At 74.0% G+C, this 56030-nt stretch carries 52 protein-coding genes and 1 pseudogene; 34 read left to right on the forward strand and 19 right to left on the reverse strand.

Features of this window, described 5'->3' with window-relative positions; translation table 11 throughout:
• Window positions 1-147: 147 nt before the first annotated feature.
• Window positions 148-606 carry a hypothetical protein gene (locus ACIRS1_RS05185; RefSeq protein WP_402836893.1) on the reverse strand — a complete coding sequence of 153 codons (459 nt, stop codon included), beginning with the start codon at window positions 604-606 and terminating at the stop codon, window positions 148-150.
• Window positions 607-889: 283 nt separating this feature from the next.
• Here ACIRS1_RS05185 and ACIRS1_RS05190 point away from each other — a divergent pair, with 283 nt between their 5' ends.
• The 7 genes from ACIRS1_RS05190 to ACIRS1_RS05220 all read left to right on the forward strand — a co-directional run bounded on the left by ACIRS1_RS05190 (window position 890) and on the right by ACIRS1_RS05220 (window position 9697).
• Complete coding sequence (locus tag ACIRS1_RS05190) at window positions 890-2347, forward strand: glycosyltransferase (RefSeq protein ID WP_402836894.1); 1458 nt, start codon at window positions 890-892, stop codon at window positions 2345-2347.
• Entirely contained in the window at window positions 2344-4458 is a 2115-nt protein-coding gene (locus ACIRS1_RS05195) for an ArnT family glycosyltransferase (protein WP_402836896.1), read from the forward strand. The genes ACIRS1_RS05190 and ACIRS1_RS05195 overlap by 4 nt, the downstream gene beginning before the upstream one ends.
• A gap of 220 nt (window positions 4459-4678) precedes the next feature.
• Window positions 4679-4999: an acyl carrier protein gene (locus ACIRS1_RS05200; RefSeq protein ID WP_402836898.1), complete on the forward strand. Its 321-nt coding sequence runs from the start codon at window positions 4679-4681 to the stop codon at window positions 4997-4999.
• A 29-nt stretch (window positions 5000-5028) separates the two neighbouring features.
• Window positions 5029-6162: a DUF5925 domain-containing protein gene (locus tag ACIRS1_RS05205; protein WP_402836900.1), complete on the forward strand. Its 1134-nt coding sequence runs from the start codon at window positions 5029-5031 to the stop codon at window positions 6160-6162.
• Window positions 6163-6421: 259 nt separating this feature from the next.
• Window positions 6422-7582: an alanine racemase gene (alr, locus tag ACIRS1_RS05210; protein ID WP_402836902.1), complete on the forward strand. Its 1161-nt coding sequence runs from the start codon at window positions 6422-6424 to the stop codon at window positions 7580-7582.
• Window positions 7583-7701: 119 nt separating this feature from the next.
• Window positions 7702-8745, forward strand: coding sequence for a D-alanyl-D-alanine carboxypeptidase family protein (locus tag ACIRS1_RS05215; RefSeq protein ID WP_402836904.1), 1044 nt, complete (start codon window positions 7702-7704; stop codon window positions 8743-8745).
• A gap of 139 nt (window positions 8746-8884) precedes the next feature.
• On the forward strand, window positions 8885-9697 hold the full coding sequence (locus ACIRS1_RS05220) for a class I SAM-dependent methyltransferase (protein ID WP_402836906.1): 813 nt from the start codon (window positions 8885-8887) through the stop codon (window positions 9695-9697).
• A gap of 111 nt (window positions 9698-9808) precedes the next feature.
• Here the strand turns inward: ACIRS1_RS05220 and ACIRS1_RS05225 are convergent, their stop codons facing one another.
• From ACIRS1_RS05225 to ACIRS1_RS05235, 3 genes are all read right to left on the reverse strand, one after another.
• Window positions 9809-11230, reverse strand: coding sequence for a DHA2 family efflux MFS transporter permease subunit (locus tag ACIRS1_RS05225; protein WP_402836907.1), 1422 nt, complete (start codon window positions 11228-11230; stop codon window positions 9809-9811).
• A 350-nt stretch (window positions 11231-11580) separates the two neighbouring features.
• Complete coding sequence (locus ACIRS1_RS05230; RefSeq protein ID WP_402836909.1) at window positions 11581-14097, reverse strand: ABC transporter permease; 2517 nt, start codon at window positions 14095-14097, stop codon at window positions 11581-11583.
• A gap of 65 nt (window positions 14098-14162) precedes the next feature.
• On the reverse strand, window positions 14163-14933 hold the full coding sequence (locus tag ACIRS1_RS05235) for an ABC transporter ATP-binding protein (protein ID WP_402836911.1): 771 nt from the start codon (window positions 14931-14933) through the stop codon (window positions 14163-14165).
• Between the two features lie 413 nt (window positions 14934-15346).
• Here ACIRS1_RS05235 and ACIRS1_RS05240 point away from each other — a divergent pair, with 413 nt between their 5' ends.
• The 8 genes from ACIRS1_RS05240 (at window position 15347) to ACIRS1_RS05275 (ending at window position 20659) form a co-directional block, all read left to right on the forward strand.
• Window positions 15347-15997, forward strand: a complete 651-nt coding sequence (locus tag ACIRS1_RS05240; protein WP_402836912.1) for a hypothetical protein — start codon at window positions 15347-15349, stop codon at window positions 15995-15997.
• A gap of 225 nt (window positions 15998-16222) precedes the next feature.
• A complete protein-coding gene (locus ACIRS1_RS05245; protein ID WP_402836913.1) occupies window positions 16223-16762 on the forward strand; it encodes a hypothetical protein in 540 nt (179 codons plus the stop codon).
• A gap of 35 nt (window positions 16763-16797) precedes the next feature.
• The gene (locus ACIRS1_RS05250; protein ID WP_402836915.1) at window positions 16798-17787 is read left to right on the forward strand and encodes a sensor histidine kinase; all 990 of its coding nucleotides are present in this window, start codon (window positions 16798-16800) and stop codon (window positions 17785-17787) included.
• 152 nt (window positions 17788-17939) lie between these two features.
• Window positions 17940-18389 carry a hypothetical protein gene (locus tag ACIRS1_RS05255; RefSeq protein WP_402836917.1) on the forward strand — a complete coding sequence of 150 codons (450 nt, stop codon included), beginning with the start codon at window positions 17940-17942 and terminating at the stop codon, window positions 18387-18389.
• Between the two features lie 162 nt (window positions 18390-18551).
• Window positions 18552-18674, forward strand: a complete 123-nt coding sequence (locus tag ACIRS1_RS05260; RefSeq protein ID WP_402836919.1) for a hypothetical protein — start codon at window positions 18552-18554, stop codon at window positions 18672-18674.
• 163 nt (window positions 18675-18837) lie between these two features.
• On the forward strand, window positions 18838-19071 hold the full coding sequence (locus ACIRS1_RS05265; RefSeq protein WP_402836921.1) for a hypothetical protein: 234 nt from the start codon (window positions 18838-18840) through the stop codon (window positions 19069-19071).
• Window positions 19068-19325 (forward strand): hypothetical protein, encoded by a 258-nt coding sequence (locus ACIRS1_RS05270; protein ID WP_402836923.1) that lies wholly within the window; start codon window positions 19068-19070, stop codon window positions 19323-19325. Before ACIRS1_RS05265 ends, ACIRS1_RS05270 begins: the two co-directional genes overlap by 4 nt.
• Before the next feature lie 116 nt (window positions 19326-19441).
• The gene (locus ACIRS1_RS05275) at window positions 19442-20659 is read left to right on the forward strand and encodes an MFS transporter (protein ID WP_402836925.1); all 1218 of its coding nucleotides are present in this window, start codon (window positions 19442-19444) and stop codon (window positions 20657-20659) included.
• A gap of 69 nt (window positions 20660-20728) precedes the next feature.
• Here ACIRS1_RS05275 and ACIRS1_RS05280 read toward each other — a convergent pair whose 3' ends face one another.
• The 4 genes from ACIRS1_RS05280 to ACIRS1_RS05295 form a co-directional block, all read right to left on the reverse strand.
• Entirely contained in the window at window positions 20729-22384 is a 1656-nt protein-coding gene (locus tag ACIRS1_RS05280) for a SpoIIE family protein phosphatase (protein WP_402836927.1), read from the reverse strand.
• Window positions 22385-22577: 193 nt separating this feature from the next.
• A complete protein-coding gene (locus tag ACIRS1_RS05285; protein ID WP_402836929.1) occupies window positions 22578-23093 on the reverse strand; it encodes a hypothetical protein in 516 nt (171 codons plus the stop codon).
• 7 nt (window positions 23094-23100) lie between these two features.
• Window positions 23101-23577: an ATP-binding protein gene (locus ACIRS1_RS05290; RefSeq protein WP_402836931.1), complete on the reverse strand. Its 477-nt coding sequence runs from the start codon at window positions 23575-23577 to the stop codon at window positions 23101-23103.
• Window positions 23578-23582: 5 nt separating this feature from the next.
• On the reverse strand, window positions 23583-23951 hold the full coding sequence (locus tag ACIRS1_RS05295; RefSeq protein ID WP_402836933.1) for a hypothetical protein: 369 nt from the start codon (window positions 23949-23951) through the stop codon (window positions 23583-23585).
• 753 nt (window positions 23952-24704) lie between these two features.
• Between ACIRS1_RS05295 and ACIRS1_RS05300 the strand changes: the two genes are divergently transcribed.
• Entirely contained in the window at window positions 24705-26165 is a 1461-nt protein-coding gene (locus ACIRS1_RS05300; RefSeq protein WP_402836935.1) for a sugar porter family MFS transporter, read from the forward strand.
• A gap of 302 nt (window positions 26166-26467) precedes the next feature.
• Window positions 26468-27352, forward strand: a complete 885-nt coding sequence (locus ACIRS1_RS05305; RefSeq protein WP_402836937.1) for an NlpC/P60 family protein — start codon at window positions 26468-26470, stop codon at window positions 27350-27352.
• 65 nt (window positions 27353-27417) lie between these two features.
• Here the strand turns inward: ACIRS1_RS05305 and ACIRS1_RS05310 are convergent, their stop codons facing one another.
• The 6 genes from ACIRS1_RS05310 to ACIRS1_RS05335 form a co-directional block, all read right to left on the reverse strand.
• Window positions 27418-28683: a sensor histidine kinase gene (locus ACIRS1_RS05310; protein WP_402836939.1), complete on the reverse strand. Its 1266-nt coding sequence runs from the start codon at window positions 28681-28683 to the stop codon at window positions 27418-27420.
• A 160-nt stretch (window positions 28684-28843) separates the two neighbouring features.
• Window positions 28844-29737, reverse strand: a complete 894-nt coding sequence (gene lepB / locus ACIRS1_RS05315; protein ID WP_402836940.1) for a signal peptidase I — start codon at window positions 29735-29737, stop codon at window positions 28844-28846.
• A gap of 346 nt (window positions 29738-30083) precedes the next feature.
• Window positions 30084-30773 carry a transglycosylase family protein gene (locus ACIRS1_RS05320; protein WP_402836942.1) on the reverse strand — a complete coding sequence of 230 codons (690 nt, stop codon included), beginning with the start codon at window positions 30771-30773 and terminating at the stop codon, window positions 30084-30086.
• 269 nt (window positions 30774-31042) lie between these two features.
• Window positions 31043-32332 carry a sensor histidine kinase gene (locus tag ACIRS1_RS05325; RefSeq protein ID WP_402836944.1) on the reverse strand — a complete coding sequence of 430 codons (1290 nt, stop codon included), beginning with the start codon at window positions 32330-32332 and terminating at the stop codon, window positions 31043-31045.
• The gene (locus tag ACIRS1_RS05330) at window positions 32329-33012 is read right to left on the reverse strand and encodes a response regulator transcription factor (protein ID WP_402836946.1); all 684 of its coding nucleotides are present in this window, start codon (window positions 33010-33012) and stop codon (window positions 32329-32331) included. The genes ACIRS1_RS05325 and ACIRS1_RS05330 overlap by 4 nt, the downstream gene beginning before the upstream one ends.
• 79 nt (window positions 33013-33091) lie before the next feature.
• Window positions 33092-34468 (reverse strand): hypothetical protein, encoded by a 1377-nt coding sequence (locus tag ACIRS1_RS05335; protein WP_402836948.1) that lies wholly within the window; start codon window positions 34466-34468, stop codon window positions 33092-33094.
• Between the two features lie 130 nt (window positions 34469-34598).
• Here ACIRS1_RS05335 and ACIRS1_RS05340 point away from each other — a divergent pair, with 130 nt between their 5' ends.
• Window positions 34599-35015, forward strand: coding sequence for a hypothetical protein (locus tag ACIRS1_RS05340; RefSeq protein WP_402836950.1), 417 nt, complete (start codon window positions 34599-34601; stop codon window positions 35013-35015).
• Window positions 35016-35043: 28 nt separating this feature from the next.
• On the opposite strand, the gene ACIRS1_RS05345 is transcribed toward ACIRS1_RS05340, so the two are convergent.
• On the reverse strand, window positions 35044-35670 hold the full coding sequence (locus ACIRS1_RS05345) for a response regulator transcription factor (RefSeq protein WP_402836952.1): 627 nt from the start codon (window positions 35668-35670) through the stop codon (window positions 35044-35046).
• A 511-nt stretch (window positions 35671-36181) separates the two neighbouring features.
• On the opposite strand from ACIRS1_RS05345, the gene ACIRS1_RS05350 reads away from it, so the two are divergent.
• From ACIRS1_RS05350 to ACIRS1_RS05375, 6 genes are all read left to right on the forward strand, one after another.
• Window positions 36182-36679 (forward strand): ATP-binding protein, encoded by a 498-nt coding sequence (locus ACIRS1_RS05350; protein WP_402836954.1) that lies wholly within the window; start codon window positions 36182-36184, stop codon window positions 36677-36679.
• 66 nt (window positions 36680-36745) lie between these two features.
• Complete coding sequence (locus ACIRS1_RS05355) at window positions 36746-39397, forward strand: nitrate- and nitrite sensing domain-containing protein (RefSeq protein ID WP_402836956.1); 2652 nt, start codon at window positions 36746-36748, stop codon at window positions 39395-39397.
• The gene (locus tag ACIRS1_RS05360; RefSeq protein WP_402836959.1) at window positions 39390-39830 is read left to right on the forward strand and encodes a roadblock/LC7 domain-containing protein; all 441 of its coding nucleotides are present in this window, start codon (window positions 39390-39392) and stop codon (window positions 39828-39830) included. Before ACIRS1_RS05355 ends, ACIRS1_RS05360 begins: the two co-directional genes overlap by 8 nt.
• Before the next feature lie 70 nt (window positions 39831-39900).
• Window positions 39901-40317: a DUF742 domain-containing protein gene (locus ACIRS1_RS05365; RefSeq protein ID WP_402836961.1), complete on the forward strand. Its 417-nt coding sequence runs from the start codon at window positions 39901-39903 to the stop codon at window positions 40315-40317.
• Window positions 40298-40888 (forward strand): GTP-binding protein, encoded by a 591-nt coding sequence (locus ACIRS1_RS05370; protein ID WP_402836963.1) that lies wholly within the window; start codon window positions 40298-40300, stop codon window positions 40886-40888. Before ACIRS1_RS05365 ends, ACIRS1_RS05370 begins: the two co-directional genes overlap by 20 nt.
• A 170-nt stretch (window positions 40889-41058) precedes the next feature.
• Window positions 41059-41352 (forward strand): hypothetical protein, encoded by a 294-nt coding sequence (locus tag ACIRS1_RS05375; RefSeq protein WP_402836965.1) that lies wholly within the window; start codon window positions 41059-41061, stop codon window positions 41350-41352.
• 369 nt (window positions 41353-41721) lie between these two features.
• Here the strand turns inward: ACIRS1_RS05375 and ACIRS1_RS05380 are convergent, their stop codons facing one another.
• A complete protein-coding gene (locus ACIRS1_RS05380) occupies window positions 41722-42138 on the reverse strand; it encodes a roadblock/LC7 domain-containing protein (protein WP_402836967.1) in 417 nt (138 codons plus the stop codon).
• A gap of 321 nt (window positions 42139-42459) precedes the next feature.
• On the opposite strand from ACIRS1_RS05380, the gene ACIRS1_RS05385 reads away from it, so the two are divergent.
• The 3 genes from ACIRS1_RS05385 to ACIRS1_RS05395 all read left to right on the forward strand — a co-directional run bounded on the left by ACIRS1_RS05385 (window position 42460) and on the right by ACIRS1_RS05395 (window position 45123).
• A complete protein-coding gene (locus tag ACIRS1_RS05385) occupies window positions 42460-42804 on the forward strand; it encodes a WhiB family transcriptional regulator (RefSeq protein ID WP_402836968.1) in 345 nt (114 codons plus the stop codon).
• Between the two features lie 57 nt (window positions 42805-42861).
• Window positions 42862-44205: a D-alanyl-D-alanine carboxypeptidase family protein gene (locus tag ACIRS1_RS05390; RefSeq protein ID WP_402836969.1), complete on the forward strand. Its 1344-nt coding sequence runs from the start codon at window positions 42862-42864 to the stop codon at window positions 44203-44205.
• 153 nt (window positions 44206-44358) lie between these two features.
• Complete coding sequence (locus ACIRS1_RS05395) at window positions 44359-45123, forward strand: hypothetical protein (protein ID WP_402836971.1); 765 nt, start codon at window positions 44359-44361, stop codon at window positions 45121-45123.
• 90 nt (window positions 45124-45213) lie between these two features.
• Here the strand turns inward: ACIRS1_RS05395 and ACIRS1_RS05400 are convergent, their stop codons facing one another.
• On the reverse strand, window positions 45214-46272 hold the full coding sequence (locus ACIRS1_RS05400) for an alpha/beta hydrolase (RefSeq protein ID WP_402836973.1): 1059 nt from the start codon (window positions 46270-46272) through the stop codon (window positions 45214-45216).
• A 389-nt stretch (window positions 46273-46661) separates the two neighbouring features.
• Here ACIRS1_RS05400 and ACIRS1_RS05405 point away from each other — a divergent pair, with 389 nt between their 5' ends.
• Window positions 46662-48494 (forward strand): hypothetical protein, encoded by a 1833-nt coding sequence (locus ACIRS1_RS05405; RefSeq protein WP_402836975.1) that lies wholly within the window; start codon window positions 46662-46664, stop codon window positions 48492-48494.
• Between the two features lie 442 nt (window positions 48495-48936).
• Window positions 48937-49353 (forward strand): hypothetical protein, encoded by a 417-nt coding sequence (locus ACIRS1_RS05410; protein WP_402836977.1) that lies wholly within the window; start codon window positions 48937-48939, stop codon window positions 49351-49353.
• A 95-nt stretch (window positions 49354-49448) separates the two neighbouring features.
• Here the strand turns inward: ACIRS1_RS05410 and ACIRS1_RS05415 are convergent, their stop codons facing one another.
• Both ACIRS1_RS05415 and ACIRS1_RS05420 read right to left on the reverse strand, forming a co-directional pair.
• Entirely contained in the window at window positions 49449-51497 is a 2049-nt protein-coding gene (locus tag ACIRS1_RS05415; RefSeq protein ID WP_402836979.1) for a transglycosylase domain-containing protein, read from the reverse strand.
• A 67-nt stretch (window positions 51498-51564) separates the two neighbouring features.
• On the reverse strand, window positions 51565-52128 hold the full coding sequence (locus tag ACIRS1_RS05420) for a Pvc16 family protein (protein WP_402836981.1): 564 nt from the start codon (window positions 52126-52128) through the stop codon (window positions 51565-51567).
• Between the two features lie 216 nt (window positions 52129-52344).
• On the opposite strand from ACIRS1_RS05420, the gene ACIRS1_RS05425 reads away from it, so the two are divergent.
• From ACIRS1_RS05425 to ACIRS1_RS05445, 5 genes and pseudogenes are all read left to right on the forward strand, one after another.
• On the forward strand, window positions 52345-53862 hold the full coding sequence (locus tag ACIRS1_RS05425; protein ID WP_402836983.1) for a phage tail sheath family protein: 1518 nt from the start codon (window positions 52345-52347) through the stop codon (window positions 53860-53862).
• Between the two features lie 74 nt (window positions 53863-53936).
• A complete protein-coding gene (locus tag ACIRS1_RS05430) occupies window positions 53937-54395 on the forward strand; it encodes a phage tail protein (RefSeq protein WP_402836984.1) in 459 nt (152 codons plus the stop codon).
• Window positions 54392-54799: a hypothetical protein gene (locus ACIRS1_RS05435; protein ID WP_402836986.1), complete on the forward strand. Its 408-nt coding sequence runs from the start codon at window positions 54392-54394 to the stop codon at window positions 54797-54799. Before ACIRS1_RS05430 ends, ACIRS1_RS05435 begins: the two co-directional genes overlap by 4 nt.
• Window positions 54796-54954: a DUF6760 family protein gene (locus ACIRS1_RS05440; RefSeq protein WP_402837731.1), complete on the forward strand. Its 159-nt coding sequence runs from the start codon at window positions 54796-54798 to the stop codon at window positions 54952-54954. Before ACIRS1_RS05435 ends, ACIRS1_RS05440 begins: the two co-directional genes overlap by 4 nt.
• 30 nt (window positions 54955-54984) lie before the next feature.
• Window positions 54985-56030 (forward strand): annotated as a pseudogene (locus ACIRS1_RS05445) (hypothetical protein); the annotation flags it as partial.

Consider the following 56030-nt stretch of genomic DNA (forward strand, 5'->3'; position numbering starts at 1 on the left):
TGGGGGGTGGGGGGGGTGTGGGGGCCATACTCCACCAAGCGGTGTTGGTGGGCGCCATTCACCCTTTGGTTGTTTTTTTTGTTGTGGTTGTGTTGGGGGGGGGGGGGGGGGGGGGCCCCCCCCCCCCCCGCCGCTCCCCCGGGTGGGTCAGGAGGTGCTGCCACCCGACTGCGACTGGGGGCCCTGCGGCATGCAGCCGCCCGACTGGTTGGGGGCGCCCGGGGCGCCGGGGGCGCCGGAGGGCAGGGCGGAGGGGGCGCCGGAGGGCTTGGCCGGGTCGCCGGGCTTGGCACCGCCGCCGGGGGCGCCCGAGGGCTGCGTGGTGGGGGCGCCGGAGGGGGCCTGGCACTGGGGGGTGCTGGTGCCGGACGGGGTCTGGTCCGAGCCCGAGCCCTGGGTCTGGTCGGAGCCCGAGCCCTGGGTCTGGTCCGAGCCCTGGGTCTGCTGGTCCTGGGGCTGCTGGGTCTGTTGGGACTGCTGACCGCTGCTGCCGGAGCCCGTCGAACCGCTGCCCGAGGAGCCGCAGGCGGTGAGCAGCAGCGGCGAGAGGGTGAGCAGGGCGGTGGCGGCGAAGCGCGCCGGCTTGGCACGGAGGGAACGGATCACGGGTGGGGCTCCTCTGCTGGCCGCGTCGTACGCGGTCGACTGGTCGGGATGAGCCAGAGTCCACCGCACGGTGGTGTGGGAGGGCTGTGCCGTGGCTGTGCGTCGGATAAGGGCCACGATGGCCCGGGCCGGGGCCCCCTTCTTACGGGGCGGCGTCACGGGGCAGCGGTCCCGGCCCTGATCTCCGCCCTGGTGGCGGGCCTTCGGGGTGCCCGGACGCACTCATAGCCGGGGCACAGGTTCGGCACACGCCCGGGACAGGACGGTCGGAGAGTGTCGGGGCATGAACACGGAATCTTGGACAGGAACCCTCCCGGCGCGGGAGCACCTCCTCGCCGCGGTGGCCGGGCCGCCCGTTCTCGACGTGGTGATCCCGGTCTACAACGAGGAGAAGGACATCGAGGGATGCGTCCGGCGCCTGCACGGGCACCTGCTGGACACCTTCCCCTACCGTTTCCGCATCACCGTCGCGGACAACGCCTCCACCGACCGCACCCCGCAGATCGCCGCGCAGCTGGCGCGGGAGATCCCCGAGGTCACCTCGTTCCGTCTGGAGCAGAAGGGGCGCGGGCGGGCCCTGCGGACCGTCTGGTCCGCCTCGGACGCACCGGTGCTGGCCTACATGGACGTCGACCTGTCGACGGACCTGAACGCGCTGCTGCCGCTGGTCGCGCCGCTGATCTCCGGCCACTCGGACCTGGCCATCGGCACCCGGCTGGCGAGCAGCTCCCGCGTGGTGCGCGGCCCCAAGCGGGAGTTCATCTCCCGCAGTTACAACCAGATCCTGCGGCGTTCGCTCTCGGCTCGCTTCTCCGACGCCCAGTGCGGGTTCAAGGCGATCCGGCGCGAGGTGGCGCAGGTGCTGCTGCCGCTGGTGCAGGACACCAACTGGTTCTTCGACACCGAGATGCTGGTGCTCGCGGAGCGGGCCGGGCTGCGCATCCACGAGGTGCCGGTCGACTGGACCGACGACCCGAACTCCACGGTCCACATCGTGCGCACCGCGACGGAGGACCTGAAGGGGGTGTGGCGGGTCGGCAAGGCGCTGGCCTCCGGCTCCCTGCCGCTGAACCGGCTGCGGCGCCCGTTCGGCGACGACCCGCGCGACCGCCAGCTGACGGGAGTACCCCGCGGTCTGACCGGCCAGCTGGTCGGCTTCGCCGCGGTCGGCGTCCTGTCCACCGTGTTCTACCTGCTGCTCTACGCGCTCTTCCGGCTCGGCACCGGCGCCCAGGTGGCGAACGCGCTCGCGCTGCTGGTGTCGGCCGTGGCCAACACCGCGGCCAACCGCCGGCTGACCTTCGGGGTCCGCGGCCGCGACCGCGCCCTGCGCCACCAGGCCCAGGGGCTCGTGGTGTTCGCGATCGGCCTGGTGCTGACCAGCGGTTCGCTGGCGGTGCTCCACGCGAGCGGGGGCGACTCCCACGCGGCCGAGATCACCGTGCTGGTGGTGGCCAACCTCGTGGCGACGGTGGTGCGGTTCCTGCTGATGCGCGCCTGGGTCTTCTCCCAGCGCGGCACCGGCTCCCACCGGGCCGTCCCGGTGCCCGTGCCGTCCGCCGACCCCGACCCCGAGTGGGACGTCCTCCTGCGGCCGGTACCGCCCGCGTTCGACACCCGCACCGGACACGACCACCTCCCGCACGACGCCGGCCACGTGCCCGGCGACGAGACGGACCACACCCGGGGGGCCACCCTGCGCCTGCGCCCGGCCGAGCACGACCCGAGGAACCCCCGATGACCACCGCACCCCACGACGACTCCGTCGCCGTCTTCGCCCCTCCCCGCTCCGTCCCGGAGGAGGCCGCCGGCCCCGGCCGGCGGCACGCCGCCCCCGGCACCCGCCTGGCCCGGCTGTGGCGCGGCCACCCCGAGGACCCCCGCTGGGCGCGGCCCGCCCTGTTCGGGCTGCTGCTGGCGACCGGCCTGCTCTACCTGTGGAACCTCAGCGCCTCCGGGTACGCCAACACCTTCTACTCGGCGGCGGCCCAGGCCGGCAGCGTCAGCTGGAAGGCGTTCTTCTTCGGCTCGCTGGACGGCGCCAACTCGATCACGGTCGACAAGCCGCCGGCGTCGCTGTGGCCGATGGACCTGTCGGTGCGGCTGTTCGGGCTGAACTCGTGGGCGATCCTGGTGCCCGAGGTCCTGATGGGCCTGGCCACCGTGGCCGTCCTCTACGCCTCGGTGCGCCGGCGCTTCGGCCCCGTGGCCGGTCTGATCTCCGGCGCTGCGCTCGCGCTGACCCCGGTCGCGGCGCTGATGTTCCGCTTCAACAACCCCGACGCGCTCCTCGCGCTGCTGCTCACGCTCAGCGTGTCCTTCGTCCTGCGGGCCGTCGAGGACGGGCGCACCAAGTGGCTGCTGTGGGCGGGGGTCGCGACCGGGTTCGCCTTCCTGACCAAGCAGTTGCAGGCCTTCCTGATCCTGCCGCCGCTGGCCCTGGTGTACCTGGTGTGCGCGCCGGTGAAGACGATGCGGCGGGTGTGGCAGCTGCTGCTGGGCGGCCTGGCGATGGCCGTCGCGGGCGGCTGGTGGGTCGCGATCGTCGAGCTGTGGCCGGCGTCCTCGCGTCCGTACATCGGCGGGTCGACGAACAACTCGTTCCTGGAGCTGACCTTCGGCTACAACGGGCTGAACCGGGTGGACAGCGGCGGCAGCACGAGCGGGACGGGTCTCCTGCGGCTGTTCAACGAGAGCCTCGGCGGCCAGATCTCCTGGCTGCTGCCGGCCGCACTGATCCTGTTCGTCGCGGGCCTGCTCCTCACCCTCAGGGCGCCGCGCACCGACACCGCACGGGCCGCCTTCCTCGCCTGGGGCGGGGCGCTGCTGACGACCGCCGTGGTCTTCAGCTTCATGTCGGGCATCTTCCACGAGTACTACACCGTGGCGCTGGCTCCCTACATCGCGGCCCTGGTCGGCATCGGCACGACGGCCCTGTGGCAGGACCGCGCCCGCAAGCGCTCCGAGTTGGCCCTGGCCGTGACGGCGGGCGCGACGGCGGTCTGGGCCTGGGCACTGCTGGACCGCACCTCCGACTACGGGGTGCTGAAGTGGCTGGTCCTCGCGGGCGGTGCGGCGACGATGATCGGCCTGGCGCTCAGCTCCCTGCTGGGTCGGCGCACGAGCATGGCCCTGGCCGTGCTCGGCCTGGTGGTGGCGCTGGCCGGTCCGTTCGCCTACACGGTGAGCACGGTGACCAGCGCCCACGGCGGCGGGCAGCCGACCGCGGGCCCGACCTCGACGAGCTCGTTCGCCGGCCCCGGCGGGGGCGGGAAGGGCGGTCCGCCCGGCGGCGGGCCGATGGGCGGCGGGGAGGACCGGAGCAAGGACGCCTCCGGTGACAGCGGGCAGCAGCAGGCCCCCTCCGGCGGCACCGAGGTCGGCCCCGGCGGCCTGCCGGCCCCCAGCGGGGGCGGGAAGGGCGGGCCCGGCGGAGCGGGCCCCGGCGGAATGGGCGGCGCGGGCGGATCCGGCGGCGGACAGAGCGTGAGCAGCGAGGTCCAGACCCTGCTGAAGCAGGACGCCGACCACTACACCTGGGTCGCCGCGGGAGTCAGCTCGCACACCACGGACACCTACCAGCTCTCCACCGGCAAGCCGGTGATGTCGATCGGCGGGTTCAACGGCATCGACCCGTCCCCGACGCTGACGCAGTTCCAGGAGTACGTGTCCCAGGGCAAGATCCACTACTACATCGCCGGGGGCGGCCAGGGCCCCGGCCCCGGCGGGGGCGGCGGCAGCACCAGCACCGGCAGCAGCAGCGAGATCACCAAGTGGGTGGAGGCGCACTTCAAGAAGGTCACCGTGGGCACGACGACCCTCTACGACCTGACCCAGATGACCAGCTCCTGACCACCGCACCCTGTGCAGGGCGCCGGACGGACACACTCCGTCCGGCGCCCTGCGCGTTGCCGCGCCACGACGGCGGGCACCGGGCCGCGGCCGGGAAGCCGGGCCGTCCCGATCGGCTGCCCGGCCGCCCCTTCGGGACCGGGGCCCGCTCGCCAAGGATGGACGAGCCCCCCCTGCCGTCCCCGGGCCGCTCGGCCCGCCACCCGAAGGAGCCCATCCCATGACCCAGGACCTCGGGCCTCGGTCCGCCACCGTCACGACGCCGAAGGACGCCCGGGCCGCCGAGGTCCTGCGCGGCCTCGTCGGCATCCTCCGGGAGGACCTCGGAGTCGTGGTGGACGGGGCGCCCGGACCGCAGACGTTCGAGTCCCTCGACATCGACTCCCTGTCGATGGTCGAGTTCGTCGTCGCCGTCGAGGAGCTGTTCGGAGTGCGCGTCGGGGACAAGGACACCCGCGACCTGGCACAGGGGACGCTCGACGACGCGGTCGGCCTCATCCTGCGCAAGCAGGGGAACCCCACCGGCCCGGTCGTCGCGTGAGCGCCGTCGGAGAGCAGGAGTGACGAGGCATGGCCGCCACGCTTCCCGTGACCGACTTCTGGCCGTCCGGTCGTTTCACCGAACCGGCGGTACCCAGGCAGGTCGTCAGTGCGTCCGACAGTGCCCTGAGCCTGATCCAGGCGCTCGCCCGGACCCCTTTCCTGGAGGGCACCCAGCCCTACTCACGCAGCGCGGAGCTGCCACGCGCACGTGAGGTCGCGGACACGCACGGTCCCAAGGACCCCCGGGTGGTGCGCCGGCACACCTCCGACAGCCACGACGTGCGCCTGCTCACCGGCCGTGGCTGGACCGCGACCCTCACCCGCAACCTGAAGTCCCTGGGCGCGCAGCTGGAGGTCCACGTCACGGCCGAACAGGCCCGGTTGGCGGAGAGCGTCATGACGGACCTCCTGGACGCCTACGGTCAGCACCTCACGGCCCCGGCGGACACCGTGCCCATGGGCTTCTGGCACCTGTCCGACCGCGGCTACCCGCTGCGGTCCGTACGGGACACCCGGGTGCCCGAGTGGGAGGGGATCCGCGGTAACTACAGCGGCTCCGCCGCCACCCGGATCGGCCGGCTGGTGGCCACGACCCCCGACACCCTCACCGGGACCGTCGTGCTGATGCACGGCCCGCCCGGCACCGGGAAGACCACGGCACTGCGCTCCCTGGCGCACGGCTGGCGGAACTGGTGCGACTTCGACTACGTCCTGGACCCGGAGAAGCTCCTCGCCTCCTCCGGCTACCTCCTGAAGGCCACCGCGCCGCGCGAGGGCGAGGACACCCGGTGGCGGGCGCTGATCCTGGAGGACTGCGACGAACTGCTGAGCAGCGGGGCCAAGCGCTCCTCGGGCCAGGGACTGGCCCGGCTCCTCAACCTCAGCGACGGGATCCTCGGACAGGGCAGCCGCACGCTGATGGTCATCACGACCAACGAGGACCTGCACCGGCTCCACCCGGCCGTCATCCGGCCCGGCCGGTGCCTCGCGGAAATCGAGATCGGCCCGCTGGACCAGGCGGAGGTGCGGCGCTGGAGCGGGGGCGCGGCCGCCGACCTGACCGCGCCCGCCACCCTCGCCCGGCTCTACGCCCACGTCGCGGCGCCCAGCGGCCTGCTGGACCCGCAGCCGTGCTCCGAACCGGCGGGCGCCTATCTGTGAACGGGTCCGGCCCCGCGCGCAGGCCGGCCGGGCGGCCCCGTCACCGGTGCCGATTCCCCTCCCCGTTCCCCCGATCGACCCCTCGGCGTGCCGGGTGGGAGCGGATGGGATGGAAAGCGCCCTGTCCGACGAGTGTCATAGGAGTGTCCTGGTGCCGAGTGGACCGCCCGTCATGCGATCGGCCTCCGCCCGTGGTCCCCACGGCGGCCCGAACGGACCGGACCGCCGGGGCGGACAGCCGCCCGGCCGCTCCGGCACGGTGAGAGGGGGACTGTCCGAGGCCGTGGTGGACCTGGCCGCGATCGCCCACAACACGAGGGTGGTGGCCGCACACGCGCGCGGCACGGTGATGGCGGTGGTCAAGGCCGACGGGTTCGGCCACGGAGCCGTGCAGGTCGCCCGCACCGTCCTCGCCAACGGCGCCACCCGGCTCGGGGTCACCACCGTCGACGAGGCGCTGCGGCTGCGCGGCGCGGGCGTCGCCGCCCCCGTGCTGGCCTGGATGTACCTGCCGCAGGACGACCTGTCCCAGGCGCTGGCCCAGGAGATCGACCTGTCGGTCGCCTCGCTCGCGCACCTGCAGGGGGTCGCCGCGCAGGCCTCGGCGGCCGGGACCACGGCCGTGGTCCACCTGAAGGTCGACACCGGCCTGCACCGCAACGGGGCCTGCCCGGCCGAGTGGCCGCGCCTGGTGACGGCCGCGGCCCAGATGGAGCGGCGCGGCACGGTGCGCGTGCGGGGCGTCTGGTCCCACCTGGTGCACCTCGACGATCCCGGGCACCCGTTCACCGCCACGCAGGTCAACGCCTTCGAGAAGGCCGTGGGGCGGGCCCGCGACGCCGGTCTGCGCCCCGACCTGCTGCACCTGGCGAACTCCGGGGCCGCCCTGACGGCCCCGCACACCCACTACAGCCTGGTGCGCGCGGGCCTGGGCCTGTACGGGGTCGAACCCGTCCCGGGCCGGACCTTCGGGCTGCGCCCGGCGATGACCCTGCGCGCCCGCGTCATCATGCACCGCGACGTGGGGGCGGGCGAAGGCGTCTCCTACGGGCACGACTACACCACCGGGCAGCCCGGCGCGCTCGCGCTGATGCCGCTCGGCTGGGCGGACGGCCTGCCCCGCGCGGCGTCCGGCCGGGCACAGGTCTGGCTGGGCGGCGCCCGCAGGCCGGTGGCGGGCCGGATCGCCATGGACCAGTGCGTCATCGACACCGGGCGCCGACGGGCGTCCCTGGGCGAGCAGGCGGTCGTGTTCGGCCCGGGCACCGGCGGCGAGCCGACCGTCGGGGAATGGGCCGACTGGGCGGGAACCACCCCGCAGGAGATCCTCGCCGGCATCGGCGCCCGGGTCCCCCGCCGCTACCTGCCCGCGGACGTGCGCCCCCTGTCCCTCGACCGGATCCCGGCGACGGGCGACTGACGGCCCGCACGGGGGACGACGGCCCACCACCCCGGTCCACCGATCGACCGTACCACCGCCCCACCGGCCCCGTTCGATGAAGTGTCCCGTTTACCCGAACCACGCGAAGGCGGACAGTGGTGACTTCATGGCACCGTGAGAGCACGCACCCCGGCGCGGGGCCGGCCCTCGCCGACCGGATCGACCACCTGGGCTCCTCGCTGCCCTGGCCCCGGGAGGGCCAGGCGAGCGTCCACGTCGACGGACTCGGCCACATCGGCACCTACGGCCGCCAGCAGCCCGTCCCGATCGCCAGCATCACCAAGGTCATGACGGCCTACGTGATCCTCCGGGCACACCCCCTCGAACCGGGTGAGAAGGGGCCGCGCCTTTCCGTCGACCGGATCGCCGAGGCCGAGTCCGAGTCCACTGAGGAATCGACCGTGCCGCTGCGGTGCGGCCGGACGCTGACGCAGCGCAAGGCCCTCGAACTCCTGCTCGTCCCCTCGGGCAGCAACGTGGGCCGGATGCTGGCCCGCTGGCACGCCGGCGACGAATCGGCCTTCGTCCGGGAGATGAACGCCACCGCGGCGGCCCTCGGCATGAGCGACACCACCTACACGGACGTCTGCGGCATCCGGCCCTCCACCCGCAGCACCTCCGACGACCAGCTCAAGCTCGCCCGCGCCGCGATGGACATCCCGGCGTTCCGGTCCATCGTCGCGCGCCGGGGCGTCCTGATGCCCGGACTGCGTGGCTACCTCTGCAACACCAACCGGCTCCTGGGCAAACCCGGGGTCGTCGGACTGAAGACCGGGACGACCACGCCGGCCGGAGGCAACCTCCTGTGGGCCGCCATGGCCGGCGGCCGGGGATCTGAACGGCTCGTCCTCGGCGCCGTCCTGCGGCAGCGCCCGGACACCAGCCTCCCCGAGTCCCAGCAGGCCGTCCGGCAGATCAGCCACCGGATGATCGCCGAGGCACGCCGCGCACTGCACCGTTCCACCGCCCCGCGCCACCGTGCCGCCCCCTTCGGGCGCCGCGCCGGCCGCACCGCGGACCAGGCGTGGAACAGGTACCTGGAGGTGACGGGGTCCCTCGGTTACCAGAGCCACTACTACATGGCCCGCGCCGCGGCCTGGACCCGCTACCTGCTGCGGCGCCTCACCTCCGCCTCCTCCTGACCCGGACCGGCCGCCGCCACCGCACACCCCCGGCTCCACCGATCGGTGGGCCGGGCGCGGCTGCGTCCAGCACCACGCTGGGACCCGGGGGACATCCGCCTGCACCCCGGTCCGGGTGCTTCGAGAACGAGGTTGACTGATGAGCACGGCATCCGGAACGCGGTACGCCTTCTCCGGGGCGGTCGAGGTGGACGCCCAACTCGACGCGCTGGAAACCATGCTGGACCCGGGGACGGTGGAGTGCCTCGGCCGCCTGGACCTGCCGGCCGGCGCCCGGTGCTGGGAGGTCGGCGCCGGCGGCGGATCGATCGCCCGCCACCTGGTCGAACTCGCCGGCCCCACGGGGCGGGTGGTGGCCACCGACCTCGAACCGTCCCGGATCCACGCCCCCGGGGCCGAGGTCCTGCGGCACGACGTGTGCCGGGACCCGGTGCCCGAGGGCGGCCCGTTCGACCTGATCCACGCCCGTTGGGTCCTCATGCACCTGCCCGACCGCCTCCGACTCATAGGCGAGTTGGTCGACGCACTGGCCCCGGGCGGCTGGCTGGTCATCGAGGAGAGTCTGGTGACCACCGACGGCCTCCCCGCACTGACCTGGTCCGACCCGGGCGACACCCAGCTGTTCCGGCGCTTCACCGGAGCCGTCGTACGGATCCTCGTCGACGCCGGGGCCGACCTGCAGTGGGCCGCCCGCGACCTGCACGCCGCCATGGCCGAGGCCTCGCTGCAGGACGTCCACAGCGCCCACCGCACGGACAGCTGGACGGGCGGCGGCCCCGGCAGCCGCCTGCACGACATCCACACCCGCCAGTTGCGCGGCCCCCTGCAGGACCGCGGACTCACCGGCGCCGACCTGGCCCGGGTGCGCCACATCGCCGCCGACCCCGCCTTCAGCGCCCTGGGGTACCCGCTGCTGTCCACCTGCGGGCGCAAGGCCCCCGCGGCCGCCTGATCACCCGCCCGAACGGCACGGCACCCCGGGTGCCGTGCCGTTCTCGTCTGTCCGGCCCCGCCATTGCCTGCCCCGGCGCCGGACCTCGCGGCAGGCCCCCCGGCCCGGCGCTCAGGCCCTCGCCGCGACGGGCCGGGCGCGCACGGCGGCGCAGCAGGCCAGGCCGGCGAGCAGGGCCGCGACGGGAAAGACCAGGGCCGCCTGGGTGGCCGTGGTCGTGGTGCCGCCCGGGTGGCTCTGGAGAATGAGGCCGGTGGCGGCGCTGCCGAGGGCTCCGCCGAGCTGGCGGGTGGTGGTGAAGACGCCGGAGGCGGCCCCGGTCAGGCCGGGCCGCAGGCTGCGGGTGGCGATGCCCGCCAGCGGAGCCGAGATGCCGCCGATGCCGATGCCGCAGACCAGCAGCGGGGGCAGCAGGGTCCACAGGCTCACCCCCGGGTGCAGGAGGAGGAGCAGGGCGGCCAGGCCCGCCGCGGTGGTCGCGAAGCCGGCGGCGGCCAGCAGGCGCGGACTGACGGTGTCCGCCCGGCGCCCCGCCCAGCGGGCGCACAGCGAGGACAGCGCGAACATCGGGACGGTGGCTGCGCCGGCCTGGAGGGCGGTGCAGCCCAGGGTGTCCTGGAAGTAGACCATCAGGGGGAGGAAGAGGCCGCCCATGGCGCAGCCCATGGCGGCGCCGGCCGTGCTCGCCGCGGTGAAGTCCCGGTCGCGGAACAGCCGCAGCGGCAGCAGCGGTTCGCGCGGGTTGCGGTGCTGCCAGAGGACGAACGCCGCCAGGCAGACGACGGCGAGGACGAGGAGCCGGGTGATCGAGACCGGCCCGGCGACCTGTCCCCAGTCGTAGTGGGCGCCGCTCTGGACGGCGAAGACGAGGGCGAACAGGCCGGTTGCGCTCAGCGCGATGCCCAGGGGGTCGAAGCGGTGGCGGACGGCGGGCCGGTGGTCGGGGACCAGGCGCCGGGCCGCGACCCAGCCGGCGGCGCCGATCGGCAGGTTGACCAGGAAGATCCCGCGCCAGCCGAGGGTGGCGACGGCCAGTCCGCCGACCAGCGGGCCGGCCGCCATCGACAGGGCGCCGACCGCGCTCCAGACGCCCAGCGGCCGGCCCCGGCGCTCGGCGGGGAACATGTGGACGATCACGGCCATGGCCTGCGGCGCGATCAGCGCCGCGGCCAGGCCCTGCACGGCCCGGGCCGCGATCAGTACACCGGCGGTGGGGGCCAGCGCGCACGCCAGGGAGGCCGCGGTGAAGCCGGCGAGGCCGGCCAGGAAGACCCGCTTGGGCCCGAACCGGTCGCCCAGGCGCCCGGTCAGGAGCAGGGGCACGGCGTAGCAGAGGGCGTAGGCGCTGTTGACCCACACCATGGCGTCGAGTCCGGCGTGCAGGGAGGTGCGGACCGCCGGGATCGCGACGTTCACGACCGTGGCGTCCAGCCCGATCATGAAGAAGCCGACGCACAGGGCGTAGAGGGCGGCCCGGGTGCCGTCGCCGGTCCGGGGGTTGCTGCGGGGGTTACTGCGGAGGTGTTGCTGCACGCGGGGAGGTGTCCTTCGGACGTCCCGCTCCGGTGGTCCGGGCGCTGCCGTGGGCCGGGGCGGGGAACGGGAGCCCCGTGGGGGCGATGGCGTTCACACGTGTTTCGTACCGCACGGCTGGGCTCCTGGTTCGGACGACGACGGACGGGCTCGCGGCGGACGGACGGCCGCTTCGGTCCACCGTCCCACGGGCCTTCGGAGGCGCCCACCGGCCGACCGGTGGACGGCCCGGGGGGTCTTCCTCCCCCGTTCCCCGTTGCCCTGTCGGGCGGGCCGCGTCGTCTACCGGGCGGCCGACGCCTCGAACCGCCGGTTCCGCGACCGGCGGTTCGAGGCCTCGGGCCCTGCGGTTACCGGCGGTCGAGGGCGTCGAGGAGGTTCAGCCGTCCGGCCCGCCGGGCGGGCCAGGCGGCGGCGAGGAGGCCGAGGGCGATCGCCGCGGCGGCGATCAGGGGCAGCCCCGTCACGGGCAGGGACAGTCCCATGCCGGCGGTGGCGCAGATGCTCCAGGCGATCACCCCGCCCGCCACCAGCCCCACGGCGGTGCCGAGCAGCGAGACCACGACGGCCTCCAGCCGCACCATCCGGCGCAGGCCGCCCCGGCTCAGCCCCACGGCGCGCAGCAGGCCGATCTCGCGGGTGCGCTCGTGCACCGACAGGATCAGGGTGTTGGCGACGCCCAGGGCGGCGATGAGCACGGACATGCCGAGCAGCCCGTAGAGGGTGTTGACCAGGGAGCCGAGCTGTCCGCTGTTCTCGGCCCGCAGTTGGGCCTGGTCCTTGATGTCCAGGGCGGGGTTGTCGCCGAGGGCGTGGACGAGGCGGTCGGTGGTGGCGCTGTCGCCGCCGTGGTCGGTGGTCACCAGGACGGTGGCGTCCTCGGTGGCGCCGTGCGCCCGCAGGGTGGCGGTGGGGAGCAGCAGGTCCATGACGAAGCGGTTGGGTTCGATGACGGCGCCGACGCGCAGCGTGGCGTGGGCTCCGTCCGCGAAGGCCGCGGGGATCGTGCTGCCGACGCTCCAGCCGTGCTCCTGGGCGGCGTCCTGGGAGACCAGGACGGTGGAGGGTGAAGCCAGGTCGGTGAGGGAGCCGCTGACGGCCTTGAGGTCAAGCACCCGCTCGACGGTGGCGGGGTCGGCGCCGGTGGCGGAGACGGTGGTCCCGTCGACGGTGAGGTGGCTGGACTGCAGGGCGCCGGCGGCGGTGACGCCGGGCTGCGCGGCCAGGGTGGCGGCGACGGAGGGGGCCAGGCTGCCCGGCATGGCGAGGTTCACCTGGTAGTCGGCCTTGAGGCCGTCGGTGGCGCGCTGGCCGATCGCGGCGTTCATGGATCCGCTGAGCACGGTCAGGCCGGTGACCAGGGTGACGCCGATGGCCAGGGCGGCCGCGGTGGCGCCGGTGCGCCGGGGGTTGCGGGCCGCGTTGATCCGGGCCAGCCTGCCGACGGTGCCGAAGCCGCGTTCCAGCAGCGGTGCCGCGGCGGCGGCCAGCGGGCGGGCCAGGACGGGGGCGGCGGCGATCAGGCTGCCCAGGACGAACGGGACGCCCAGGACGGTGGTCTTCATCCCCACGCCGCCGCCGGTGGAGATGCCGGAGTGGATCAGCCAGGCGCCGAGGGCGGCGAGGACGACGCCGACGGCGCCGCGCAGGACCAGGGTGCGCTGGGCGGGCGGGGTGTCGGCGCTGCGCAGCGCGGCGACGGGCGGGATCTTGGCGGTGCGGCGGGCCGGGAGCCAGGAGGCGAACAGGGTCACCAGGACGCCGATGGCCAGGGAGCCGACGACGGTTGCGGGGGTGACGACCAGGGGTCCGGCCGGCAGGTCGGTTCCGGCCGCGGCGAGGACAGTGCGGACGGCCGCGGCGATGCCGACGCCGAGCAGGCAGCCGGCGGCCGCGGAGGCGGCGCCGACCAGCAGGGCCTCGGTCCTGACCGCGCGGACCACCTGGCGGCGGGTGGCGCCGACGGCCCGCAGCAGGGCCAGTTCGCGGGTGCGCTGGCCGATGAGCATGGTGAAGGTGTTGGCGATGACGAAGACGGAGACGAACAGGGCGATGGCGCTGAAGCCGAGCAGGGCGCCGGTCAGGGTCCTGGTGTTGCTGTTGATGGTGGCGGCCTGCTGGGCGGCGAGGTCGCTGCCGGTGGTGGCGGTGACGGAGCCGTCGGTGGGCAGGATCCGGTGGACGGTGTCGGCCAGCTGGTCCTGGCCGGTGCCCTCGGCGGCGGTCAGGACGATCCGGGAGTAGTGGCCGGGCGTGGCGTAGAGGTTCTGGGCGGTCGCGGTGTCGAAGAGCGTCAGCGAGCCGCCCGCGGTGACCTGGGGGTCCTTGCTGGTGAAGGTGCCGACGAGCTTCTCGGTGCGCACGGGGCCGTTGACGGAGAGCCGGACGGTGTCGCCGGGGTGGAGGCCGGCGCGGTCGGCGGTGCCCTGGTCCAGGGCGATCTCACCTGCCCGGGCGGGTGCGCGGCCGGCGGTGAGGGGGTGGTCGGGGTCGGTGCCGTCGGGGCCGGGGGCGTAGTTGGCGCCGAGACTGGATCCGGTGGACGCGACCAGGTGGCCGTCGCGGCCGGCGACGGCGGCGAAGCCCGAGACCGTGCCGCGGGCGGAGGCCACGCCGGGCAGGTGGGAGGCCTGGCGCAGCAGGTTCTGGTCGGGGCCGGATGCCCCCGGTGGTGCGGTCGGCCCGGCGGTGAGCGCGAGGTCGACGCCGGCCAGGTCGGTGCTCATCGCGTGGCGGTAGGCCGAGGAGACGGTGTCGCCGAACACCAGGGTCCCGGAGGCGAAGGCGACTCCGAGCATGACCGACAGGACGGTCATCAGGAGGCGCGAGCGGTGGGCGAGGACGTTGCGCAGTGCGGTGCGGAACATGAGGTGGCGGGACCGTTCGGTGAGGCGGTGGTCGGTGGGGCGGCGGGGCCGGTCTGTGCGTCGGGTCAGTGGACCCGGTGCGCGTGGGAGGCCATGACCTCCAGCACCTGCTCGGCGGTCGGGGCGTGGAGTTCGCGGTCCACGCGACCGTCGTCGAGGAAGACCACCCGGTCCGCGTAGGAGGCGGCCACCGGGTCGTGGGTGACCATCACGATGGTCTGGCCCAGGTCGCGGGTGGAGGAGCGGAGGAATTCGAGGACCTGGGCGCCCGCCCGGGAGTCGAGGTTGCCGGTCGGCTCGTCGGCGAAGACGATCTCCGGCCGGGAGGCCAGGGCCCGGGCGCAGGCCACCCGCTGCTGCTGGCCGCCGGAGAGTTCGGTGGGGCGGTGCGCGAGCCGTTCGGTGAGGCCGACGGTGGACACCACCCGGTCCAGCCAGGCCTGGTCGGCGCGGCGCCCGGCCAGGTCCAGGGGCAGGGTGATGTTCTCCAGCGCGGTCAGGGTGGGCAGCAGGTTGAAGGCCTGGAAGATGAAGCCGATCCGGTCCCGGCGCAGCCGGGTGAGCTGCTTGTCCCGCAGGCCGTTGAGTTCGGTGTCCCCGATGCGCACCGATCCCTGGGAGACGGTGTCCAGTCCGGCCATGCAGTGCAGCAGGGTGGACTTGCCGCACCCGGAGGGGCCCATGACCGCGGTCAGCGCGCCGCGGGCGAACCCGACGTCGACCTGGTCCAGGGCGACCACCCGGGTCTGGCCCGACCCGTAGACCTTGGTCAGACCGCGGGCCTCCGCTGCCACGGCGGTGTCCGGGGAGTGGGTGGGAAGGGTGAGGTGGGTCATCAGAACCGGGTCCGTTTCGGTGCGGTGTCGGGTGTTCACCGCCGATGCTCGTCCGTGCGGCCGGTGGCGGGCCTCGGCCGAGCCGCTACTCCTGCCCCTACGAAAGTCGGGGGCTGCCGTCTCCTGCCCCGGGGCGAGGGACAGTGGACGGCCCGTCAGGTGCCCCGGCGGCGGAGGGGCGGCTCGTCCGCCTGCTCCCCCGGTCGGTGGAGCGGGCCGGGCCGGGCCGTGGCGCAGGGTGGAGGAGGAGCTGGGGAGACCGGCCGGGAGCGGGAACGCTTCCGGCCGGACCGCTCGGACGCCCGTGCGTACTGCCGGGCCGGGCGGCGCGGCCTCGACGGATCCGTACGGGTCCGCGGTCGCCTCCGACCGCCCGTCCACGATCATCGCCGACCTCATCCGAGGAGTCCGACATGCGACCAGTGCACAAGATCGCCGTCAGCGCCGCGTTCTCCGCCGCCCTGCTGGTGTCGGGGGCGGGCGCCGCCATGGCCGCCGCTCCCCACCCCGCTCCGGCGAAGGAGCACACCGCCGCCGCGCTCATCCAGCCGATCTCGTCCACCAGGACGCCCGCCGCGGTCATCCAGCCGAACGCGTTCGTCACGATGACCGACCAGGTCACCGCCAAGGTCCACGCCCAGCACCCGCACGCCGCCCTGGTCGCGGTGCACGGCCGGGCCTCCCACGCCACCAAGGACGTCAACGACATCACCCAGTGGCGTTACGTCTTCACCGACGAGGACTCCTCCGGGCACCAGCAGGTCGTGGTGGCGACCGTCGACGCCCACACCTCGGCGATCACGGTCAAGACCCCCCGGGCGACCCACCACCACCGCGACGCCGAGGCGCTGAAGCCGGTCGCCATGACGCCCCAGAGCGCCGACCAGCTCCTCCAGCAGTGGCTCGGCCAGCACCCGTCCTACGGCACCACCTTCACGTCCGTGACCCTGCGTCAGTCCGCTTCCGGTGACGCGGCGTTCGTCTTCACGGTGAAGGCCCCGAACGGCGCCACCCACCGGATCGCCGTGGACACCGCCACCCACCAGGTGACCGTGCTGCGCTGACCCGGCCGCCCCGTCTCCGGCCGTCCACCTCCCCCGATCGGTGGACGGCCGGTTCAGCCGTGCCCTCCCCCGACGGGCCGGTGAACCGGCGAGCGCCGCCGAACAGACTGGGATCAAGGCCGCCGGAACGGGCAGCGGGAGCAGAACCCGCCACCTGGGCTCCGTTCCGGCACCGGCAGCAACCCTCGCCCGATCGGGCCGGGGCGCAGACGAAGGGAACGGGCGATGTCCTCCATCGAGGTGCTGGCCGTCATCGGGATCATCGGGTACATCATCTTCCGCCAGGTGCAGGGCGAGCACCTGCGCGGCAAGCGGGTCGTGGTGCTGCCGCTGGTGCTCACCGTGATCGGGTTCACCGACCTGCACGGCCGCGGCGGCGCCGCCATGACCCACGCGGACATCGCGTGCATCGCCGTGGGCGCCGTCGGATCCGCCCTGATCGGCGTGCTCTTCGGCGTGATGATGCGGCTGGAGTCCCGCGGCGGCCGTCTCTGGGCGCAGCTGCCGGTGCGGGGCCTGTGGCTGTGGGGCGCGCTGATCGCCTGGCGCGTGGTGACCGAGATGATCGCCACCGGCGCCCACGCCGAGGTCGCCGCGTCCTCGGCCACCCTGCTGTTCGGCCTGGGGATCAACCGGCTGGCCCAGGCCGCGGTGGTCGTCCCGCGGGCGCTGGCCGCCGGGATCCCGTTCGCCCCGGAGAAGGACGGCAAGACCTTCATGTCCGGTGCCTTCGAGCAGCGCGGTGCCGGGCGGTGGGACCGGTGACGGCGGGCAGCGCCGTCGGCACGGCCGGGAGCAACGTGACCGGGCGAACGGAGCGCGTGCAGGACCGGCAGAACCGGGCGGACGGCCTTGTGGCCGCCGCCCGGCGCCGGGCTTTCACGCTTGTCTCCCCCGGCTCCGGGTGGGCGGTCGGTGCGGTCCTGCTCGGCTGTGCCGCCCTGGTCCCCGTCCTCGGGGCGCTGGCGGTGGACCGGGGCTTCGGTCTGCTGCTCGGTCTGCCCTGGCTGCTGCTGGTCGGCCACGGCCTCGGCGTGCGCCGGGCCCGGGCCGAGCAGTCCGCGCTCCTGCTGGCCCAGCAGGAGCGGCTGCGGGTGGCCCGGCGGTGGGGCACGACGCTCGACGAGCGGGCCCGGACGGCCGACGAGATCCACGACGGCCTCGCCCACTCCCTCGGCGCGCTCGGCCTCCAGCTGCAGCTGGCCCGCGCCCTGCTCGCCTCCCGGCCCGAGCAGGAGCGGGCCCTGAACGCCGTCGTCACCGCCCAGCGGCTCACCGCCGACGCGGTGGCCGGGACCCACCAGGCCATCGAGGCGCTGAACAGCGATCCCCTGCCGCTCGCCGAGCAGCTGGCGGCCCTGTGCGGCGCACACGGCCGGGCGCACCGCGTGGCCGCCGACTTCTCCGCCCGGGGCCGGGCGGGCACGCCGGCGCCGAAGGCGGTGGTGGCGCTGCTGCACACCGCCCGCCAGGCCCTGACCGGGGCCGCGGAGCACGCCCCGGGACGGGCCGTATCGGTCCGCCTGGACCACCGGGAGGACCGGGTGCGGCTCACCGTGGTCAACGAGGCGCCCGCGGGCGCCAACACGGCCGCCGCCGCCCCGCTGGGGCACGGCCTGACCACCGCCCGTGAGCGGCTGGAACTGCTCGACGGGAGCCTGAACGCCGGCTACCGGCAGGGGCGTTGGGTCGTCACCGCCGACATCCCCCTGGACGGGGCGGGGCTGCCCGCCACCCGGCCCCGCCGCTTCGGCCACCCCGGCCGGCCGCAAGCCGGCCGGGCTGCGTGAACGGTGGCGATGCCCTCCTCCGGCGTGCCGCAGCACGTGCGCCGCGGCGGTCGGGATCCGCCGACGCGTCGTGTTCCATCACCCGCCACATCGGCGCCCACGATCACGCACCGGCGTCGACCACCGCTCCACACCAGATCAAGGGTTGAATCATGAAGAAGAAGACCGGTTGTTCCCTGGCTGTCGCCGCCACCGCCCTCGCCTTCGGAGCGTCTGCGGTGCCGGCCAACGCCGCCCCGGCGGACGACGGCTACCACAACGCCATCACGGTGACGAACGACACCGATAACCCGGTGTGGCTGCAGGACTTCAGCTCCGACGCAGGTACCCAGATCCAGTACGCGCCCTCCAACACGCCACTACTGCACGGGATCCTCGGTGGGCACGAGAGCCTCACCTACAAGTTCAACGCCAACGGCAGCTACCTCGGCATGAAGTTCGACTGGGGCAGCAGCAGGGACGGGACGGTCTTCACGACCCTGGTCACCGAGACCGAGGGCAACGTGTACTCCTGCAACGCGGCGAAGGGACACGAGTGCACCGCCAGCACGCCCGTTTCACCTGGCCTTGCCAACCAGTGGGTCTTCACCTTCACGAAGTAGCCGTCCCCTTCCGCGGCCCGGGCTCCGAGTGGACTCCCGGGCCGCGGGGGTTCCTCCCCCGGCTCCGCCGGTCGGGGGCCCTGGTGGGTGCGGGTTGTCGATGAGGCTGGACGGTGTGGGCGGCGCTGCGCCGCTCACCCCCGATCGTGACGGAGTGATCCCATGACGCCGAGGATTCGCAAGGTGCTCGCCTTCCTGAACCGCCGCAACGCGCAGGTCAAGGAGCCCGAGCAGGACCTGTGGGAGCGGGTGCTGCTCCCCCGGTCCAGGAACCTTCCCCGCTGAAGCGGCCGCAGCAGGCCGCCGCGGTGCCGCGCCGTGCGGTTCCTCCGGGGTGCCCCCCGATCGGTGGGCACCCCGGAGCGCCCGGCGGGAGTGCACTGGAAGAAGGACGGGCCGCGCCGAGGAGCGGGGCCCGCGAACCGGGGGACGGCGAGGGAAGGTCATCATGCGTGGCAAGGGCAGTGTCGTCGCGATCAGCGGCGCGGGAGTCCTCCTGGCACTCGGCTTCGGCACGGCGTTCGCGTCGCCGGACCCGGGCCACGTCCCCGCGGACGCCACCGTCTCCGCCTCCGCCGTCGGCCACGACTCCGACTCCCTGATCCTCCCGGCGGCCGCGGCCGTCGCCCTGGTCGGCGGGACGTGCGTGTGCGTGGCCGTCCGCCCGCGGTGCGGCCGGTGAGCCCGCAGAGCCCGGCCCCGCGCAGGCGCCGCCGGCCCTGCTCCCCCGCCGAGGCCCTCATCGGCACGCTGACCGCCGTCCTCGCCTCGGTCGTCCTGCTGACCGCCTGCGCGGGCGCCGGGGCGAAGCCGCAGCACGCCTGGCGCGGCATCGCCCGCACCGCGGTGCTCCCCGTCAGCCACGTCCACCATGCCGACCCGACCCAGCGCAGCTGCCCGTACGCCGGCGCCGGGTGCCCCGCAGCCGGCCACTGAGCCCCGGCCTCACCCTGCCGCCCCGCATCGCGGACGGACCCCGCCGTCCACCGTGACCGGCCCGGCACCCGGCCCTTCCCCAGGGGGCCGGCCACCGCCTCCGTAAGGAATTCCCCGTGTCCTGCGTGTCCACCGTCGAGAGCCCCCCGACTCCCGCGCCGACCGTCTCGCGCGGCCTGTTGCCCCTCCTGACCGGCGCCGCCTTCCTGATCTTCGCTCAGGCCTTCATGGTCGCGCCGATCCTCCCCCAGCTGGCCCACGCCCTGCACGCCACCACCGGGACGGTGGGGCTGGCCGTCCCGGCCTACCTGGTGCCCTGCGGCGCGATGACGCTGGTGTGGGGGCCGCTGTCGGACCGGATCGGCCGCCGACCGGTCATCCTCCTCTCGCTGGCGGCGTTCACCGTGCTGACGGCCCTGACCGCCTTCACCGGCGGCGCCGGGGCCTTCATCGGCCTGCGCCTGGCGACCGGCCTGGGCGCCAGCGGCGTGGTGCCGATCTCGCTGGCCCTGATCGGCGACGTCTTCCCCTACGCCCGGCGCGGGCGCGCCCTCGGCTGGCTGTTCGGCGGCATGGCCGGCGGCATCGCGGTCGGTTCCAGCGCCGGTGCCCTGGCCGAGCCGCTGATCGGCTGGCAGGGCCTGTTCGCGGTGGTGGCCGCCGCCGCGGCCGCCCTGCTGGTGGCCGCCCTGGTGCTGCGGGTGCTGCCCTCCTCCCCCCGCCCCGCGCACGCCCCGTCGGTGTCCGCCGTGGCCGCCGGGTACCGCAAGCTGCTGGCCACCCGCCGGGGCCGGCGCACCTACGGGTACATCCTGTTCAACGCCGTCCTGCACTCGGGCATCTACACCTGGCTGGGGCTGTACTTCCTGCAGCGCTTCGAGCTCGGCCCGGTGGGCATCGGGCTGGCCCTGCTGGGCTACGGCGTCCCCGGCTTCCTGCTGGGCCCGGTCATCGGCCACCTCGCCGACCGCTACGGCCGGTCGCGGATCGTCCCGGCCGGCGTGCTGCTGGCCGCCGCCTCGGCGCTGCTGCTGGCCGCCCACCTGCCGATGATCGCCGCCGCCCTGGTGGTCGCCGCACTGTCCCTCGGCTACGACATGACCCAGCCGCTGCTGGGCGGGATCGTCACCGACCTGCCCGGCAGCCGGGGCCAGGCCCTGGGCCTGAACGCGTTCTGCCTCTTCATCGGCTTCGGCGTGGGCAGCCTGGTCTTCCAGGTCCTGATGCGGGCCGGGTTCACCACGGCGCTGCTCGCCTTCGGGGCGGCCGCCCTGATCGGGGCCGGTGCCGCCGTGCCGCTGTTCCGCGGCGAGCGGGCACCGCACACCGCCTGACCGGCCCCGGCCCGCCCCGGCGCCCGCCCCCTGCCACCGGGCCGGGGGCGGGCGCCGGGGCGGGCGCCGTCAGTCGACCCGGACCACCACGAGCGCCACGTCGTCGCCCTCCGCGGCGCCCGAGCCGGGCAGGCACGCGGTGAGGAGGTGGTCGCACAGGGCCTCGGCGCCGGCCGGCCCCTCCTCGCCGGCCCGGCGCAGCCGTTCCAGGCCGACCGACAGGTCCTCCGTCCGGCGCTCCACCAGACCGTCCGTGCACAGCACCAGGGTCGATCCCGCCGCCAGCTCCAGCACCGTCTCCGATCCGTCCCACTGCCCGGTCACCCCGAGTGGCGGCCCCTGGTCGACCGTCAGGAAGCGGGCCCCGTCCGCGTCGACGAGCAGCGGGGGCACGTGCCCGGCCGAAGCCGCCTTCACCTGTCGGCGCGCGGGGTCCAGCGCCAGGTAGAGCACGGTGGCGATGTCGGTGACGTCGGCGTGCTGGGCGAGCGAGTTGAGGTCCGCGAGGACGGTGGCCGGACGGTCGCCGTGCAGCAGCGCGTAGCTGCGCAGCGCGGTGCTGAGCTGCCCCATGGCGGCCGCGGCCGCCAGGCCCTTGCCCATGACGTCGCCGACGCCGATGCCCACCAGGCCGTCGCGCAGCGGCATGACGTCGTACCAGTCGCCGCCGGCCTGCATGTCGCGGGTGCCGGGGACGCAGCGTGCCGCGAAGCTCACCCCGGGTACGGCCGGCAGGCTGCGGGGCAGGATGCTGCGCTGCAGGGTGGTGGCGATGGTGCGTTCGCGTTCGTAGAGCAGGTTGGACTCCGCGACCTGCCCGGCGAAGCGGCAGTAGGTCTCCATCAGGCCGCGCTGGCGGGCGGTGGGGCGGCCCGGGCGGCCGGAGGCCCAGGCGAGGGTGCCGATCTGGGCCCCGCGGGTGCTGGTCAGCGGGACGCGGTAGAGGCTGCTGAAGCCGAGGCGGCGGCCCAGTTCGCGCAGGCGCGGGGAACACAGCGGGTCGGTGGCGACGTCCTCGACGACCAGTGCCTCGTCCTCCGGGCCGAGGTCGTGGCTGAACAGGGTGCGCGGGCCGATCGAGCGCAGGGTGGCGACCTGGTCGGCGGACAGGCCGTGGGTGGCCTCGTCGCGGCTGCGGCCGGTCACCGGGTCCACGCTGCGGGCGATGCCCTTGGCGGCGCCGAGCAGCCGGGCCCCTTCGCGCAGCACGCCGTCGAGCGTCTCGCCGAGGGTCATCGCGCCGGTCAGGCGTTTGGACATGGCGTGGACCTGGGTGATGTCGCCGAGCCGTTCCTCCAGTTGCCGCCGGACGCGTTCGAGGGTGGACTCGGCCAGCCGCAGCGCGGTCACGTCGTGCACGTGGGCGATCACCAGTCCCGTCCGGCGCCCGGGCCCCTGCTCCAGCGGGCGGCAGGTGACCTCCAGCCAACGGGCGTCGGTGCCGCCCGGGCCGTAGCGGACCACGCCGCTGGCGGGGATGCCGCGGGACAGGGACCGGCCCAGGGGGGAGTCGACGAAGGTCAGCGGCTCGCCATTGCGGTCCTGGAGGAAGCCGGCGGCGCGGGCGAGGGCGCCCGGTGCGGCGGGTAGCCGCGCGCCCAGGACCGCCTGCAGTTCCCGGTTGCCGTAGACGACCGTGCCGCCGGCCTCCGGGGAGGCGACCAGGATCCCGCAGGGGGCTTCGTCGACGATGTGCGTCGGGATCGGCGGCGTGGGGGCGGTCATCGGGGCCTTTCGGGCGGGTCGGGACGATCTGCTGCGGGGCGGGCGCACGAAACGGTAGCCCGGCGCAGCACGGTCGTCCCTGCCCGAACGGGCGGCCCGGGGGTACGGACGGGTGGTCCGCCCGGGTCGGCCGGAGCGGCTTCCTGCCGGCCTGCCCGGGTGAGGGCGGGCCGGCAGGGGACCGCTGGTTCCGTCATGCCGTCGTCGATGGTCGACCGGTGGCGGCACGGCGGCGCCGGAAGGAAGGGATCCGTCCTTCCGGTGGTCCGAGGGGGGTCAGGTCCAGGCGGCCGTACTCGCCCGGTCCGACCGTGTAGTACGCCCGGGTCACCCCGGCCTCCGCCAGGAGCCGCTGGCAGTCCGGGCAGGGGCGGGCGAGCATCGGCGTCAGGTCGTGCCCGACCCGGGCGACGTAGGCGACGGCGCCGACCGGGTGGCGCACCCGGCGCAGTGCCGCCTCCTCGGCGTGGAAGGTGGCGTTGCGGTAGTCGATCTTCGGGGAGTTGCGGCGCACATTGGTCCGTACCGCCAGGACCCGGCTGCCGGAGGCGAGGACGGCCGCCATCTTGAAGCGGCAGTGGGAGGAGGCGGCGCGGCGGGCGGCGAGGGCCAGCATGGTCGTGACGGAGCCCGCGCCGGCTGTCGCCGGCGGGGCGGTGCCGGCCCGGCCGGCGGGCCGGCGCTGGGCGGGGAGGGTGTGGTCGGTCACCGGTGGCTCAGCCCGCCAGCGGCAGGTCGGCCCAGTGGGTGGAGCGGTCGGCGTCGACCCGCGAGCCGTGGGTGACGGTCAGCGCGTCGATGATGTCGCAGCCGCGCCCGTGCTCGTCGGGGCTGCAGCTGGCGATCCAGGGGCCCTTGCGGACGGCGGCGCCGCCGTCCCCGACCGCCAGGCGGATGGTCTCCTGCTCCGCCGGGGGGTCCAGCCGCAGCGTGATCGGCGGCAGCGCGTGCTCGACCGCGTTGGTGACCAGCTCGGAGACGACGACCAGGGCGCGGTCGACGCAGTCGCCCTCGAGCCCCCAGTCCTCCAGCGTCTCCCGGGTCATCCGGCGCGCGGCCCCCGCGGACCCGCTCTCGTGGGGCAGGTCCCAGGTGCAGGGCTGCGCCGGCGGCTCGGCGACGGCGGCGCGGCAGGTCCGGTCGGCGCGGACGGCGAGCGGGGATGCCTGGGGCATCTCGACGGTGGTGGTCACGGCTCTCACATCCTGCGCGATCGTTGACTGACGACGTTGTCCATGGTGCTGACCGCAGCGGTCCGACCGGGTCCGCCGATCGGACCGCCCGGGGGTGGGCCCGTCCGCTCCGGGGAGCCCGCCGTCCGGTCACCGGGCCACGGCCGCACCAGCAGGTCGGCCAGCGCGCGGGCCTCGCCCGGGTCCAGGACGACGGTGTCCGGCCAGGCGGCGTTGTCGCAGGTGTCCAGCACGACGATCCTGCGCAGGCCCGCGCGGTCCCGGTACACCCGCACCAGGTGTCCGTCCTCGGTGGCCAGCTGCGCCGCGGTCCCCTCGGCGGTGGTCCAGTGGGTCGTCGAACCGACGGGTGGGCAGAAGAGGTTCTCGGTCATCGGCGCTCCTGTCGCAAAGGCTCACGGTGGGTGCTGCCCGCGGCGCGACGGGCGCCAACGAGCCGATCGGGCCGCGTCGCGGCGCCGCGTCCGCGGGCGCAGGGGCAGTGGATACCGGCCGCTCGGCCTGCCCGAACGGGCCTGCCCCCGGGTGGCGGCGCTTGCGATCATCGGGGACCCGCCCCGACACGGCGGGCTTTGCCGTCCGCAGACCCCCGAGGTGACCTGTGCACTCGACACCCGCCGTCCCGTTCCCCCGTCGCGCCGGGGTGGTGGGGGACCCCCCGCCGCCCCGGCCGGGCCGGCACACCGGCGGGGGCTTCTCGTGACGTCGCTCCTGACCCTGGCGGTGACCGCGGCGAGCGCCGCGCTCGCGGGCCCGCACCCCGCTCTGGCCAGAGTGCTGCGTCGCGCCGTCGGCCAGGGGCACGGCGGCGCCCCCGGGCGGGCCCTGCAGGACGAGGCGCTGCGGCGGGCCGCGGGTCGGGCGGTGCGGACCTGCCGATCGTCGCACGGACCGGACCCCCGGTTCGCCCCGGCCGGCGCACGCCCGCGCCCGGGCGGGGACGCCAGCCCGCGCCCGGGTGGGAGGGGGCGGAACACGCCGTGACGTCCGGCTGATCCACCGATCGGGGGGCGGGCCCACGCCGGCCCGCTCCTACGGTGTCAGCAGGACACCCGTCGCCGCGACGCCGCGGCGCCGCCCACCCGGGCCGTGTTCGTCAACCATCCCTATCCAGAAGCTGGTTCACCATGTCTGTGTCCACAGCCCCCGGCAACGCGGCCGGGCCCTCCCCCGCGGACGTCCGCACCCCCCGCCAGCGTGCCCGCCGGGTGGCGCTGATCTCGGCGGCGGCGGCGATGGCCGGCTTCCTCTTCGGCTACGACAGTGCCGTCATCAACGGGGCGGTCAGTGCCATCCAGGACCACTTCGAGGTCGGCGCCGCGGCGACCGGGCTGACCGTCTCGGCCGCCCTGCTCGGCTCGGCCGCCGGCGCCCTGGCCGGCGGCACGCTGGCGGAGCGGCTGGGCCGGCTGCGGGTGATGCACATCGCCGCGGTGCTGTTCATGGTCAGCGCGGTGGGCTCGATGTTCCCGTTCGCCATCTGGGACCTGGCCCTGTGGCGGGTGGTCGGCGGTGTCGCCATCGGCATCGCCTCGGTGATCGCCCCCGCCTACATCGCCGAGGTCTCACCGTCCGAGGTGCGCGGGCGCCTCGGCTCGTTCCAGCAGCTGGCCATCGTCCTCGGCATCGCCTGCTCCCAGCTGGTCAACTACGCGCTGACGCAGGCCGCCGGCGGGAAGACCACCGGGCACCTGCTCGGCGTCCAGGCCTGGCAGTGGATGCTGGGCATGGCCCTGCTGCCGGCGCTGGTCTACCTGGCGGTGACCCTGCGGATCCCCGAGTCGCCGCGCTGGCTGGTCGGGCGCGGGCGCACCGAGGAGGCCGCCCGGGTGCTGGAGGAGATCGAGGGTCCGAAGGCCGGGGAGCGGATCGCCGAGATCCGGGGTTCGCTGGCCCGGGCCGCCGAACGGCGTCCCTCGCTGCGCGACCTGATGGGCGGGCGCTTCGGCCTGCTGCCGATCGTCTGGCTGGGCATCGCCCTGTCGGTGCTCCAGCAGTTCGTCGGCATCAACGTGATCTTCTACTACTCCTCGGTGCTGTGGCAGTCCGTGGGCATCGACCAGGGCAACTCGCTGCTCATCAGCCTGTCCACCTCGGTCATCAACATCGTCGGCACGCTCGTGGCGATCGCCCTGGTCGACCGGATCGGGCGCAAGCCGCTGGCCGTCGCCGGCTCGATCGGCATGGCCGTCTCCCTGGGAGCCGTGGCGTGGGCGTTCAGCGGAGCCTCGGGCAGCGGGCACGACCTGACGCTGCCCGCCCTGCAGGGCACGGTGGCCCTGGTGGCGGCGCACCTGTTCGTGCTCTGCTTCGCCTTCTCCTGGGGCGTGGTGGTCTGGGTGATGCTGGGCGAGATGTTCCCCAACCGGATCCGGGCGACGGCGCTGTCGCTGGCGGCGACCGTGCAGTGGCTGGCCAACTGGGTGATCACGGTCAGTTTCCCGTCGATGGCGCAGTGGAGCCTGACCTTCTCCTACATCTGTTACGCGAGTTTCGCGGCCGTCTCCGCCGTCTTCGCCGTGAAGTTCCTCCGGGAGACGAAGGGCACCCGGCTGGAGGACGTGGACGCCGACGCCCCGGCCGTCTGAGGCCCGACGCCACCGCGTTCCCGCACGGCGCCGTCCACCACCCCCCGAGGGGCTGGTGGACGGCGCCGTGTGCACAGCGCAGCGCACCGCGGGCCCGCGGTTCCAGGGCTGGTGGACCTTCAGGCTTCCTGTAACCGGTCGTTAGGGTCCGCTCCCCTAGCGTTGGTCGCATCCGGGTGGGATCCCCGGACGACTCCAGGTGAACTGCCGTCCGTTCCAGAGCAGTCGACGCCTGACCGGGATCCCCGGCGGGCGAGCGCGCCGCGCGGGCCCGCATCATCGACGACCCCAGGAAGAGAAGCATGACCGCCACCGCAACAGCGATCCGCAGCCATCGACGCCCACGCCAGCGCACCACCGTCCGCCGGGTGGGCGTGCTCGGCGTGGGCACCCTCCTCCCCCTGCTCGGCGTGGCCCAGGCGCATGCGGCGCCGACCGGCTCGTCGCACTCCGCGAACGAGGACGCCGGCACCGACGCGGGCGCCGACGCAGGCTCCGGCTCCGGCTCCGGCTCCGACGCAGGCTCCGGCTCCGGCTCCGGCCAACAGGGCACCCAGTCGCCGGCGCCCGTCAGCTACCAGGTCAAGGCCGGTGACACCCTCTCCGGCATCGCCTCGCAGCACGGCCTGACCTGGCAGCAGGTCTACGACGAGGCCCACAACCGGGCGGTGATCGGCCCCAACCCGCACCGGATCTTCACCGGCCAGAAGCTGGACATGCCCGCCGGCGGCCAGCAGCAGCCGGTCCAGGTCCAGCCCGCGTCCGACGTCTCGGGCAGCGAGCTGGGCACCGGCAAGGCGCAGCAGGCCGTGGCCTTCGCCAAGAACCAGCTCGGCAAGCCGTACATCTGGGGGGCCGTCGGCCCCTCCTCCTTCGACTGCTCGGGCCTGGTCCAGGCCGCGTTCCGCAACGCACAGGTCCAGCTCGGCCGCACGACCTACGACCAGGTGGAGGACGGCACCAAGGTCGGCCAGACCAGCCCGAAGAACATCGGGTCGCTGTCCCTGAAGTCGGGCGACCTCGTCTTCTTCGGCTCCCCGTCTGCGCCCCACCACGTGGGCATCTACATCGGCACCGAGAACGGTGTGCCGATGATGATCCACGCGCCGAAGACGGGGGACGTCGTGAAGAAGTCCGCGATCTCCATCCAGCCGGACAGCACGGTCACCGTCGTCCGCGTGGTCTGACCGCGCGGGCCCGCCCTCGGCCGCCGCCCGCCCCCTCGACGAGGACGGGCGGCGGCCGAGGGCGTTCAGCCGTCCCCGCCGGTCGGCACCATGATGGTGACCACCGTGCCGGTCGGGTGGTTGGACCGCAGGGTCATCGACCCGCCGGCCTCCTCCACGCGGATCCGCTGCGAGGCGAGGCCGATGTGCCCCTCGGCGACCCGCTGCTGCAGGACCCCGGGGTCCATGCCCACGCCGTCGTCGGCGATCGTCAGCCAGGCCTGTCCGTAGTGCACGGCGAAGGCGAGCTGCACCCGCTTCGCCCGGGCGTGCTTGACGATGTTGGTGAGCAGTTCCCGCCCGCAGTGGAAGAGCAGCCGGTCCGCGTCGTGGCCGGCGCTGCTGGTCTCGAAGGCCGCCTCGACCTCGAACCGTCCGCGCTGGGCGAGGTCGGCGGCGAGGTCGCGCAGGGCCTGCTCGAGGCCGGCGCGCTCCAGCACGGCCGGGTGCAGGTTGGTCACCGAGGAGCGGAGGCTGCGCGAGGCGTCCCGGAGCGCTTCGTCGGCCCTCGCCAGCGCCTCGTGCGGTTGGTCGCAGGCCGCTTCGTCGATGTCCTGCCGGGCGACCAGCACGCTCTGCAGCGGCCCGTCGTGCAGCGCCTCGGCCAGGTAGCGGCGCTGGACCTCGATGGTGGACATCGTGTGCGCCAGCAGCCACGAGCGGTGCTGGGCGAGGTTGGCGATGGTCTGCGTCCTCGACTTCTGGATCCGCGAGAGCAGCACCGCCGCCACGCTGACCAGCGCGATGATCGCGGTCCGCGCCAGGGTGAAGTGCAGGTCCGGGCTGGCGTGGAGGTGCCCGATGCCGGAGGCCAGGCCGAAGGAGACGGTGGCGAGCACCCCGGTGACCGCCGTGATCCTGGGCTCCAGCTGGAAGGCGGCGAGCACGCAGATCAGGATCAGCCCGTCGGCGGCGAACGGGCTCTCCCAGTTCGGGTCCGAGTAGCTGCCGGAGACGATCAGGATGCCCACCAGGGCCGGCAGGTCGATGAACGGGACCGCCCACGCGAGCTTGCGGGTGGGATCCGGACGCTGCCACACCGCGTACAGCACCACGAGGCTCCACACCACGTAGCAGGACATGAGCGCATAGCTGGCTTCCTCGGCCTGGCGCGGCGGTTTGAAGACCATCATCTGGACGGCGGCGGCCAGGGCCAGCACCGCACGCAGGGCCGCCTGCACGTGCAGGGCCCGGAGCTGGTGGATCTCCAGGACCTGCCGCACCGCCTCCCGGCTGTCGGGGTCCTCCACGGACGACGGCGGGGTCGTGAAGGTCGCCCGCAGCGCCGCCATGACACCCCGTGACGGCGCGTCCCCGCCTCCGGAGCCGGCCGGCGTGTCGTAGCCGTCCGGGGCCGGGTGTCCGGCCGCTCGGGCCCGTGCCGCTGTCGTTCCTTCGGGGTCCACGTCAGACACTTCCCGTCCTCGTCCCGGGGCCGGCGCGGCCCCGGTCTCAGTCTGCTGCTCCGACCCGGGTCCCGGCGAGCCGCCGGTGCCGCAGCCACCACGCGAGGAGCGCCGTCCCACCGGTCAGGAAGACCGGGACGGCGACGGCGAGCGGCACCGGTGCGGGCGGGCCGGCGGGGCTGCCCGGCAGGTCGGGCACCGCGGCGAAGGCCGCCGGCACCGGCAGCCACCGCCAGTGCGCCACCGGCCAGGCCACCGCGATCACCCGGCCCACCACGTCGTCGGCCGGCACGAAGCCCGAGCCCTCCTGTTCGCGCTGGTGGTAGCGGGAGTCCGCGGAGAGGTCCCGGTGGTCGCCCATCACCCAGAGGTCGCCCCGGGGCACGGTCACCGTCCCCACCGGGTAGTCGTCACAGGGCGTCGCACCCGGGTAGAGGTAGGGCTCGCGCAGCGGCACGCCGTCGACCGTCACCGGGGCGCCCGCCTCGCACCGCACGGTGTCGCCGCCGACCGCGATCACCCGCTTGACCAGGTCCCCGCGACCCGCCTGCGGCAGCACCCCCAGCGCCCCCAGGCCCTCGCGGGCCCAGCCCAGCGGCCCCCCGGTCGATCCGGGCGACTCCTCGTCGTCGAGCCAGTGCCCCGGATCGTGGAAGACGACCACCTCGCCGCGCCGGGGCTGCGCCCCGAACCACGGGGACAGCTTGTCGACGAGCACCCGGTCGCCGATGCGCAGGGTGTTCTCCATCGACCCGGACGGGATCACGAAGGCCTCGACGAGGGTGGTCCTGATCAGGAACGACAGGGCGCAGCCGAGGAGCAGCAGGGCCAGCAGCTGGAGCGGCAGATACCGGGGGCGCTGGATGCCCGCAGGCGTGTGCCGCGTACGGCGGCGCCCGGCGGCGTGCTGGCGCCGGTCCGCTCGGCTCCGTGCCGTCACGTGCTCCCGCCCTTTCCTGGAACCCCTACCACCGCAGGTCCCCGTCCGCACACGCCGGGGCCCCCTTCCCGTCGGAACGGGAAGGGGGCCCAGCCCACCCTTGCGCCGCTGGTACCGATGGCGGCCACCGGCGCGATCGTCCGGGTCGCGCCGTTCCTGCAGGCCGCCCCCGGCGCCCCACCGCCGGTTCGGTCTCCATCGGGGCGACCGGTCCGGCCCCGTGTGGTCGTCCCGGTCTGCACTCCACCGTAGGAGCCTCGCCGGTGCGGGCCCCTCCCCCGATCGGTTGCCCCGGGGGTGGACGAGGGCAGGGTGCCCGGGCGGCGCACGGCGCGGCGCTCCACCGCTACAGGGTGATGGTCTGTCCGACCCGGATCACGTTCGGGTCGGCGACGGAACCGGCGTTCTTGTGGTGCAGGTCCTGCCAGGTGGTGCCGTGGGCGAGGGCGATGCCGGACAGGGTGTCGCCCTCCCGAACGGTGTAGCTCCCGTGGCCGGAGCGCGCGGGCGTCTTCTCCGAGGCCTTGGTGTCCGGCGTGACGGCGCGCACGGGCGGCTTGGTGGCCGCCTTGGGCTCCGGCGTGACGGCGCGCTCGGGTAGCTTGTCCGAGGCCTTGGCCTGCGGCACGAGGGCCTTGAGGCCCAGCTTGGCCGAGCAGCTCGGCCAGGCGGACCATCCGCCGTTGTGCTTGTAGAGGGTCGTCGCGGCCGCGATCTGCTCCTCACGGGTGGCCTTGTCGGCCGTGGGCGCCGTGGAGGTGCCGCGGACGCTCAGCCAGGTGGACTTGTCGAACTGCAGGCCTCCGTAGTAGCCGTTGCCGGTGTTGATGTGCCAGTTGCCGCCGCTCTCGCAACTCGCCAGCTGGTCCCACTGCGGGGCCGCGCTGTCCGGGACCGCGGGCGCGGCCTGGGCGCTGGTGGCGGCCGCGATGGGAAGGGCGATGCCGGCGGTGGCCGTGACGGCGACCGCCGCTTTGCTCGCCGCTCGGGTGGGGGCGCCGGGCCGGCGGTGTCGTCCGCTGCCGGTGAGAATCATGGTGTCTCCGATCCACGCCGCCGGGGGCGGTCCGGCGGCCGAGCGCCTCGCGGGCTGCTGACTGCGCTGCGCGGCGGCCGTCGCCGCTCTCTCCCCGGCTCCTGCCGCAGGGGTTGTCGCGCGGTCCGGCGGCAGGAGCCGACGTGCCGGGGCCGCGGCCCGGTTGTCCGGGCGCCTGTGCAGGCTAGGCAGGCCGGACGATAACGTGGCGCTAACGCCGGCCTGACGCTTCGCCCGCCACCGCGGGCGGCCCGGGGCCGTCGGCGCGGTCAGCGGCAGCCGAAGGTGACGGTGACCCGGGCGCCACCGCCGGGCGGGCGGTCCAGGCGCAGCGAACCCCCGGCGCTGCGGGCCAGCCGGTCCACGATGTCGAGGCCCAGGCCGCTGGAGCCGGTGCCGCTGAAGCCCCGGTTCAGGTGCCGGGGGTCGATGCCGGGCCCCCGGTCGGTGACGGTCAGCACCACGTGGCCGTGGCGGCGGCCGTCGACGGTGACGGCCATGGCGGTGCCGTCCGGCGTGTGGGTGAAGACGTTGCCCAGCAGCGCGTCGACGGCCGCCGCCACCTCCTCCTCCGCGGCGCGGATGCGATGCCAGCGGCCGTGTACCTCGAAGTCGCAGCGGCGGTCCTGGTCCTCGGCCAGCGGGGCCCAGAAGGCGACCTGTTCACGCGCCACCTCGGCCAGGTCGCAGCTGGCGCCGTGCTGGTCGGTCACCGGCCGGCGGGCCCGGTCGATGACGTGGCTGACCTCGCGCTGCAGGCGTCTGGTGCTCTCCAGCAGCCGCTCCGACTCCAGCGGGTCGTTGAGCGACTCGGCTTGCAGCATCAGGGCGGTCACCGGGGTGCGCAGGCGGTGGGAGATGTCGGCCACGGCCTCGCGCTCGGCCGCGACGCGGGCCTGGATCTGGCCCGCCATGGCATTGAACGACTCCGCCAGCCGCTTCAGTTCGGGGGCTCCGCCGACCTCGACGCGCACCGAGAGGTCACCGTCCGACATGCAGGAGGCGGCGTGCGACAACCGCTCCACCGGCGCCACCAGTCCGCGCCCCATCCGGTCCGCCAACAGGCTCGCGGTGGCCGGCAGGAGGACCAGCGCGCCGCCGATCGCGATCCAGATCCGGCGGATCGCGTCCCAGGGGGCGTGGTCCTCGATCGTCGCGGCGACGACCACCCGTTCGCCGCCGGCCGTGTCCACGGGGATCAGGTAGACGTGGTCGGTCGTGCCCTGGCCCAGCTGCGCCCGGTCCGGGACCACCGCCTCGGCCAGGTTCCGTTCGACCACGGGATCACCGGTCACCGGGCGGCCCAGGGAGCGGCCGTCCGGGAGGAAGACCACGTCGCCCAGGGCGGGGCTGACCCGGCGGCGCAACTCGTCCTCCAGCTGGGCTCCGGTCCCCGGCAGCTCGGCGATCACCGCCGCGAGGCGCTGCGCCCGGGAGAACGCGGCCGCGCTGGCCTCCTGCAGGTAGGTGTGCCGCACGTACCACGCCAGCGGCAGCGCGAGCAGTCCCGTGCTGACGAGGGTGGTGACCGCGACCAGCAGGGCGATCCGTACTCTCACGCTGCGGGCGCTGCCAGCTTGACGCCGACCCCTCGGACGCTGTGCAGGTAGCGGGGCTGCGCGGCCGTCTCGCCGAGCCTGCGTCGCAGCCAGGACAGGTGCACGTCCACCGTCTTGTCGGTGACCCCGAAGGCGTTGTCCCACACCGCCGAGCGCAGCTCGTCCTTGCCCACCACCCGCCCCGCATGCTCGGCGAGGTAGGCCAGCAGGCTGAACTCCTTGGGGCGGAGCACGAGTTCGGCGCCGTCCAGGGACACGGTGTGGGCGCCCTGGTCGATCCGCAGGCCGCCCACGCGCAGGGGCACCGACGGCGGTGCCGGGGCCGTGCGACGCAGCACGGCGGTGATCCGGGCGTTGAGGTGCTCGACCGAGAACGGCTTGATCACGTAGTCGTCGGCGCCGAGGTTCAGGGCCCGGACCATCTGGTGTTCGTCGTCGCGGGCGGTGGCGATGACCACCGGGACGGTGGTCGCGGCGCGCAGCATCTTCAGTGCCTGCAGACCGTCGAGGTCGGGCAGGCCGAGGTCGAGGACGACGATGTCCGCGTGGTGCTGGACCGCCAGGCCGATCCCGGCGACGGCGGTGTCGGCGCTGTCGACGCGGTGGCCGAGGCGGGCCAGGGCCGCCGCCAGGCTCGTCCTGATCGGTTCGTCGTCCTCGATCAGCAGTACGTGGGCCATGGCGGTGTCCTCGGTGTGCGGCGGTGGGGGTGGCGGTGGGGCGGGGTCCGGCGGGTGGCCGGCGGGGCGGGGGCGGCGCTCACTGCTGCCCCGGCCCGTAGGAGTGGCCGGAGAGGGCGGCGACGGTGGTGCACTCCTTGCCGCCGGTGTTGGTGCAGTTGATCGCGATCACGAGCTTCTCGCCGGCGGCGAAACGACGGGGGTTGAGCCAGTGCCACTCGCGTTGCGGGTCCTTCAGGTCGAAGGAGCGCAGCAGCTGGTCCCCGCGCAGCAGTTGGAGCGTGCCGCTGTCGTTCGCCGGGTTCTCCAGCACCAGGTCGCTGATCTCCAGGACGTTCCCGTCCGGGACGGTGTGGTCGAAGCGGGTGTAGACGCCGGCCTTCGCCGGCTTGGCCTTGCCGCCGAGGCGCAGATCGGCCTGGTGGGTCTCGACCGGTTGGTCGCCGGACGTTCCCTGGTTGGTGCCGCTGCCGGTTCCGTTGCCGGGCGAGGTGCTCGGCGAGGTGCCGGTGGCGGGTTTGGTGGTGCCCTGGGACGGCGCGCCGCTGCCGCTGGGCGAGGGGGTGGTGCCGGGTGAGCCGCCGGTGCCGTTGGAGGGGCTGGTGGTCGCGCCCTGGTCACCGGACGGGGGCTGGGTCGCTCCGTCCGATGCCCCGCTGCCGGGCGAGGTCCCGGGGGACGGCGTCTGGGAGGACTGGGCGCTGGTGACCTGGGAGTCGGCCTGGGGCTTGAAGAAGGTCGGGGAGATGACCAGGGTTACCACGGCGGCCGCGGCCGCGAGCAGCAGGGCCTTGGGCGCCCAGTGCGGCAGCATGGGGGGTTGGACCAGGGAGCCGGTGGTCTCGGTCCGCTTCCCGGCGGCGGTGACGACGACCCGGTAGACGTGCGTGCGGGGCTGGCCGCGCAGGAAGCGGGTCTTCGGACGCAGCCGGTAGGGCACCATGCGGGTGGTGCCGCCGTCGACGGTGACGGTCGAGGGCTTGAAGCGGAAGCGGAGCAGCCCGTCCTCGTCGGTGCCCGACAGGCGCACCGGGACCGGGGAGTTGCCGAGGTTGTCGATGGCGATCCGGCCCCGTGCCGCGCGGCTGCCGCGGATCGTCCGCGGCACCAGTTCGGTCTCCACCTCCTGGAAGCCGCCGACCCGGACGCTGCCCTCCTCGATCGCCGAGTGCTCGGTGTCCTCCTGCGACATGGCCCGCAGCGCGTAGCCGATCACGCCCTCCGCGACGTCGGCGCTGCGCGGCGGCGCGAAGGTGAGTTTGGCGGTCGCGACGTCGCCGGGGAAGGCGCTGACCTCCTGCGGGGAGACGGTGACCCAGTCGCGGGCGTCCCCCAGGACGTCCAGCACGAAGGTGTCCACCACCGTGCCGTCGTTGTAGAGCCTGACCTCGCAGTCGGCGCTCTCCCCCGGCGCCACCTCGACGACGGGCCGTTCCAGCGTGGCGATCACTCCCACGGCGTTGACTCCTCCTGTGTCACGGTGCCCGATCGCGTCGACGGGCAGCACTGTCCGGGCAGCGGGAACGCCCCCTCGGGCGGGACGGACGTCCCTGGGCGGCGACCGTGGCACCGGCCACAGTTGCCGCATGGACTTCATCTACGAGGCGCCCAGCGGCGCCGTCTACGACCAGTACTTCACCTTCGACATCACCTCCCAGGAGGAGCGCCGGGGCCTGCTGTCCTTCCCGAACGACCAGTTGGTGTTCGCGTTCCGGGGCAAACCCAACACCCCGGCGACGGTGTGCAAGGTCGAGCTCACCAACGAGATCGGCAACCAGCTGCTCAACGGCACAGCCACCGTCCGCGTCGAGGAGAACCAGGTGCGGACCGGCTACCTGACCTTCCGCGGCTTCGGCTGGCACGACGAGGCGCGCAGGAACCCGATCACCCGGTGCGGTTACCGGGTGTCGCTGGACGAGAGCGACGCCACCATCGAGGTGCGGGTCTTCGGACTCGCCCTGGACCCGCCGTACTCGATGTACTACGGAGCCCCTGAGCTCTGAGCCCCGCGGGCGGGCGTGGCCGGCCGGCCTAGATGTAGCCCTCGCGGATCGCGTAGGCCACCGCGTGCGAGCGGTTGCGCAGGTGGAAGCGGCTGGTGACGTCGTGCAGGGTGTTCTTGACGGTGCGTTCGGAGTACGCGAGCTGCTGGGCGATCTCCTGGGTGCCCATGCCGGTGGCCACCATCCGCAGTACCTCGGTCTCGCGCTCGGTCAGGCCCGACAGGCCGATCCCCCGGGGTGCGAGCACGTGGTGCTGCAGGCTGGCGACCTGCTTGAGGAGGCGGCCCAGCAGATCCGGCGGGACCACGCCGGCGCCCTTGCGCACCGAACTGACGACCTGCACCAGGCGGTCGGCGGTCGCCTCGCCCCTGCGCAGCAGCCCGGCCACGCCCGCCTCCGCCGCGGCGACCACCCCCTCCTCGTCGAGGTCTCCCGCGACCATGACCACCTGGCCGATGCCGAGGCCCTTCATCGCGCGCAGCAGCGCCAGGGCCTGTTCGTCGATGCGTTCGGCTGCGAGCAGGCCGACGGTCTCGTCGCACACCAGGTCCTGGCCGACGACCCGGACCTCGGCGCGCTGACGGATCGACGCGGCCAGGCCCGCCTCGGAGATCGGATCGGAGGCCTGCACGTAGACGGGTATGACGTGGGACATCTGAAACTCCCTGAGGTGGCGGTGGTGGTGACCGATCAGGCCGGCGGGTGGCCGGGCCCGGCCGTGGGGGCCCGACGGGCCACTCGGCGGCTGAGGCTCCACGGGAAGCGCCGGACCGGCGGTCGACCGGTCGGCGGGGCATCTCCCGAAGAGGCATCTCCAGTATGGGAGGCGCTGCCCTAATGGCTGGTTAGCGGACGGGTTGCTTTGCCCAACCGGCCGCCGGGAGGTGCCTCGGACGCCCCGTCCCTACCGGGATCCGGCCGGGGCGCGGGTGCCCGGCTCCCCCGATCGGAGGCGGCCGCGGATCCGCCCGGGGATCAGCCCATCGGGCCAGCCGGGGGGACGGCGGAGCCGAGCAGACTGGCGGACAGGGCCGCCGGGGAGGCGGTTCGCCGAGCGCGCGGGAACGGTGCACCGGCCGTCCGGGCACCGCATCCGCGGGGTGCGGGCCGCCCGTGCGGCCAGCCGGCCGCTCGACCGCCACCACCCAGCAGGAAGGGCGATCGCGTTGTCCCAGGCCCAGATCCCCCCACCGCCCGGCCCCGTCCTCGCCGACACCATCGTCCACACGCAGGACGGCCGACGGGTGGGCTGGCGACTGCCCGACGACCCCTCGGCACTGCGGGACCTGCGCATCGCGCTGCGCCGGGTCCTGGCCGACTGGCCGGCCGACCCCGTCGATCTGGAGATCATCGCCCTGGCGGTGATCGAGCTCACCTGCCAGTGCCTGCGCGAAGGGGCGGGCGCCTGCGAGGTGTACCTGTCCCGGGAGGACGCGTCGCCGGCCGGAGAGCGGGAGGGCCGCGAGCGCGGGGTCCTCGTGATGGTCTCCTCGGACGGGCCGGCCCGGTCCGTCCCGGTCATGGCGGGGACGACGCCCGCCGACCGGTCGGCGGGCGAGGGCCTGGGCCTGGTCCGCGTGTACGCCCGGGACTGGGGGCGGCGCGACTCCGGGACCGGGGTCTCCTACTGGGCCCGGCTCGCTCTGCCCCCACAAGCCGCCTGACCCTCCGAAACCCGTGGCCGGCCACCGCGCCGCCCGTCACCTCATCCGCACCACCTCGGAGTTGTTGTGTTCCGACTGTCCCGCCCGAGCCCGCACCACGCCCTCGGCCGTTCCCCCGACCGCCCCGCCGACCCCGCCGGGCCGGACCTGGGGAGCTCCTCCCAGGCGGGCGGCACACCACCGCGCCCGCGGTCCGGCCCGAGGATGCTGGGCAACCTGCGGGTCCGCAACCGGATGGCCGCCGTCCTCGCCATCCCGCTGATCGCGGCCACCGCGCTGGCCGGCCTACGGGTGGGCGACGCCCTCGACCGGGCCGACCAGTACGACCACCTCCACCGCATCGCCCAGCTCAGCCAGTCCGGCATCCAGCTCATCAACAACCTGCAGCACGAACGGGACCTGCTGATCGACCCGCGGGCCCAGGCCGCCGGCGGCAACGGCGCCCTGCAGAGCCAGGAGGAGCGGACCTCGGGCGCGGCGGCGGCCTTCCAGGCCCAGGCCAAGGCCATGCCGCAGTCCGACCGGCTCGGCCAGCACCTGGACGCGGTCAACGCCGCACTGGCCACCCTGCCCCAGGTGCGCCAGCAGGTCGGCTCCACCAGCCCCTCCCAGCTGAGCTCGGACTACACCCGGGCGATCATGCCGATCCTCGGCATCACCAACGAGCTGAGCGGCGACCAGAACCAGACCAACGGCCAGGGCTGGGCGATGTACACCCTGGCGCTGCACACGGCCATGGTGTGGAGCGAGCGCGCGCTGATCGCCAACGCGTCGGACAGCGGCAAGCTGACCATCGAACAGCGCTCCGCCCTGCTGTCCTCCGCCCGGATCCAGGACATGACGCAGCAGGAGTTCCGGCTCAACGCCAACGCCGCCGACGTCGCCGCCTTCCAGCAGCTGCTCGCGCAGCCCTCCGCCCAGCTGGCCAACCAGGCGATGAGCAAGACGATCGGGGCGCCCCACGACACCCTGCCGGACGACGCCCTGCCCTCCGGCTGGTACGACGGCTTCACCGCCAAGCTCAACGGGCTCAACGCCCTGGAGGACAAGGTCGGCCAGCGCCTCGTCGCCCAGACCGCCCAGAGCCGGCACGACGCCGACCGCCAGGCGCTCTCGGACGCCCTGGTGGCGGGGCTGCTGCTGATCGGCGCGCTCGCCCTGGCCTTCCTGGTCTCCCGCTCCATCGTGCGGGGGCTGCGCGACCTGCAGACCCGCGCCGTGGAGGTCGCCGAGGTGCGCCTGCCCGAGGAGGTGCAGGCACTGACCGCCGACGGCGGCCGGGACGGCCTCCCGCAGGTCACCGCGGTGTCCTCCGGCACCCGGGACGAGATCGGCGCGGTCGGCCGCGCGGTCGACCGGCTGCACCACGAGGCGGTCGAGCTCGCCGGCGCCCAGGTCAGGCTGCGCGAGAACGTCAACGCCATCTTCCGCAACCTCTCCCACCGCAACCAGGCCCTGGTGCAGCGCCAGCTGAAGGTGATCGCCACCCTGGAGCAGGACGAGGTCGACCCGCGCCAGCTGGGCCGCCTCTTCCAGCTCGACCACCTGGCGACCCGGATGCGCCGCAACAGCGAGAATCTGCTGGTGCTCGCGGGCGCCGACCCCGCGTCCCGGGGCGCCGCGCCGCTGGCCCTGCTGGACACCGTGCGGGCGGCGATCTCCGAGGTCGAGCAGTACGAGCGGATCACCACGCACCGGCTGCCCGACGTCCGCATCACCGGCGGCGCCGTGCGCGACGTGGTGCACCTGCTGGCCGAACTGCTGGAGAACGCCGTCGCCTTCTCCAGCCCGCAGACCGAGGTCACCGTCGACGGCCAGCTGCTGCCCGACGGCCGACTGATGCTGGAGATCTGCGACCGGGGCATCGGCATGAGCCCGGCCCAGCTCACCCAGGCCAACGCCAACCTGATCAGCGGACCCTCCCTGGACGTGCAGCTCTCGGAGAGCCTGGGCCTCTACGTGGTCGGCACGCTGGCGCACCGTCACGGCATCGAAGTGCTGCTGCGCGCCGCCGCACCCGGCACCTCGACCGTCGTCGCCCTGCCCGCCGCCCTGCTGGAGACCGGCCGGGTCACCGCCGGCACCGGGCACGAGACCGCACTCGAACCCGCACTGCGGAGCGTGCTTCCCGAGGTCACCCCGCAGCGGCCCGGCGCCGCCACGGCCGAACGGGGACCGCGCCACGCCGCGATCCCCCGGCCCCAGACGGGCGGTGCCGACGGGCCCGCCGAGGCGCCCGCCGGCCCCCACGACAGCGACGCGCCCACCGGCGCCGGCGTCCCGGCGGGACCGCCCCCGGGCCCGCTCACGAGCCCGGCGGGAACCGGCGCCGAGCCGCCCACCGGCCTCACGGCGGCTGCCGTCGACCGCGTCCCGGAGGTCCACGTCGCACCGGCCCCGGTCCAGGCCCCGGCGCTGGCACCGGCACCGGCACCGGCACCGGAGAACGGCAAGCCGGCGCTGGAGCGGCGCCCGCCGCGCAACCGGGCCACCGCCCCGGAGCAGGCACGGCCCCTGCCGACGGCCCCCGCCGCGGGCGACGGGGAGGAAGCGGGCGCACTGCCGCGCCGCGTCCCGCGGGCCCACCTGCTCCCCGGGACGGTGGAGCCCGGCGACAGCGCGTCGTCGCTCCGCGCCCCCGAGCAGATCCGCTCCCGGCTGAACGGCTTCCAGCACGGCACCGCCCGCGCCGCGGACGAGGACGGCCGGGATGACTGACCCGTCGACCGCCGGCACCGACCTCGACTGGCTGATCGTCCAGTTCGCCGACGAGAACCCGGAGGTCCTGGGGGCCGCCGTGGTGTCCAGCGACGGGGTACTGCTCGCCTGCGGCGGCGACGCCGCCGCGGAGGGCGACACCCGGCTCGCGGCGATCACCTGCGGCGTCGCCTCGCTCGCCGACGGCTGTGCCCAGGTCGTCGAAGGCGGCCGGGCCGACCGCACCCTGGTCGACCTCGGCGGCGGCTGCCTGCTGGTCTCCGCGCTGACGCACGGCGCCCTGCTCGCCGTCCTCGCCACGGACGACTGCGACCTCGCGCTGCTCGGCTACCAGAGTGCCCGGCTGGCCCGCCGGGCCGGCGCGGCACTGGCCCCGGCACCACGGACGACGGGAGCGGGGGCCCACCAGGCCACCGGACCCCTCGCCCGATGACCACGCCGGGGCGCCGCACCCACCGGTGCGGCGGCCCGGCGGCCCCGCCCCCCGCGAGCTAGGAACACGCATGCCCGACTCCCCCCGCACCGGCCCACCCGGCCACCACGAGGACCTCCCGCTCGGGCCCCGCCCGTACGCCCTCACCCGCGGCCGGACCCGACCGGACCTCCACCTCGCGCTGGAGGCGCTGGTGTCGACCACCGCCGGGGCGGACGAGCCGCCCCGCGGCACCCACCGGGCACAGCGGGCGCAGCGGGACGCGCTCGGCCCGGAACACCACGCCATCCAGAGGCTGTGCCGCGAGCCCCGTTCGGTCGCCGAGATCGCGGCACTCCTGTCCGTTCCCCTGGGCGTGGCCCGGATCCTGGTGGCCGACCTCGCCGGCGCGGGCCTGGTGGTCATCGAACAGACCGTCGCCTCGACGACCGGCCAGCCCGACACACTGCTCCTGGAAAGGGTTCTCGGTGGACTCCGCAACCTCTGACCCGGCCGCCGTCCTAGCGGCCCGGCCCACCAGCTCCGCCAAGATCATCATCGCGGGCGGCTTCGGCGTGGGCAAGACCACCGCCATCGGCACCGTCTCCGAGATCGCACCGCTGCGCACGGAGGCCCGGATGACCGACGCCTCCCTCGGGATCGACGACACCAGCCGGGTGTCAGGGAAGACCTCCACCACGGTGGCGATGGACTTCGGCCGGGTAGGCCTGGACGAGGAACTGGTCCTGTACCTGTTCGGCACGCCCGGGCAGGACCGCTTCTGGTTCCTGTGGGACGACCTCTCCTGCGGGGCGGTCGGCGCCGTCGTGCTGGTCGACACCCGTCGGCTGCCCGACTGCTTCCCCGCCGTCGACTACTTCGAGGACAAGGGGCTGCCCTTCGTGGTGGCCCTCAACCCCTTCGACGGGCACAGCGCCCACAGCCCCGAGGAGGTCCGCGGGGCCCTGGGGCTCGGCCCGGAGGTGCCGGTGGTGACGGCGGACGCCCGGCACCGCGACGAGGTGGTCTCCGCGCTGATCGGCCTGGTGGAGCACGCCCTGCTGATGCGCTGCCAGTGACGGGGCGGCTCGTCGGCTGCGGCGGGCCGCAAGACTGCCCGCCGCGCTGCCCGGTCGGCGCTGCCGCACCGGCCGCGCCTGGGCTGGACTGGTGACCTGACCGTCAGGCCGCACACGCCCGGCGCCGACCGCACGGGTCCGCCGGTGCGGTCACGTGGAGAGGAACCGCTGTGGAGAGCTTCCCCCTGGAGACCGGCTCCGGCACACCGGGGCCGCACGGCAGGACCGGCCTGGAGGCGCTGTTCCCCCACGGAGCCGGTGAGCCCGTCGTGTCGGCGGGCACGTCCGGCCGGCGCGGCGACCCGACGCCGATGTACAGCGCCCTGGTCGCGGAGTGGATCGCCTTCGGCCTCTGCCCGCCGGGGCTGGACGAGTCCGCCGGGGCGGCCTCCGCGCCCTCTCCCCCCGGCATGCTCACGGCGGGGCACCGTCGGGCGCTCGAGCGGGGACAGTCCGGCGGCTGACGGCCGTGACGGCGGCGGCGCACGCGCAGCCGCCCGGGGCCACGCGGTCCCGGGCGGCTGCTGTCCTCATCGGGTGGTTCCGGCCTCGACCCGGCGGCCTCCGGCCTTCAGCGACTGGTTACGGCCTTCATCGGGTGGCTGCGGCCCTCAGCGACTGGTTCCGGCCTTCGGCGAGTGGTTGCGGCCCTCACCGCAGGCCCCGGTTCAACACGCCCGGGGACACGGGGGCAGCGATCCCGTGCGAGGCGGCCCACCAGCAGGTGACCGCCCCCAGCGCCAGGCAGACCAACCCGGCCGCCACACGCCACCGCGGCTTCACGGCCCCCCACAAGCGGGTCAGGACGGTAGGGGCCGTGCCGCGGGGCCGGCTCAGATCCGCTCCCGGGCTTTGGCCTTGAGCGACTCGACCAGCGGCGCCGAGATCCGGTCGGCGAGGACGGCGAGCTCGTAGCCGACCAGGCCGAGGTCGGCCCCGCGACCGGTGGTCACCGCCAGCGTCGCACCGCGGTCCATCGGCGCGAGGAACAGGAAACCCCGTTCCATCTCCACCACGGTCTGCCCGGGCCTGCCGCCCTCGAAGATCCGTGCCGCCGCACCGGCCAGCGAGGCGAGGCCGCTCACCGCCGCCGCCAGCCGGTCGACGCCGTCCCGGGAGAGCGTCCGGTCCGAGGCGAGCGCCAGCCCCGCGGACGAGATGACCACCGCCCGTTCCACCCCGGCCGTCCGCTCGGTGAACTCCGCGGTCAACCGGTCCAACTCGCCCTCGGCTGGCTTGAGCTGGTTCACGCGACCTCCAGATGTCGACGGGCCCGGCCGTCACCGGCCGGTGGCCGCCGCGCCCACACGCACGACGGCCGTCTCCTACTGTGGCCACCGCGCCGCCACCACCGCCTCCTTCAGCGGGCCGATCCGGCCGGGGCAGCCGGGCTCCCCCGATCGGAGGAAGCGGGCCTCCCCCGGCCCGGCCCGGCCTCCGGGCCCCGAGGACGACCGGACGGAGGACCCACCGGCCCGCCCGGCTGACGACACTGGAGGCCGGAGCCGCGACCGCAACACCGTCAGCGCCGCCTCCGCACCATCCAGACCGACACGTTCCCGGATCAGCCCATGACGCAGTGCACGACTCCGAACTTCGTTCCCCCGACCGAGCGGTGGGGCCTGCTGCCCTGCGCCGACCCCACCATCGACCCGGACGAGGTGTTCTTCGGCGAGGGCCCCGACAAACCGGGCGGCGCCAAGCGGGCCGTGGAAGTCTGCTCGGCCTGCCCGGTGCGCTCGGACTGCCTGATGTACGCGCGCACCCACGCCGAATGGGGCGTCTGGGGCGGCGAGTCCGAGACCGACCGGGCCCGGCGCTCGGCACCGGGCACCAGCCCTCGCCGGCGCCAGAACGTCCGGGCCCAGGCCACCCTCCTGACCTCCGGCCGCGGCGGTCGCCGAAAGGCCTACTGACTCCTCGTCAGCACCGTGGCGATGTGCACACCGGACCACCCGAAGGAGCACGGACCGATGGCCGACGGCCCTCCCGACACCGACCTCGCGACCACGCCGACCGCCCCGAGGGACGATGTCCCGGCACGGCCACCGGCCGAGGAGCCCCGGAAGCCGCGCCTGTGGCGCCGGCCCGGGGCGACGGCCTGGTGGGTGGCGGCCGCGGTCCTGACGACCGCCCTCGGGGGCGTCCAAGCGGCCCGGCCACTCCCGCACCCCGCCCTGGTGACCGGCCGCGCGGCGGCGTCGTTCACCGTTCCCGGCACCGCCTTCACCCCGCCGTGGCCGGACCGCGGGCAGGCCGCCGTCACCGTCGCCGGATCCGGCGTGGTCAGCACCTTCGGCGAGCAGCGGACCGTGCCCATCGCCAGCGTCGCCAAGGTCATGACGGCCTACGTCATCCTGCAGGACCACCCGCTCAAGGACCTGTCCGACACCGGCCCGCAGATCGGCGTCGACGCGAAGGCCGTCCAGGACGGCACCCGCCCGGACGAGTCCCGTATCACCGGGCTCACGGCAGGGCAGCAGTTCGGTGAGCAGGACATGCTCAGGATGCTGATGATCCCCTCCGGCAACAACATCGCCCGGCTCCTGGCACGGTGGGACACCGGCTCCGACTCCGAGACGGCCTTCGTCCGGAAGATGAACGACGCCGCACGGAGCCTCGGAATGGCCGACACCACCTACACCGATCCGAGCGGCCTCGACCCGGGCACGGTCAGCACCGCGGTGGACCAGCTGAAACTCGCCCAGGCGGTCATGCAGTCCGCCGCATTCCGCCAGGTCGTCGCCACGCCCGACGCCGCCATCCCCGGCCTTCCCCAGCGGATCGTCAACAGCAACCGCCTGCTCGTGGCCGGGCTCGGCGTCCAGGGCATCAAGACCGGCTCGACCAGCGCGGCGGGCGGGGCCCTCAGCTGGGCGGCCGACCGGACGGTCGCCGGGACGGACCAGCTCGTCCTCGGCACCATGCTGGACCAGCACGCCCAGGGCAGCGACCCCAACGGCGCCGACAGCCTCGCCCTCGTCCTGGCCAACAGCAAGAAGGTCATCACCGCCGTCGGGGACGCCCTGACCCGGAGCGTCGCGGTCAGGAAGGGCGAGATCGTCGGCTACCTCGACGACGAACTGGGCGACCGGACACCGGTCGTCGCCACCGGGGACGCCCCCGTGACCACCCTGCCCGGCCAGCACCTGGACATCAGCCTCGCCGGCACCACGCCCCTGCCGCACACGGCGAAGGCGGGAACCGTCGTCGGCACGGTGACGGTCGGACGGGGGCCGGGCGCCGTGACCGTCCCGGTCGCCCTGCAGCGCGACTTCTGCGCACCGTCCCTCATCGCGCGGCTGACCCGACTCTGACTCCCCGCTGCACGGCCCTTCGATACCGGACGCCGTGCGGCCACCACCCACCAGGTCACCCGATCGGCTGACCTCCCCGCCCCGCCGGGCGGGTCAGCCTTGCAGGATGCCGCCCGGCGGCAGACCGATCACCCGCAGATCCGGAAGTGCGTCATGCGATTCCCGTCGAATTCCCCCCTGCACACCGCCGCCGTGGGCCTGGGCACCACGCTCGCCGCCGGCGGCGCCGTCCTCGCCGTCGCAGGCGTCCTCGCCCTCGGGGCCGACACCGCACCCGCCCCGGCCAAGGCCACGGCCTCCGCCACCCGGGCTTCGTCCCCCGCTCCCGCCGTCACACCCGCCCCGGCGCAGGCCACAGCCCCCGCCGTGCAGCCACGGGTACCGGCCGACTGGCGGGACATCGCGGTCCGGTACGCGGACACCCACTGGAACTGGTCGACCTGGCAGACCGACTCGCCGAAGGTCGGCAACGGCACCTTCCAACCGGACTTCCAGTGCGCCGAGTTCGACGCCCGGGCACTCGCCGACGCCGGCCTGGTACCGGGCCTGACGGCAGGCGACCCGCAGGACGCCTACGCCCACTACCGGGCCCCCAACGGCAAGCAGTACGACCTCCTGCTGATCTCCACCGTCAGCGGCGAGCGCAACCTCTACGACTACCTGATGGACCTCGGCATCGGCAGCGACCTCGGCAACCAGCCCTCCCGGGCCCAACCCGGCGACCTGGTCGTCACCTTCAACACCACGGGCACCAACCAGCTGCACACCGGCCTGATCGCCCAGGCCGCCACCGCCGACGCCGAACCCTTCGTGGACGCGCACAACGTCGCCCACTACCGCCGCAGCTACCAGGCCTTCGACGCCGCCGGACCCGCCCACGTCATCCGCATCGACCCCCAGGCCATCAACGACCTGTAGGCCCGCCTCCGCCCGGCCCCGGACGCACGGAGGGCGCGCAGCACGGCAGCCCGCGAGGAGCATGGCTCCCCGCGGGCTCGGCATGCCGGCTCAGGCCGTCAGGACGCGGCTGAGCCAGGTGAAGACGCCGGGGAGCATGCCGTTCCACACGCCGGGGTTGTGGCCGCCCGTCGGCTGGATCATCAGGGTGGCGGTGGTCGGGGGGCTCACCGCGGCGGCCAGGGCCTCGGCGTCGGCGGCGGTGGTGGCGTCCTCGCGGGAGGCGGCGAGCAGCAGGTCCACGTTGGGCGCGGGCCGGTTGGCGAGCAGCCACAGGGGGCTGTTGGCGTCGCGCTGCTGATGGTCGAGCAGCGTGGAGGTGTTGGCCGCGTCGCCCGCCAGGCTGGCTGCCGCGCGGTACTCGCCGGCGTGCTGGAGGGCGAGCTTGCTGGCGCACAGTCCGCCGGTGGAGATGCCGAGCAGGCCCCAGCCGTCGGCCGAGGGGGAGACCCGAAGCGTGGACTGGACGGCGGTGCGCACGTCCAGGGTGAGCCAGGTGTCGATCTTCGGGCCGCCCGGTGCGTCGCTGCACATGGTGTCCTGGCCGTTGAACGTGATGGCCGGCGCGACCAGCACAAACGGCTGGGCCCGACCTGCGGCCACGTCGGCGGCGAGCGCGCCGGCCGCGTTGAACCCGTTCGTCCAGTTCTCCGGCGCCCCCGGCACCCCGTGCAGCAACTCCAGCACGGGGAAGCGGTACTTGGCGTACTGCGGCTGGGTGTACTGGGGCGGCAGCCAGACGTAGACCGCCCCCGACAGACCGGAGTGCACCCCGTTGAGGGTGGCCTGCTGCCAGCCGTTGGCGGCCGGCTCCAGGGCCAGCGAGCCGTTCCCGTAGCGCCGGGGGTCCCCCGGCTGGAACGTCGGCTGCGACGAGGAGCCCTTGCCGAACAGGTCACGCCAGGAGGTGTAGATGCCGTAGCGGTCGTTGACGCTGACCAGCACCAGGGCCACCGCCAAAAGCTGGCACAGCGCCAGGACCAGGACGCGTCCCAGGGCGTGCGCCGGTGTCCTGCCGCCCAGGCGCGGCCAGTGCACCGCGGCCGCCGAGACCGCGGCGAGCACGAGGGCGGCGAGCGCCACCAGGAACGTCCTGCTGTCGAGATCCATCCGCCCTCCCCGTCTGCGGGACCGACTCCGCGGGACGGGACTCGGTGATCAACCCACACTGCCGCCTTCCGTCCGTGGACGACCTGGTCCGATCGGTGGATGCAACGGCGGAATCGCCGCCCTCTTTCGAGACCACGCCCGTCGAGCTGCGGACCCGGGGCGGCCCGAACGACCCACCGGGCTTCCCCGCTAAACGGGGATGCCGGCCCGCCCATATGCCTCTTGAGGCACACTCCGCATTCCACCCACGCCCTAGAGTTCAAGCACGCGAGAAAGATCGGGGCTCGATCCGGAAACTCCCCCAAGCCCTGCCCAGGGCCAGACCAATGGGAATCGATCGATCCACCCGGACACGTTCATGGTGAAATTTCCACACAGGGAGACTACGAGTGTTCGATTACCAGGATGACTTCAAATGGGACACCCTCGACCATGCCTTCAGGTCCGATGAGATCAAGGCTCTCATCCTCGACGAAATCGATAGCCAGAACACGCTGATTGAAGCCGCTGTCACATGGGACGGCCTCGCAGCCTGGATCGAGGATCGGATTCAGAATATCTCCCACGAGGAGTGGACCAACTCGCTGAACAACCTCGGGTACCTGGCACAGCAGGAGCTCGGCAGGGATGTCACGGCATTCATGAACCTATGGAATTCATGGACCCATGAATATGTCCGCGAGATGGAAGGCGACTTCCTCCAAAGCACCGAGGACGGCTACGGGACGTCGGAGAACAGCGACGGCTACGGCTTCGAAACGTCCGATTCCAACTTCTACGACTACACCACCGAGGGACGACGCTCCTCCCTCGACAGCGACGATGCCGGTTCAGACTCCGACGATTCGTTCGGCTCTGAAGACGCCGGTTCGGGCTCGTACAGCGATGACGACGAGGTCGCCGGTATCGGGCTCGACGAACATGATCTCGAGATCGAGGCCGAGGTCTCCATCGGGGTCTCCGGCGAGGTCAAGGGCTCCGGCGAGGTCGAGGGCTCCGGCGCCGGCTCCGGCTCCGGCCCCGGCGAGGTCGAGGGCTCCGGCCCTGGCTCCGGCGAGGTCGAGGGCTCCGGCCCTGGCTCCGGCGAGGTCGAGGGCTCCGGCTCCGGCTCCGGCGAGGTCGAGGGCTCCGGCTCCGGCGAGGTCGAGGGCTCCGGCTCCGGCTCCGGCGAGGTCAAAGATTCCGATGAGTCGCCCGCCGACAGCTCCGACGAGATCGATTCCGATGGGCCGCCCGCCGACAGCTCCGACGAGGAGTCAGAAGCAGGCCTTTTCGAGAGGACCCGGAGGCGTATCGCCGACAAGGCCCTGGAGGAGCTGCACATCCCAGCCGCCACCGGGAAGGTCGGGGATAGCTCCTCATCCCTTGGGGACACCAAGGTCACGGGGCCGGCTCACCACGTCGGCGACCTTAAGGAAATGGATCCAGCATACATCGAATTCGACAAGAAGTCCGTTGTCTATTTCGATCGCGGCACCATCGAGAGCCGCAAGGTGGTCCGAGAGGGAGACGTTCTCACGGTAGGCGGGATTGCACTGGCCGACGGATATTACGGCTGGGTGCTCGACGGCAGCGACAACCTCTTCGTTTTCAGCGACCAGGTGGCGGCGTTCACCGATCAGTCGACCCAGGATCCGAACCTGGCAGCCTTTGCGAACCAGGGACTCACGTGGGCCGATTTCTCGGCCGACAAGGCACCTAAAGTCAGATTCATGATTCGGCACAGCAGCAGCGCCGACGGCATGCCGGTCCGGGGAGCCGGGATGTGTGAGATTTCCAAGAAATATGTGAAGACGGAATCAGGCCACGCCACCATCCAGTACATCGTTTCGATTGACCCGTCGAGCGGTCACTACAAGCCATTCGAGCACAATCTGTCAGACAGTGCAGCCTTCCTCACCGAGCATGGCTTCCTTTGGGGGGATGCCTCCGTGAACTACGGCGGCAAGTACCGCGACGGATCCAAGGCCGGCCGGACTTACACCGAGGAGGCCCGGAAGGTTCAGGCAGCCGTCGGCCTTGCCAATGGTGTCGTACCCGAGGTAGCCCAGATGCACGTCCACGATGTGGCCGCCGCAAAGATCCGCGATGCCGCCGTAGCGAGGGTCGAGCGCAGGGCGATGGGACCTGCAGCGGAATCCACGTTCCGCGAGCTGGGGAATGCCGTCATCGCAATTAATCGGATCGAGAACCTGAAGGGGGATGAGGACGAGAAGGACTAGGGGGTCACCAGATTTCCCGGCACCACTTCCGCCACCTGATGATGCTTCGCTTCGGAGATCCCGCCTTGGCGATTCCTCCGGCAGACATCTGACGGATCAGCGAGGAAGGGGGCCCTGGCGCCCTCTTCCTCGCCATCGGTTTGGCGGCTGGCCCGCGTTGCTCCCTTTCTGCGGCAACGCGGGCCTCTTCGTTCCTTGGCGAGCCGCCTGATGCTGACACCATTGCGATCCGGGCGTGACCGGCCGAGCGAACCGTCCACGGACTCCCCGACGTGCTCGATCCCGACGAGAGCCTTCGGGGCGAGACATCGACGAACAGCCGCCGGGACACGGATGTTACGGCCACGATGTTCACAGCCGCCGGTTCGGCAACGACCTGTACCTGCATGTCAACGGTGCGCCGCTCCCTCAGGCGGCGCTGACGATCTGGAAGGAACCGACAGTGTCGATCGACGAGGAGACAGCCGGACTGGTGACCGAGTTCCTCAGCCCTCCCCCCTGCGGGGTCGACGGCCCGGAGTGTTCCCGGGTCCTCACCGACCGCATCAGGGAGGTCAGCAAGGACCTCGGCCGGCTGGTGTTCGAGGATCCGGACTGGTGGGACGCCTACGGGATCCGGGACATCCGGCGCGGTCTGGACGACTGGCTCGACGACGACACCGCCGGGGAACTGGCGAAGCGGGCGCATGCCCTGGACGAGCACCGCGGGGAGGCCGCGTACTGGCCGTTCATCGAGTACTGCTGCGGGCTGGTGCACACCCGGGCGAGCGACCGGCCCGGAGGAACGGGATCCGGACGGGCGCCCTGGGACAACGGCCGCGTCCTGACCGGCCATCCGGGGAGCCGCCGGTCCCACTGACCGAGGAGTCCGCGTACTGTTCGGGCCCCGCACCACTTGTGGTGCGGGGCCCGAACAGTACGCGGCCCCGGGTCCGGCCGCCGTCGCGCCTTCCGTCAGTTCAGCTGCACGGAGGGCAGCTGGGTGACCGGGGTGCCCTTGAGTGCGGCGGTGAAGGTGTCGCGCCAGATCGGGCCGGCCAGGCCGCCGCCGGAGGCCATCCCCACCCGCTTGCCACCGATGCTCTGCCCGTCCAGGGTGCGCAGCTGGTCGGTGTTGCTGATCGCCACGGCGCCGACCAGCTCCGGGGTGTAGCCGACGAACCAGACCTGCTTGTCGTCGTTGGTGGTGCCGGTCTTGCCTGCGCTGGGGCGGTCGGAGAGCCCGGCCTTGCTGCCGGTGCCGTCGTCGACGACGCCCTTGAGCATGGTGGAGATGGTGTCGGCGGTCTGGCTGCTCATGGCTCGGGTGCACCGGTTGGTGGCGAGCTGGAGCTTCTTGCCGTCGCCCGTGGTGACCGAGCTGATCGCGGTCGGCGTGCAGTAGGTGCCGTGGGCGGCGAAGGCCGCGTAGGCGGCGGCCATCGTGACCGGGCTCTGTTCGTTGGCGCCGAGCACCATCGACGGGACGACGCTGAGCTTGTCCCCGTTGGCGCGGTGCGTCAGGCCGAGCTTGCCGGCCATCGTCGCGACCTGGCACAGGCCGGTGTCGGCCTCCAGGGAGGCGAAGTAGGTGTTGACGGATTCGGCGAGGGCGGGTGCCATCGTGAAGGGGCCGACCAGGGAGGTGCTGTCGTTGTGCACCTGGCCGGAGGCGGGGTAGCGGTGGCCGGCGCAGTCCTTCATGGCCGGCCAGGTCATGCTGTACGGCGAGGGGTAGGAGCGGGAGGGCGGGATGCCCTTGTCCAGGGCCGCCGCGGCGGCGAAGGGTTTGAACGTCGAGCCGGGCTGGAAGCCGAGGCCGCCGCCCATCGCCTTGTCCACGTTGAGGTTGATCTGCGTCTGGTCCTTGCCGGTCCCGTAGGGGCGGCTCTGGCCCATCGCGACGATCTCGCCGGTCCCGGGCCGCACCACCGTCATCGAGGCCGCGGCCTTGTCACTGGCGTAGACGTGGCCGGCCAGCGACTTCTGCAGGGCGGCCTGGGCGTCGGGTTCCAGGGTGGTGTGGATCTGCAGTCCGCCGCGCTTCCACAGCGCGGCGCGGTCGGTGCTGTTCGCGCCGAAGGACGGGTCGCTGAGGACCTCGTGGCGCACGTAGTCGCAGAAGAAGCCCTCGCCGCCCTGGGCGGTGATGCAGCCCTGTTTGGGCTTGGTCACGTCGAGCTGGACGGGGGTGTTCTTCGCCTGGTCGGCCTGGGCCTGGGTGACGGTGCCGTACTGGGCCATCTTGTCCAGGACGGTGTCGCGGCGTTCCTTGGCGTTGTCGGGGTTGATGATCGGGTCGTACCTGGTGGGGGACTGCACGAGTCCGGCCAGCAGGGCGGCCTGCGGGAGGGTGAGGTCGGCGGCGTGGGTGCTGAAGTAGCGCTGGGCGGCGGACTCGATCCCGTAGGCCTGTTCGCCGAAGAAGGTGATGTTGAGGTAGTTGGTGAGGATCTGGTCCTTGGTCAGGGTCTGCTCGACCTTGGTCGCGTACTTGAGCTCCAGGAGCTTGCGGGCGATCGTCTGGGCCTGGGCCGCCCGCACCGCGCTCTGGTCGTCGCCGGCCTGGTCGACGAAGACGTTCTTCACGTACTGCTGGGTGAGCGTCGAGGCGCCCTCGGCGACTCCGCCCTTGATCAGGTTCTCACCGGCCGCCCGGAGGATGCCCTTGGGGTCGATGGCGCCGTGCTGGTAGAAGCGGTTGTCCTCGATGTCGACCAGGGCGGCCTTCATCAGCGGGTTGATCCGGTCGCTCGCCACCACGGTGCGGTCCCGGTCGAAGACGGTGGCGATCACGCCGCCGTCGGCGTCGTAGACGGTGGACGCCTGGGACATCTGCGGGCTGAGCAGGGCCGGGGGCAGGCTGTCGGCCTCGGCCAGCGTGATCTTGGCTCCCAGCCCCAGTCCGCCGACCAGCGGCACGAGCAGCGCGGCCACCACGATGCCGGCCACGCCGCTGGCGCCGGTGAAGCGCCTGAGGCAGGAAAGGAAGGATCCGTCACGGGGACGGCGGGGGTGGGACACGGGTTCTCCTGCGGTCGGGTCGGCTGGTGGGCGGGCCGGCCGCTCGGCCGGCCCGGTGGCGGCGCCGTCAGGACGGCCCGGTGCGCAGGTCCACCCGCAGCGGCGGGCCGTCCACGGGTACGTCCGCCGGGACGAGGTCCGCGGCCAGGACGACCTCCAGGGCCGGTTCCGCCGGCCGCCCCAGCGCGGCCCAGACCTCGGCGAGGCGGCCGGGTGCGCTGTCGGCCGGGGCGACGGTCAGCCGCACCGGCGTGCCGAGGCCGGCGAGCGATCCCGCGCACAGTCCGGCGGGGAGGGTCTCGGTGGCGGCCAGCGCGGTCATCGCCGCCGACAGCAGGGTGAGCCGGCCCTGCGCGGTGGGTGCCCACGCCCAGAGCAGGAAGTGCACGCGGTAGCGGCGCACCGGCGGGCGGCGGGCCACCACCCTGCCGTCGGGGCCGCGTACGTCGCTCCACTCCGCGGAGCGGCCGTGCGGTTCCTCCGCGGTGTGGAAGGGCAGCAGGCCGAGGCCCTCCTCGTGCCCGGACCGGTCGGGGCCGGGGGTGCCCGGTGGCTCGGCGGTGACCGCCGGCGGCCCCGGCGGGGCGGTGCGGAGCAGTGCGGCCAGGGAGGCGGAGGCGTCGGCGAGCATGCGGGCCAGCCTGCCCGGCCCCGTGCTCCGGCGGGGGGCCGCGCGGACGGCCTGCCGGGCCCCGTCCGCCGTCCGTTCGGGCAGGCGCGGGGGCTGCCCGGGGAGGCCGCCGGGGGGATCCGGTGGGCCGCCCGATCGCCGGTGCAGCCCGCACCCCGGCCGCGGCACGATCGCAGGACAGCGACAGTGCCCGCCCCAGCCGTCCCCGGAGGTCCCATGCCCAGCTATCTGTCACCCGGCGTCTACGTCGAAGAGGTCTCGTCCGGCTCCAAGCCCATCGAGGGCGTCGGGACGGCGGTCTGCGCCTTCGTGGGGTTCGCCGCGCAGGGGCCGGTCAACGAGCCGACCCTGGTCACCAACTGGACGCAGTTCTCGCAGACCTTCGGCGAGTTCGTCGACGGCTCGTACCTCGCGCACAGCGTGTACGGCTACTTCCTCAACGGCGGCGGCGCCGCCTACGTGGTCCGGCTGCCCGACCTCCAGCCGGACGAGCCGGCCCGGGCGGCGAGCGCCCAGGTGCCGCCGGTCGGCCCGGGCCGGCGCCCGGCGCTGACCGTGCGCGCGCTGGCGGCAGGGCAGGAGGGCAACGCGCTGAGCGTGGAGTGCTCCGAGCTCTCCGAGGGCGCCTTCCGGCTGGTGGTCAAGCGCAGCGGCCGCCCGGTGGAGGCGCACGACGGGCTGACCGTCGTGGACGGTCCGCGGCAGGTCGCCGACGTGCTGCGCCGCGAGTCGCGGCTGGTCGCGGCCGAGCGGGTGGACCCGGCGGCGGTGCCGGCGGCGGGTGAGGTCCGCCTCATCGGCGGGACGGGTTCCGGTTCCCCGGAGCAGGTCAACCCCGAGGTGTTCATCGGCTCCGCGGCGACCCGCACCGGCATCGCCGGTCTGGAGGCCGTGGACGAGATCACCATGCTGGTCGTCCCGGACCTGATGTCCTGCCACCGCCGGGGTCTGCTGGACCAGGACGGTGTCAAGGCCGTGCAGCTGGCGATGATGGCGCACTGCGAGCTGATGGGCGACCGGGTCGCGGTGCTCGACGCGCCGCAGGGCCTGAACGCCCAGCAGGTGCGCGACTGGCGGGTGGACACCGCCGGCTACGACTCCAAGTACGCCGCGCTGTACTGGCCGTGGCTGAACGTGCTGGACCCGGTCTCCGGGAAGCCCGCCCTGCTGCCGCCGGGCGGTCACGTCGCGGGCGTCTGGGCCCGTAGCGACGACACCCGGGGCGTCCACAAGGCGCCGGCGAACGAGGTGGTGCGCGGCGCGCTCTCGCTCGAGCTCGCGCTGACCCGCGGCGAGCACGACCGGCTGAACCCGCTGGGCGTCAACTGCATCCGGGCCTTCCCCGGCCAGGGCATCCGGATCTGGGGCGCCCGCACGCTCAGCAGCGACCCGGAGTGGCGCTACCTGAACGTCCGGCGGCTGTTCAACTTCATCGAGAAGTCGATCCTCCAGGGCACCAGTTGGGTGGTCTTCGAGCCGAACGACCCGAAGCTGTGGGACTCGGTCAAGCGGACCATCACCATGTTCCTGCGCGGGGTGTGGCGCGACGGCGCGCTCTACGGGACGACCGCGGACAGTGCCTTCTACGTCAAGTGCGACGAGGAGAACAACCCGTCGGACAGCCGTGACCAGGGGGTCCTGACCGTGGAGGTCGGTGTCTCCGCGGTCAAGCCGGCCGAGTTCGTGGTCTTCCGGATCTCGCAGTTCGCGGACGGCTCCTCGCTCGACGAGTAGCCCCGTCCGACTCCCCCTCCCCCTGTCCCGTTTCCGCCGCCCGCGGGTGGCCCACCCACTGAAAGGAGCTCTCCGTGTCCGGACTCGGCCCCCAGCAGGCCCAGGACGCGCTGACCGCAGCACGGTTCTCGATCACCATCGACGGCTACGAGATCGCCTCGTTCTCCGAACTGTCCGGCATCACCACCGAGGTGGAGCCGGTCGACTACCTGGCGTCCTCCGACAAGGAGGTCATCTTCAAGAAGCTGCCGGGCAAGGCGAAGCCGCCCACGGTGGTGCTCAAGCGGGGCAAGACCTCCGGCATGGAGCTGTGGGCCTGGCACCAGACGGTGCTCGCCGGGAACATCGTCGGCGCCCGCAAGAGCTGCTCGCTGGTGATGTACAGCTTCGACGGCAAGCCGGTGGCCCGCTACTACCTGTCGCACGCCTGGCCCGCCAAGCTGGAGATCGGTGCGCTCAAGGCCGGTGCGAGCGAGGTCCTGATGGAGACGGTGACCATCGTCTGCGAGCACATCCAGCGGGTGGCGCCGTGACGGCCCCCGTGCAGCCCGGCGGGCAGGTGGAGGGTCTGTGCTCCGAGTACCCGTTCACGCTCCCGCGCGGTTACGTCGACGGCAGCGGCCAGGTGCACCGTTCGGGTGTCATGCGGCTCGCCACCGCGCGTGACGAGATCGCCCCGCAGTCCGACCACCGGGTCCGTTCCAACCCCGCCTACCTGACCGTGCTGCTGCTGGAGCGCACGGTGGTCTCCCTGGGCTCGCTGCCCGAGGTGGGCGGCTACGTCATCGAGGGCCTCTTCGCCTCGGACCTGGCGTTCCTCCAGGACCTCTACCGGCGGATCAACCAGGAGGGGCACACCGAGGCCGATGTCTCCTGCCCCTCCTGCGGCCACGACTTCACGGTCGACGTGGCCGGTGATGCCCCGGGGGAACGCTGACGTACGCCACCGGGCGCCTCTGGGAAGAGGTCGCCTACGTGGCGTACTACCTCCACTGGTCCTTCGAGTCGATCCTCGACCTCGAACACCCCGTCCGCCGCCGGGTCATCGACGAACTCGGCCGGATCCACCGTCAGTTGGCCGAAGACGACTGACCCCGCCCGCACCCTCTGGAGTCCCCTTCCATGCTCTGGCCCTTCCGCGGCAGGCGCCGCCCGGCCGCGCCCGCCGGTCCCTCCGGTGCCACGCCCCGGGCGTCGGCGCCCGACGGCACCGCCCCGGTCCCCGCACCCGGTGTCGACGCACCGGTGCCGGACCGGGCGGCGCCGCGCGCCCCGGCCGGTCCGCCGGCCTGGACGCGGACGGCCCCGCTGCGGGCCACCTCCACCGGGGTCGGCGCACTCACCGCCGCCCAGCCCCCCGTCACCGCGCGGCCGGTCGGCCCCACGGTGGCGGGCGCGGCGGCGCCGGTCGCCGTGCACCGCCCGATCGGCACGGTCACGGGCCTGACGGCGCCCGTGACCCGGGCCGCGCGGCCGGAGCCGGCATCCGGCCGACCGGAAGGACGGCCGGAAGGGCAGCCGCAGGGGCCGCCGGACTCGGACGGGCAGCGCGGTGCGACGACGCCGCCCGAGTCGGAGCCCTCCGCGCTGCCGCTGACGGGCCGGGCCCGCCGGGCCCGGCCCGTCAGCGGGGCGGCCGGTCGGCGGCAGTCACTGACCACGGCCGACGGGGCGTCCGTGGGCGAGCCCCGGGTGGCCGCCGAGCCCGCCACCCCGGCGTGGATGAGCGGGATGACGGCCGGCGTGGGGATGCCGCTCGACCTGTCCGCCTTCCTGCTGCCCGGTCTGCCGACCGAGGCGGAGGTGTCGGCACCGGAGCCTTCCGCACCGGCGGTACGGCGCGACCTGGTCCGGCCGCCCCGACCGACCCTCGGGCAGAGCCGGCGCCGGGGGCAGGACGAGGACGGCGCCAAGGACCCGGGCACCGGCGGTGCGTCCACCCCGCCACCGGGTACCGCCCCCCACGCACCGGCCCCCCGGACCGCCGGCCCCGCCCCGGACGCCGGGGAATCGCACGCGCTCCGGCAGCACCGCACGCGGGAGCGCCGCACCCCTGCCACCGAACAGCCCTCCCCCGGCTCCGACCCCGAACCCGCCGCCCCGGCCGGCCCTCCCACCGCCGGCCCGGCACTGCCGCACGCCCCGGCCCGGCCCGCCGCGACGGCCCC

It is taken from the genome of Kitasatospora sp. NPDC101176, from assembly GCF_044768035.1.
GTDB lineage: Bacteria > Actinomycetota > Actinomycetes > Streptomycetales > Streptomycetaceae > Kitasatospora.

Bases quoted from the DNA above. Each gene is read 5' to 3' on its own strand.
- ACIRS1_RS05190 (WP_402836894.1), top strand. From the start codon at position 890: ATGAACACGGAATCTTGGACAGGAACCCTCCCGGCGCGGGAGCACCTC.
- ACIRS1_RS05195 (WP_402836896.1), top strand. From the start codon at position 2,344: ATGACCACCGCACCCCACGACGACTCCGTCGCCGTCTTCGCCCCTCCC.
- ACIRS1_RS05200 (WP_402836898.1), top strand. From the start codon at position 4,679: ATGACCCAGGACCTCGGGCCTCGGTCCGCCACCGTCACGACGCCGAAG.
- ACIRS1_RS05205 (WP_402836900.1), top strand. From the start codon at position 5,029: ATGGCCGCCACGCTTCCCGTGACCGACTTCTGGCCGTCCGGTCGTTTC.
- ACIRS1_RS05220 (WP_402836906.1), top strand. From the start codon at position 8,885: ATGAGCACGGCATCCGGAACGCGGTACGCCTTCTCCGGGGCGGTCGAG.
- ACIRS1_RS05230 (WP_402836909.1), bottom strand. From the start codon at position 14,097: ATGTTCCGCACCGCACTGCGCAACGTCCTCGCCCACCGCTCGCGCCTC.
- ACIRS1_RS05235 (WP_402836911.1), bottom strand. From the start codon at position 14,933: ATGACCCACCTCACCCTTCCCACCCACTCCCCGGACACCGCCGTGGCA.
- ACIRS1_RS05240 (WP_402836912.1), top strand. From the start codon at position 15,347: ATGCGACCAGTGCACAAGATCGCCGTCAGCGCCGCGTTCTCCGCCGCC.
- ACIRS1_RS05245 (WP_402836913.1), top strand. From the start codon at position 16,223: ATGTCCTCCATCGAGGTGCTGGCCGTCATCGGGATCATCGGGTACATC.
- ACIRS1_RS05255 (WP_402836917.1), top strand. From the start codon at position 17,940: ATGAAGAAGAAGACCGGTTGTTCCCTGGCTGTCGCCGCCACCGCCCTC.
- ACIRS1_RS05260 (WP_402836919.1), top strand. From the start codon at position 18,552: ATGACGCCGAGGATTCGCAAGGTGCTCGCCTTCCTGAACCGCCGCAAC.
- ACIRS1_RS05265 (WP_402836921.1), top strand. From the start codon at position 18,838: ATGCGTGGCAAGGGCAGTGTCGTCGCGATCAGCGGCGCGGGAGTCCTC.
- ACIRS1_RS05280 (WP_402836927.1), bottom strand. From the start codon at position 22,384: ATGACCGCCCCCACGCCGCCGATCCCGACGCACATCGTCGACGAAGCC.
- ACIRS1_RS05295 (WP_402836933.1), bottom strand. From the start codon at position 23,951: ATGACCGAGAACCTCTTCTGCCCACCCGTCGGTTCGACGACCCACTGG.
- ACIRS1_RS05300 (WP_402836935.1), top strand. From the start codon at position 24,705: ATGTCTGTGTCCACAGCCCCCGGCAACGCGGCCGGGCCCTCCCCCGCG.
- ACIRS1_RS05305 (WP_402836937.1), top strand. From the start codon at position 26,468: ATGACCGCCACCGCAACAGCGATCCGCAGCCATCGACGCCCACGCCAG.
- ACIRS1_RS05310 (WP_402836939.1), bottom strand. From the start codon at position 28,683: ATGGCGGCGCTGCGGGCGACCTTCACGACCCCGCCGTCGTCCGTGGAG.
- ACIRS1_RS05320 (WP_402836942.1), bottom strand. From the start codon at position 30,773: ATGATTCTCACCGGCAGCGGACGACACCGCCGGCCCGGCGCCCCCACC.
- ACIRS1_RS05330 (WP_402836946.1), bottom strand. From the start codon at position 33,012: ATGGCCCACGTACTGCTGATCGAGGACGACGAACCGATCAGGACGAGC.
- ACIRS1_RS05340 (WP_402836950.1), top strand. From the start codon at position 34,599: ATGGACTTCATCTACGAGGCGCCCAGCGGCGCCGTCTACGACCAGTAC.
- ACIRS1_RS05345 (WP_402836952.1), bottom strand. From the start codon at position 35,670: ATGTCCCACGTCATACCCGTCTACGTGCAGGCCTCCGATCCGATCTCC.
- ACIRS1_RS05360 (WP_402836959.1), top strand. From the start codon at position 39,390: ATGACTGACCCGTCGACCGCCGGCACCGACCTCGACTGGCTGATCGTC.
- ACIRS1_RS05365 (WP_402836961.1), top strand. From the start codon at position 39,901: ATGCCCGACTCCCCCCGCACCGGCCCACCCGGCCACCACGAGGACCTC.
- ACIRS1_RS05385 (WP_402836968.1), top strand. From the start codon at position 42,460: ATGACGCAGTGCACGACTCCGAACTTCGTTCCCCCGACCGAGCGGTGG.
- ACIRS1_RS05390 (WP_402836969.1), top strand. From the start codon at position 42,862: ATGGCCGACGGCCCTCCCGACACCGACCTCGCGACCACGCCGACCGCC.
- ACIRS1_RS05395 (WP_402836971.1), top strand. From the start codon at position 44,359: ATGCGATTCCCGTCGAATTCCCCCCTGCACACCGCCGCCGTGGGCCTG.
- ACIRS1_RS05400 (WP_402836973.1), bottom strand. From the start codon at position 46,272: ATGGATCTCGACAGCAGGACGTTCCTGGTGGCGCTCGCCGCCCTCGTG.
- ACIRS1_RS05420 (WP_402836981.1), bottom strand. From the start codon at position 52,128: ATGCTCGCCGACGCCTCCGCCTCCCTGGCCGCACTGCTCCGCACCGCC.
- ACIRS1_RS05425 (WP_402836983.1), top strand. From the start codon at position 52,345: ATGCCCAGCTATCTGTCACCCGGCGTCTACGTCGAAGAGGTCTCGTCC.